This window comes from Mycolicibacterium wolinskyi str. Jessa 2025 (genome assembly GCF_049241375.1).
Taxonomy (GTDB): Bacteria; Actinomycetota; Actinomycetes; order Mycobacteriales; family Mycobacteriaceae; genus Mycobacterium; species Mycobacterium wolinskyi.
This window is the reverse complement of record NZ_CP185960.1, coordinates 6,341,528-6,395,705: the sequence shown is the minus strand read 5'-3', so window position 1 is coordinate 6,395,705 and position 54,178 is coordinate 6,341,528. Positions and strand designations below refer to the sequence as shown.

The window sequence follows — 54,178 nt, the reverse complement described above, 5'->3', positions numbered from 1 at the left end:
GAACTCGAAGCGGGCCTTGGACAGCGCATCGTCGCGCTCCTGGGCGCGGGGATGACCCTTGGCCAGGTCGGCGGCGTGTGCGGCGATCTTGTACGCGATCACGCCGTCCTTGACGTCCTTGCGGTCGGGCAGGCCCAGGTGTTCCTTCGGGGTGACGTAGCACAGCATCGCCGTGCCGGCCTGGGCGATGATCGCCGCGCCGATCGCCGAGGTGATGTGGTCGTAGGCGGGTGCGATGTCGGTGGCGAGTGGCCCGAGCGTGTAGAACGGAGCCTCCTCGCAGAGCTCTTCTTCGAGCTTGACGTTCTCGACGATCTTGTGCATCGGCACGTGACCGGGCCCTTCGATCATCACTTGCACGCCATGGGATTTGGCGATCTTCGTCAGTTCGCCCAGGGTGCGCAACTCGGCGAACTGTGCCTCGTCGTTGGCGTCGGCGATCGAGCCCGGCCGCAGACCGTCGCCCAGCGAGAACGTCACGTCATAGCGGGCCAAGATCTCGCAGAGTTCCTCGAAGTTGGTGTAGAGGAACGACTCCGTGTGATGTGCCAGGCACCAGGCGGCCATGATCGAGCCGCCACGGGACACGATCCCGGTGACCCGGTTGACCGTCAGCGGAATGTAGCGCAGCAGCACCCCGGCATGCACCGTCATGTAGTCGACGCCCTGCTCACACTGCTCGATCACGGTGTCGCGGTAGATCTCCCACGTCAGCTTGGTGGGGTCGCCGTTGACCTTTTCCAGCGCCTGGTACATCGGCACGGTGCCGACCGGGACGGGGGAGTTGCGCAGGATCCATTCACGGGTGACGTGGATGTCGCGGCCGGTGGACAGGTCCATGATGGTGTCCGCACCCCAGCGGGTGGCCCACACCATCTTGTCGACCTCTTCGCCGATCGACGACGTGACGGCCGAATTGCCGATGTTGGCATTGACTTTCACCGCGAACGCCTTGCCGATGATCATCGGCTCGCTCTCGGGGTGATTGTGGTTGGCCGGGATGACCGCCCGCCCACGTGCGACCTCGTCGCGCACCAGCTCGGCCGAAACACCTTCGCGCGCAGCGATGAACGCCATCTCGGCGGTGATCTCGCCGGCTCTGGCGCGCTGCAGCTGCGTGCCCCGGTCGCGCACGACGCCCGTGCGGGGCGGCAACCCGGCATTCAGATCGATCGCGGCCTCGGGGTCGGTGTACGGGCCCGAGGTGTCGTAGAGGTCGAGATGATCGCCGTCGGTCAACAGCACCCGACGGAACGGCACGCGCATGGCGGCCCCATCATGGCCGACCTCACGGTAGGACTTGACGCTTCCGGTGATCGGACCGATCGTGACCGACGGATCGACCGTGCCGTTGACAAAGACATCACTCATGAAAGATCTCCCTACGCCGGCATTACCCGGTCAGGTTCGTACGGTCGACGGGCCTACCCGTCCTCTCAGCGCGCTCGGTGCGCGCTCCCGCGTGGATTTGGTTGTGCGTGTCCCAACGTAGCGCAGTCGGTCGGCGATGGGGAACCGGGGCGCGACGGATTGCCCCTCGATGGTTTGTATAGCTAATATATGTGTTTTGAATGTATGGGCCGCCGCTGTCCCTGGATTGCGATACGTAAAGCGAAGACGGAATGACGACTGAGACGACGAAAGCTGCCGGGAGCGTTGACGCGGCCCAGGCCGTGACCGCGACCCGACGCATGCGGATGGATCGCGACCACCCCTTCTACAAGTGGATCGTGTTGTCCAACACGACCCTGGGCACCCTGCTCGCGACGATCAACGCCTCGATCGTGTTGATCTCCCTGCCCGCGATCTTCCGGGGCATCGGGCTCAACCCGCTGGCGCCTGCCAACGTGAGCTATCTGCTGTGGATGCTCATGGGCTACCTGGTCGTGACGGCCGTGCTGGTCGTGCTGTTCGGCCGGCTCGGCGACATGTACGGCCGGGTCCGCATCTACAACCTCGGCTTCGTGGTGTTCACGGTCGCCGCGGTCGCGCTGTCGGTGGACCCGTTCGACCTCGGTGGCGGCGCGGTGTGGCTGATCGCGTGGCGCGTGGTGCAGGGGATCGGCGGGGCAATGCTGATGGCGTCGTCGTCGGCGATCCTCACCGACGCGTTCCCGGCCAACCAGCGCGGTATGGCGCTCGGCGTCAACATGGTTTCCGCCGTCGCCGGATCGTTCCTCGGCCTGCTGATCGGTGGCGTGCTCTCCGAATGGGATTGGCGTGCGATCTTCTGGGTCGGTGTTCCCGTCGGGGTCCTGGGCACCATCTGGAGTTACCGCTCGCTCAAGGAACTCGGCGTGCGCACCCCGGGGCGGCTCGACTGGGCGGGCACGCTGACCTTCGGCGTCGGGTTGACCGTGCTGCTCACCGGCATCACCTACGGCATCCAGCCCTACGGCGATTCCACGACCGGTTGGACCAACCCGTGGGTATTCGGGTCGATCGCGGCGGGGCTGGGCCTGCTGGTGCTGTTCTGTGCCATCGAACTTCGCGTGCCGAACCCGATGATGAACATCCGGCTGTTCCGGTCGACGGCGTTCGGCATGGGAAACCTCGCCGGGCTGATGTCCTCGGTGGGCCGCGGCGGATTGCAGTTCATGCTGATCATCTGGCTTCAGGGCATCTGGCTTCCGTTGCATGGCTACAGCTTTGAGTCCACACCGCTGTGGGCCGGGATCTACATGCTGCCCATGACGGTCGGGTTCCTGGTGTCGGGTCCGCTTGCCGGCACCCTGTCGGACCGGTACGGCGCACGGCCGTTCACCGTCGGCGGCATGCTGTTGATGGCGGTCACCTTCGTTGCACTGGTGATGATCCCGGTCAACTTCGACTACTGGCTGTTCGCGCTGCTGGTGTTCCTCAACGGCCTGGGCGGCGGCATCTTCACCGCGCCCAACACGGCGTCGATCATGTCGGCGGTGCCGGCGGCCGAACGCGGGTCGGCGTCCGGCGTGCGTGCGACGTTCTTCAACGCCGGCTCATCGCTTTCCATCGGCATCTTCTTCTCGCTGATGATCGTCGGGCTCGCCGGAAGCCTGCCCACCGCGATGAGTTCCGGCCTTGAACAGCAGGGTGTTTCGGCCGCGGTCGCCCACGATGTGGCGAATCTGCCACCCGTGGGCAGCCTGTTCGCGGCGTTCCTGGGCTACAACCCGATCGCCGAACTGCTGGCCCCGTCGCACGCCCTTCAGCAGCCCGGCGTCAACGTCGAGGTGCTGACCGGTCAGCAGTTCTTCCCGCAGCTCATCACCGAGCCGTTCCATGCCGGGCTGACGGTGGTGTTCGTCGCGGCCGCGGTGATGATGGTGATCGGCGCGGTGGCGTCGTTGTTCAACGCGGGCCGCTATGGGACGGAGGCGGGAGCCGACAATCAGGCCTGAGAGGCAGGAGCCGACAATCAGGCCTGAGAGGCGGGAGCCGACAATCAGGCCTAGCTCGCCCCACCGATCGTGACGGCACGCAGCAGGAATCCGTCGAGCCGGCGTCCGATCACCGACTCCGCCGGGAAATGCGCGGCGATCTCCAGGTTTTCGTCCGTGACGGCCTCGGCCCATTCGACCGGCCAACCGCCGTCGGACAGGCTGGTCTGAAAGGCGAGCACGACGTCGTCGCGCGTCATCTCGGACTCCGTGACGAGCGCCGTCGTGGTGGCCCGGTGTGAGGCGGCACCGGCGAATGCGCGGCCGCAACCACAGGACCCGCGAGCGTCGTCGCGGTCGCGCGTACATGGTTCCTGTACCCACACGAGCTCGCCTTCCACGCAGTAGTGATAGTCGTCGGGCTCCATGCCTTGGGTGAACTCGGTTGCCACCAGAATCTTCACGGGTACCTCCACGGTCGGGATGGGGTGCACGCTACGGGGGTGCACCGACATCGAGCCGTGTCCGGGTTTGCAAGCGTCACCTACCATTTGCATGGTGCCGACGGGTGGCGGCACCGGGGTGCGACGGAGGTGCAGCGATGAGTACGTCCCCGCCGCCAGACCCGTGGCGGCCCGAGCCGATGTGGGATCAACTCTTCGAACTCGACGAGGCCCGGCGGGCCTCGGTACTGCCGCGGGGGCTGAAACGCAGGCGGTGGCTTAAGCCCGCGCTCATCGCGTCGGCGGCGTTGGTGGTCGTGGTCGCCATCGTGGCACTCGTGGTGTGGCTGCTGCGTCCGGAACCGCCGAGTGAAACCACTTCTGGGGCAACCGAATCCACCGGGACAACCGATCCGCAAGCGCAGCGCCGCTTGGCGCAACTGCTGCCTGCCGGCTACTCGCCGGACGCGTGCACCCCCGCGGCGCCGTCCGCGCCGGATGCAATCGCGTCGGTGACGTGTGGCGAGAACACCGACCCGAGCGGCCCACCGCGGGCGACGTACACGTTGTTGAGCGACAAGGCCGCTCTCAGTGACGCTTTCGATCAGGTCGTCGCATCATCGACCACCGTCGTGTGCCCGGGCCGCATCCAATCGCCTGGCCCGTGGCGTCGCAACGCGACACCTGATCAGGTCAGCGGCATCCTGTTCTGCGGTACGCAGCAGGGGCGCCCGATGGTGGCCTGGACCGATGAGGCCAGCATGGTGCTGAGCCAGGTCCACGCGGACGAGGCTGGCCCGACCTTCCCCGAGTTGTATGCGTGGTGGTCGTCGCACTCGTAGACGCATGAATGCCGGTGGCGCCGCGGCGTCACCGGCATTCAGCTCACGTCGTCAGGGGGTGGGCGTGCCTTGAACTGCCGCAGGCACGAGCGTCGGGATTCCACCGGCCGTCAGCGGCGGCGGTGCCTCGGTGCCCGCGGGAACCGGCGTCGTCGGCGCGGGAGCGCCAGGCGCCGGCGGTGCGGCGGGAGCGGGCGCGGGAGCCGGAGCAGCGGGCGCGCCCGGGGCAGGGGCGGCCGGCGCGGGCGCCGCTGGTGCGGGTGCCGCTGGAGCGGGGGCAACCTGGACGCCTGCGGGCAACGGGGTGCCCTGGCTGCCTTCGGGTGCCGGCGCATCGGCGGGCAGAGGCGTGCCCGGTGCGTCTGCCGGCAGCGGTGTGCCCTGGCTGCCTTCCGGCAGCGGTGCGTCCACGGTGCTGCCCGGCAGGTCGGTCGCCCGGGTTCCGGCGCCCGGCGCCGTGGCGGCCGGCGCCGGAGTATTCGCCGCGGGCACCGGAGCCGGGGCGGCAGGCGCGGGAGTCGAGGCGACGGGTGCGGCAGGTGCGGTCGCAACCGGTGCGGAGCGGATCGGAACCGATCGGGACCCGGACGGTGCCGGTGCCGACGGGGCAGGTGCCGTCCAGGTCGCGAGATCCTGGCCACCCGCGTTGTAGACGACGCTCGTCGGCTTGTCGCCGGTGACGTCGAAATAGACCTTGCCCGTGGTCTTTTGACCCTGGGCCAGGGTCGCCGGGTTGACGCCCTGCGGCGTGGCGACCTGGAACAGCACGCGGTAGTTCTCACCGTCTGCGGCCCGCGCGTTCAGATTGGAGACGATCGGCGTCACGGAGCCCTGGATCGCCTCGTCGGTGGCGGTGGCCTCCCACAGCGTGCCGCGCACCGCGTAGGGAATCGTGTCGCTGCTCGGCTTGAGGTCGCTGATCGTCCAGGCCTGCACCACGGCACCGTTTTCCAACTTGGCCTGGCTGCCGAGCTGGCTGCTGGCCGTTGCGGCGGCGTCGGCGAATGCGGTTGCCATACCCGCGGTGCCTGCCGCTCCGGCTGTGGCCAGCGCTGCGGCGACGGCCGCGGTCAACGTCGAGATTTTCATGTTGCGGTCACTCCCTGAGTCGTCGGTTGACGGCTTCCCCCGAACTGGGCGGTCACCTGCCAGCGAAGCTAGCAGTCGAATTAATGGTACGAAACCTTTAACGCCGTATCGGACGCCAATTCCGGGCGGCGAATCGCCGGGCCGCGCGACGGGAAGATCGCCGGGACCAAGGTTGCGGGAGTCCTGTTTGTCCAGATGGAAGGGGTACTGCGGCGTTGCCTGCTCTTCAGGTCGACGCTCGTGAACAAGAGCTGCGGCAACGATGAACGAAAAGAATTCGATTGCGCACTATTGGCGAAACCTTCGCTTACTTTCTGTTTCGTTCGCGCGTCAGTTCAGGTCCACCAGAACGGGCGCATGATCACTGGGGGATTTGCCTTTACGTTCCTCGCGCACGATTTCGGCGTGCGTCACTCGTTGCGCCAATGCGGGCGACCCGAGGATGAAGTCGATCCGCATGCCCTGACGTTTCGGAAACCGCAGTTGGGTGTAGTCCCAATATGTGTAGACGCCCGGACCCGGCGTGAAAGGCCGCACCACGTCGGCGTATTGCGCCTCGACGATCGCGGCGAACGCCGACCGCTCCAACGCCGTGACATGGGTCGAGTGTTTGAAGACCTCGATGTCCCACACGTCCTCGTCGGTGGGCGCGATGTTCCAGTCGCCCACCAGCGCGATCTGTGCCTGCGGATCGTCGGCCAACCACTTTTGTGCGTTGTCGCGAAGTGCGGCAAGCCATTCCAGCTTGTACGCGTAATGCGGGGAGCCGACGGTGCGGCCGTTGGGGATGTAGAGGCTCCACACCCGCACGCCGGCGCAGGTCGCGGCCAGTGCCCGGGCCTCGGCGGCGGCTTCCCACGCGGGTTGGCTGTCGAAGCCCAGTTGCACGTCCTCCAGGCCGACGCGGGACGCGATCGCGACACCGTTCCACTGGTTGTGCCCGTGGTGGACCACGTCGTAACCGAGCGCGGCGAACGGCATGGTCGGGAACTGGTCGTCGGCGCACTTGGTCTCTTGCATCGCCAGCACGTCCACGTCGGCGCGCGCCAACCAGTCGGTGACCCGGTCGACGCGGGCACGGATCGAGTTGACGTTCCAGGTGGCCAGCCGCATGGCCTTAGAGCGTACGGGCGGCGACCTGTCGCAGGAATGCGCGGGCGGGCGGGCCGGCGGTGGCCGGCGCCGCAAGCGCAAGGGTGCGGGTCGTGGCGGGCACCAGTGGGCGGGTGACGATTCCGGGCACCGGGCCCGGCAGCTCAGGAAGGATGCTCAGCCCGAGACCCGAGCGCACCATGTCGATGACGGCGGTCATCTCGTGCGCTTCGAAGTCGGCACCGAGTGCGACGCCCACCTTCTCGGCGACCGGAGTGAACACCGCCGAGCAGCCGCCCGTCGACCGGATGAAGGGTTCGCCCGCGAGGTCGGCGTAGGTGATCGCGTCGAGCCCGGCGAGCCGGTGGCCCGCCGGCAGGACCGCCACCATCTCGTTCACGCCGAGCAGCGCGGTCTCGAACTCGGGTGCCGGCAGACTCACGACACCGACGTCGGCAGCGCCGCGATCCAGCCAGCTGCGGATCTCGGGTTCACTGCCTTCCAACAGGTGCACGGTGACTCGGGGGTGGGCATCGCGGAACACACGCAGCCACGGCGCGACCGCCGTCCCGGTCGCAAACGGCAGGCTGGCCACCCGCAGTGTGCCGGTGAGTTCACCGGCCAGCGCCGCGACCTCGAGGCGCATCGCCTCCATGTGCTGCACGGCGTGGCGGGCGTGGACCACGGCGCGATCACCCGCGGCGGTGAGCGACACACCATCGCGATGGCGCCGCAGCAGCGGCAGACCCAGTTCGTTCTCGAGGCTTGCGACAGCCCGGCTGACCGCAGGTTGAGACAGGTTGAGCCGACGGCCGGCCGCGGTGAATCCACCGTCGTCGACGACCGCGAGGAACGCCTTGAGCTGAAGCAGGGTCGGCACGACAACCTCCGGTATGCGCAATCTACATGCAGCTATACCAGATATGACATGGAAGAAGCCGGCATGCAGAACGTTTACGTAATACGCATTGACCACATCGAAGGGAATGGGCATGACAGCACGACGAGTTCTGATCACCGGGGCATCGAAAGGCATCGGCCGAGCGGTGGCCGACCGGCTCGCAGCGGCCGGCCATGAACCGGTCGGATTCGCCCGATCGGCCTCGCCGGGCTTTCCCGGCAAGCTGATCGAGGTCGACCTGAGCGACCGTGCGGCCACCGACGTCGCGTTGGCCACCGTCATCGCCGACGGACCGGTCGACGCGGTGGTCAACAACGTCGGTCTGGCGACGTTCGCCCGCATCGGCAGCATCGACCTCGACGACCTGTCCCTCAACTACGACGTGAACGTGCGGACCGCGGTGCAGGTTGTCCAGGCCGTGCTTCCGGGGATGCTGGCCAAAGGCTGGGGGCGCATCGTCAACGTGACGAGTCTGACCACCCTCGGCACAGCCGAGCGCACCCCGTACGCCGCATCGAAGGCCGCGCTCGAAGCGGCCACCCGCATCTGGGCCGGCGAACTCGCTACCAAAGGCATCACCGTCAACGCCGTGGCGCCCGGGCCGACCGAGACCGAGATGTACCGGCAGCGCAGCCCCGAGGGATCCGAACGCGAGCAGCGTTTTCTGAACACGATCCCGATGCGTCGCGTCGGCAAACCCCGCGAGATCGCCCATGCCATCTGCGCCCTGCTCGACGAGGACGCGGGCTATCTCACCGGCCAGATCATCCGGGTCGACGGCGGCGGCAGCATCACTGCGGCGTGATCACGTCCTCGGCGGCCACGTAGCTGGTGTGGTGGTGCAGCCGGAAACCCAATGCGGTGTAGAGCGTGATGGCCGGCGCGTTGTCGGTCTCGACCTGGACATAGGCATGCTGAGCGCCGAGCTCGGCGCCCCAGTCCAGCAGTGCCGAGCACACCGCGCGGGCGTGCCCCTGTCGGCGGTAGTCGGGTGCGACCCGCACCGACGAAATGCCAAGCCACTTCGTGCCATCCGGTGCAGCCGTCACCGCGCCGCGCCCCACCGCGCGGTCGGCGGCCGAGGCGAACGTCAGCGTGCCGTCGACCACGGCGGTCAACACCTCGACGGGTACGTCGCGTTCGTAGATTCGCAGCCACTGCTCGTCCGGTTGCCACGCCAGCGTGACATTCGGCGTCGAATGGTGCGCTGGCGTGACAATGGCGGGCAACGGGACAGTCGCGGGGGTGTCGCGCACCATCACGCGGGTCGGTTTGATGCGTGCGGCCCGGATCGGCAGCAGCCGCTCCGGCAGCGCCAGCCAGGCCGGCAGACCACGCTCGCGATACCAGTCGACGATCGCGGGCACATCGGCGATCTGTGCCGAAAGATCAAGGGGGACAGCCGAATTCGCGCGGCTGGTGGCGCCGAGACCGGCGCGCAGGAGCCAGCCGCGGTGCCACCGTTGTTCGGTGCCCGGCCAGGCCAGTGCGGCCGCGTGTTCGAGGGCGCGGATCTCCGACGCGCGCACCGGGGTGTGGGAGAGCTCGCGCACGCTCACGATGTCGGCGGGTGCGACATCGACGAGTTCGCCGGACTTCGTGCGCACGCGAACCGTCGGTTCGGTTCGTTCGATGTGCCCGATGACGTCGGTGAGCGGTTTGCCCGAGCCGGCCGGCAGGCGATAACGCAGGCTCACCCGGCTGCCGACGGCAGGAAGGGCGGGCATCAGTGACCGAACGGGTCGGGATCCTCGCCCGGCATCCAGGACAGGCCGGGAACGCCCCAGCCGTTGCGCTTCACGGCCTTTTTCGCGGCGCGCGCATGCCGGCCGACGAGCCGGTCGATGTAGAGAAAACCGTCGAGATGTCCGGTCTCGTGCTGAAGCATGCGGGCAAACAGATCGGTGCCCTCGAGCGTGATCTCGGAACCGTCGGCGTCGAGACCCGTCACGCGCGCCCAGTCGGCCCGGCCCGTCGGAAAATTCTCGCCCGGCACCGACAGGCAGCCTTCCTCGTCGTCATCGGGATCGGGCATCGTCTCGGGAACTTCCGAGGTCTCCAGCACCGGGTTGATGATCACGCCGCGCTTGCGCGCCCGGCTGCCCCGGGTTTCGGCGCAGTCGTAGACGAACAACCGCTTGGCGACACCGATCTGGTTGGCGGCCAAGCCAACCCCGTTGGCGGCGTCCATGGTGTCGAACATCGTCTGGATGAGCTCCGGCAGGTCCGGCGGCAGCGAACCGTCCGCCCCGACCGGAACCGGCTCGGTCGGGGTGTGCAGAACGGGATCTCCGACAATGCGAATCGGTACGACGGGCACGGGGGAAGCTTAGGCGGAAATCCTTCACGTCCGACTCGCGGGCTCAGGTGTCACCTCAAGCCAGCAAGCCGTGGTTGAATACTGCCCGAACCACAGCGATGTAATTTTTCGAGTGTCGGAAGGGTCCAGGGAGCAATATGGACGGCGCCATGGCGCGGACTGAGCAATCCGGGGACGACTCTGATCTGACCGATGGGCTCACCCGGCGCGAACACGATATTTTGGCGTTCGAACGCCAATGGTGGAAGTACGCAGGTAGCAAGGAAGACGCGATCAAAGAGCTGTTTTCCATGTCGGCCACGCGCTACTACCAGGTGCTCAACGCACTCGTCGACCGGCCAGAGGCGTTGGCCGCCGATCCCATGCTGGTCAAGCGTCTGCGCCGGATGCGGGCCACGCGGCAGAAGGCGCGGGCCGCGCGGCGACTCGGCTTCGATATCAACACCTGACGGTCGCTCCCGCACGCGAGGAGGACAGATGGCCGGTGTGACGGTTCGGGCCATGCGCTCGATACAGTGGACGCAATGAATCAGCGAGAGTCGTCCGGGCTACCCCTGCGCGCCATGGTGATGGTGCTGTTGTTCCTCGGGGTGGTGTTTCTCTTGGTCGGATTCCAGGCGATCGGATCCGACGACGACTCCTCGGATCAGCAGTCGACCGTCGCGACCGCGACGACGACCACACCGCCGAAGTCCTCGCCGAAAGCCGAGCCCGAACCCGCGGCCAAGGCCGAAGTGCGCGTCTACAACATCTCCGACGTCGCAGGCGCGGCCGAAGGTACCGCCACCCGGTTACGCGACGCGCAGTGGAACGTCACCGAGACCGGCAACCTGACGATGGAGGGTGTCGCGGGTACGACGGTGTTCTTCGGCGAGGCGCCGGGTGAGCAGGAATCGGCCGAAGAAGTGGGCAAGCTGCTCGATGCTCCGGTCGAACCGCGGCGTCCCGAACTTGCCGAGCAACCACCGGGCGTCATCGTGGTGGTCACCGGTTAGGCTTTGGCCATGCTGAAGTCCGTCGGTGTCGCCGTCCTGTTCGCCGCCCCCGTTGTTGCGTTGAGTGCATGCGCCCCCAACGAACCGGTGGCCACCCAGCCCGGTACCACTCCTGCGATCTGGACCGGATCCCCATCGCCCACGGCCCCGGCCGGGGAGCACGGCGGTGAGCACGGCTCGGGTGCGACCAGTGGTGGCGAGACGCTGACGGCCGACATCAAGACCGCTGACGGCACGTCCGTCGCAACCGCCGACTTCCAGTTCGCCGACGGCTTCGCCACCGTGACGGTCGAGACCACCGCGCCCGGTCTGCTGGCTCCCGGATTCCATGGTCTGCACATCCACTCGGTGGGCAAGTGCGAGGCCAACTCGGTGGCCCCGACCGGCGGTGCGCCTGCCGACTTCAACTCCGCAGGCGGGCATTTCCAGGTCCCCGGACACACCGCACACCCGGCCAGTGGCGATCTCAGCTCGCTGCAGATCCGTCAGGACGGTTCGGGCAAGCTCGTGACCACCACCGACGCCTTCACCGCTGAGGATCTGCAGGCCGGCACCAAGACCGCGATCATCATCCACGAGAAGTCCGACAACTTCGCCAACATCCCGCCGGAGCGCTACCAGCAGGTCAACGGCACCCCGGGTCCCGATCAGACGACTATGGCCACCGGCGACGCCGGAAGTCGGGTGGCGTGCGGTGTTATCGGCGCCGGCTGACAGCCGCATCGATTTCGCCGGGTCGCCCCGGCCAACCGTCGGCGTCGAATGGGAGTTCGCTCTCGTCGACGCCGACACCCGTGAACTGAGCAATGAGGCCGCGGCGGTGATCGCCGAGATCGGCGAGAACCCGCACGTCCACAAAGAGCTGCTGCGCAACACCGTTGAGATCGTCACCGGGATCTGTGAGAACACCGGCGAGGCGATGGACGACCTGCGCGGCACGCTCGGCACCGTGCGCAATATCGTGCGCGGCCGCGGGATGGAATTGTTCTGTGCCGGAACGCATCCGTTCGCGAAATGGTCGGCCCAGCAGCTCACCGACGCGCCGCGCTATGCCGAGCTGATCAAGCGCACGCAGTGGTGGGGTCGGCAGATGCTGATCTGGGGTGTGCACGTGCACGTCGGCATTTCGTCGGCCCACAAGGTGATGCCGATCATTTCCTCACTGCTCAACCAGTACCCGCATCTGCTGGCGCTGTCGGCTTCGTCGCCGTTCTGGGAGGGCGAGGACACCGGCTACGCCAGCAACCGGGCGATGATGTTCCAGCAACTGCCGACGGCGGGGTTACCGTTCCAGTTCCAGACGTGGCCGGAGTTCGAGGGGTTCGTCCACGATCAGAAGAAGACCGGCATCATCGACCACCTCAACGAAATCCGTTGGGACATCCGGCCGTCCCCGCATCTGGGCACGGTCGAGGTGCGGATCTTCGACGGCGTGTCCAACGTCCGCGAACTGGGGGCGCTCGTGGCGCTGACCCACTGCCTGATCGTCGACTTGGACCGCAGGCTCGACGCCGGGGCGCAACTGCCGACCATGCCGCCGTGGCATGTGCAGGAAAACAAGTGGCGCGCCGCGCGTTACGGGTTGGACGCCGTGATCATCCTCGACGCCGAGAGCAACGAGCGGCTCGTCACCGAAGACCTCGACGAGCTGTTGAACCGCCTCGAGCCGGTGGCGGCGTCGCTGCACTGCAGCGACGAACTGGCGGCGGTGGCCGACATCTACCACTCCGGGGCCTCGTATCAACGGCAACGCCGCGTGGCCGAGGAAAACGACGGTGACCTCCGTGAAGTCGTTGACGCCTTGATCGGGGAACTTGAGCTATAGGGTGGGCGCATGCAGCGTTTGATGGTGGCCGGGCTCGCCGCCGCGGCGATCGGCCTGGCGGGCTGTAGCAACGTCACGGCCGGCACGCCGATGGCCGATCCCGATCAGACCGGCATATCCACGACGACCACAACGAAGCGAACCCCGACCCGCACCGCGTCGCCGTCGACACCGTTGTTGCCGCCACCATCGCCCGGCAGCGGCGGCCCGAGCGGGGCCAGCACACCGCCGCCGAACGGCATGTCGACCACCTGCACCGAATACGCGTCGCTCGACGAGGCGACCCAACGCGGCATGGTCGACCTCCTCAGCGAGAACGGCTACCCGGGAATGAAGAAGAACCCCTTCATCTGGGTCAGCTTCATCGGTGCGATGTGCGCACTCTCGGACCGCGACGCGACCGTGGTCGAAGCGATCAACAAGAAGGTTCCGGGCTGAGCTGTGCCTGTCACACCCATGTTCCCGCTCGAGGTGGCGATGCTGCCCGGTGAGGAACTGCCGCTGCGGATCTTCGAACCCCGGTACGTGGCGATGGTCGGCGACTGCATGGCCATGCCGGAACCGGCTTTCGGGGTGGTGTTGATCGCCGCCGGCCGCGAGGTGGGCGGTGGCGATCAACGGTGCGACGTGGGGGCACTCGCCCGGATCGTGGACTGCCAGAACCTGGGAGCGGAGCGGTTTCGGCTCGCCTGCGTGATGGGTGAGCGAATCCGGGTGCTGCGCTGGCTCGACGACGACCCATACCCGCGGGCCGAATTCGAGCTCTGGCCCGACGAACCCGGTGACCCGGTCGATGCTGCGCAGATCGCGGGGATCGAGGACCGGATGGTCGCGCTGTTCGACCGGATCGGGGAGGCCAAGGGGATGACCGTGCACAGCCGCGAGATCGTGGCCGCCGCCCGGCTCGACCCGGCGAATCACTTGTACGCCTTGGCTGCTCGCTTACCCATGGGGCAGGCCGACCGTTACTCCGTGCTGTCCGCGCCGACCGAGGCCGCGCGGCTGGCAGCCTTGAGCGAAGCGGTCGACACCGTCACCGCGATGGTCGAGTTCCAGCTTTCGGAATAGCTCGCGGTCGCGGGCCCGAGATCGTCGGCCTGGGTGCAGAACGGTCAGTCGCGACCCTCGAACTCCGCAATCTCGTCGCGGGTCAGCAGATCGTCGCGGATGTTCTGCTCGCGGTAGGCCAATTGGCCGACGCGATTGGCGATCACGGGAGCGGTGATGAGGGTGAACAGTCCGGTCAGGATCACCATGCCGACGTCGGCATGGCCACGCAGCCGGATCGCGGCACCCGCCAACACCAGCAGCAGGCCGAGCACCTGGGGCTTGGTCGCGGCGTGCATGCGCGAAAGCGTGTCGGGGAAACGGACGATACCGATCGCGGCGGTGAGTGCGAGCGTCGAGCCGCTGAGAATCAGGATCGCGGTGATGATGTCGAGAACGTTCACAGCAGCCTCCGTTTCGGCCGCGGATTGTCGGTGTCCGGCACGCGGAAACGGGCCACGCTGACCGAACCGACGAAGCTGATCAACGCCAGTGCGGTCAGGCTGTAGGTGACCGTGGTGTCCAGGCTGAACGCGGCCCATGTGCCGATCGCGCACAACGTGACCGCGACGAGGGTGTCGAGGGCGACCAGTCGGTCGAGCGTGCTCGGGCCGGCCAACAACCGGAACATCGTGACGGCCGCGGCCGCGGTGAGCATGATCCCCGCGATGATCCATACCCAGCTCATGAGGCGTCGACCTCCTTGTCGGACGATGGCTGCCAATCGGATTCGCGTTCGAATGCCGCGACCAGCAGCCGCTGGAATTGATCGACCTGGCGGTAGAACCGGTTCACCGAGCGTTCGGAGCCGACATCGAGAACGTGGACGTACAGCATCCGCCTGGACTGGTCGATCTCCAGGACGATGTTGCCCGGCGTCAGATTCATGATGTTGACCGCAAGCGCCAGCACCAGATCCGACTTGAGCGGCATGTGCGCGCGCAGCACCGCGGTGAGCGGCGGCGGGCCCGGCCGCACCGCCAACCACGCCACCTGAATCGACGACAGCACAAGGTAATAACCGACCAAGGCGACCAGTTTGGCCAGCGACAACGGATGCAGCTTGCCTTCCACCGGCACCGCGGGCAGCGGCAGCAACACCGTGATCAACAGCGCGATGGCCAGCCCGCTGATCAGATTCGCTGCAGAGACGTTGCCCCACAACAACGTCCACACCATGATCAGGAAGCACAGCACCCACGCGCGCAGCACGAGTCTTCTCATCGAGACTCTCCCAACACCGCCGAGACGTACTGCCCGCGATCGATCACCTCGGCGGCCGAGCGCTCGCTGTAGGCGAAGATCGGGCCTGCCGCCACCGTCAGCACGAGCCCCACCGCGATCAGGGCGCCGGTCGGCACGAGCATCCCGACGGGCATGCGTCCCACGTTGTCACGGTCGGCGAATTCGATGTCCTCGGAGTCGTCGAGCAGCACCGCGGGCGCCGCCGCGGCCAGATGTCCTTCCGGAGCGTCGGCCCTGGCCCGCCAGAACGCCTTCGTCCAGACCCGGGCCACCACGTACAGCGTCAACAAGCTCGTGACGACGCCGCCTGCCACCAGGGTCCACGCCAATGCCGAGCCGTTCTCGGCACCGGCCTCCAGCAGCGCGACCTTGCCGATGAATCCCGAGAACGGGGGAATCCCACCGAGATTGAGGGCGGGAACCACGAACACGAATGCCAGGACCGGGCTGGCCGCGGCGAGCCCGCCAAGCCGCTGCAGCGTCGACGCACCCGCCTGGCGTTCGATCAGCCCGACCACCAGGAACAGTGTCGTCTGCACCACGATGTGGTGCGCGACGTAGTAGATCGCGCCCGACATCCCGAGCTCATTGGCCAGCGCGATGCCGAACACCATGTAGCCGATGTGGCTGACGAGCGTGAACGACAACAGTCGCTTGATATCACTTTGCGCGATGGCGCCGAGGATGCCGATCACCATCGTCAGCAGCCCGGCCACCAGCAGGACAGCGTCGAGCCCGCCGCCGGGGAACAGCAGCGAATGGGCGCGGATGATCGCGTACACACCGACTTTCGTCAGCAGGCCGGCGAACACCGCGGTGACGGGGGCAGGCGCGGTGGGGTAGGAGTCGGGCAGCCACGTCGACAGCGGGAACACGGCGGCCTTGATGCCGAATGCCACGAGCAGCACCGCGAACAACGCCGAACGCGTGCCCTCGGGCACATCGTCGAGACGCACGGCGAGCTCGGCCATGTTCAACGTGCCGGTGGCCGCATAGACCAGTGCGATGCCGATCAGGAAGATCAGCGACGACACCATCGACACCATCACGTAGGCGATGCCGGCCCGCACGCGTTCCTCGCTGGCCCCGATCGTCAACAGGACGAAGCTCGCGGCGAGCAGCACCTCGAACCCCACGAAGAGGTTGAACAGGTCACCGGCGAGGAACGCCGTGCACACGCCCGCGGAGAGCACGAGGTAGGTGGGCAGGAAGATCGACACGGGCTGTCGTTCGTCGCCGTCGCGGATACCCTGGCCGATCGCGTAGACGACCACGGCCAGCAGCACGATCGACGACACCACCAGCATCAGTGCGGTGAGGCGGTCGACGACGAGGGTGATGCCGAGCGGACCCATGCCCGGGACGCTCTGACTCCAGCCGCCGACATGCAGCGCCAGGGTCCCGTCGCGGTCGGCCAGATACAGCAGCGCCGCGCACACGCCGACCACCGCGGTCAGCGCCACCTGAGTGATGATGCGCTGCAGGTGCGGCCGCCGCCCGGCGACGAGCGTGATCGCGGCGGCGATCGCGGGGATCAGCACCGGCAGCGGAATGAGCGTCTGTGCGGTCACTTCGAGCCCTCGAATCCGGGCAGCGCGTCGAGTTCGTCCGGCGCGTCGGTGTCGCGGCTCGCGTCGGGCAGCGGAATGACGTCCTCCTCGGCAGCCGACAGCTGCGAAACTCGGGTGTCCTCGGGGTCGTTGGTGACCTCCTCGGCGGTGGTCAACCGGTAGGACCGGTACGCGAGCGCGAGCACGAACGCCGCGATGCCCATGCTGATGACGATCGCGGTGAGGATCATGCCCTGGGCCAGCGGATCGGCGGTGGTGGTGGCGCCGTTGCTGCCGCGGTCGCGGATCGGCGGATTGCCGCCAGGTCCGCCGGCCGTCAGGATCAGCAGATTCACCGCGTTGCCGATCAACAACAGCCCCAACAGCATTCGCGTGAGATTGCGTTCGAGCAGCAGATACACCCCGGCGCTGGTGAGGCCGCCGATGAGGATCAGGGGAACCAGAAACGTCGTCATCGTGCCACCGCCTTCGCCGGTGCGGGCGTCTCCGCCAGGTCCAAGTCCACCCGCGCGCCGAGGCTGCGCAGCACGTCGAGCACGAGCCCGACCACGATCAGATAGACCCCGAGGTCGAAGAACAGGGCGGTCACGAACTTGACCGAACCCAGCACCGGCAGTTCGAACTGCACCAGCGCCGACGACAGGGCAGGCGCGCCGACCAGCAGTGAGGCGACCGCGGTTCCGGCCGACAACGCGAGCCCGGTCCCGAGGATCTTGCCGGCGTCCAGCGGCAGCGTCTCACCCAGCTCGTAGCGGCCACCGGCCAGGTAGCGCAGCACGAGTGCCAGGCCCGCGGTGAGGCCGCCGGCGAAGCCACCGCCCGGGGTGTTGTGCCCGGCGAAGAAGAAGTACGCCGACAGCACCATGATGAGCGGGAAGATGACGCGCGTCGCGACCTCCAGCACGAGTGAGCGGTGCCGCGGGTCGCGCAGCTCGCTGCCGCGCAGCCACGTGACGTCACCGACCGCGGGGCTGTACGCGCCGACCGGGCCGATGTCGGGCTGGCCGACGGCCGTGCTGACGCGCGGTGCCGAGCCGAACCTGCGGTGCCGGAACACAAGTGAGGCGACGCCGGTCGCCGCGACGAGCAGCACCATGACCTCGCCCATGGTGTCCCAGGCACGAATGTCGACCAGCAGCACGTTGACGGTGTTGGCGCCGTGCCCGCGGTAATAGGCGGCGTCCGGCAACAATTCGGCGATACCCGCCCCGGTGCGCGCGGCCATCGCATACACCGCGAGCGACGTGACGGCCGCACCGACGGCAAGCGCCAGCAACGCGCGCGGGAGGCGGTTCTTGTTGATCTTCGTCGCGTCGGCCTCGGCGGGCAGCGTCCGCAACACCAGGACGAAAATCACCAAAACCAGTGTCTCGACGAGGAATTGGGTCAACGCCAGGTCCGGTGCGCCGTGGAAGGCGAAGATCGCGCCGCAGCCGTAGCCGGTGACCCCCACCAGCAGCACCGCGGCCAGGCGGTTGCGCATCACCGCGGCACCCAGCGCCGCGGCCAGCATGAGTAAGCCGACCACCACCTGCAGCGGCGAATCCCACAGCGCGAAGTCGGGATGGTTGCGGGCACCGCCGAGCACGAGCGTCACGACGGGCAGGAACACCAGGGTCAGCAGGATCACCGACTGCGTCTGCGGTAGCGAGCCGCGCTGTGTCTGCGCGGTGAGCCGCACCGACACCACGTCGAGGCCGCGGATCACCGCGTCGTAGATGCGGTCGGCGTTGCCCAGCGGCTGGTAGGCCCAGCGGGTGCGGGGAAGCCTGCGCCGACCCACGAACAGCGCGATGCCGACCGCGAGCACCACAACCGACAGCAGCAACGGCAGACCGAAACCGTGCCACAACGCCAGGTGGTAGCCCGATCCGCCCGGGACGGTGTCGGCGTATTCGTCGAGCACTGCGTCCAATCCGGCCGGCCACAGCCCGAACAGCAGGCCGGCCGCCGACAGGACAGCCGGTGGCGCCAGGAAAGCGATTGGGGGCCGGTGCATCTCGGCGACGCGGACGCTCGGCTTCGGTGATCCTTTGCCGGCGAACGCGCCCCAGAGGAACCGCAGGCTGTACATCGTGGTGAAGACCGAGCCGACCACGATGCCGGTGAGCACGTACGGCGCGGCCGTGCCAAGCGCCGCGCTGTGCAGCACCGTCTCCAGATCGGCTTCCTTGGCGACGAAGCCGAAGAACGGCGGCAGCGCGGCCATGCTGGCGGTCGCGCCGCACGCGATGATCAGCAGCGGGCGGTTCTGCCTGCCCAGACCGGCCAGCCTGCGGATGTCGCGCGTGCCGGTGGCGTGGTCGATGACGCCGACGACCATGAACAGCGAGGCTTTGAACATCGCGTGCGCGCACAGCATGGCCAGGCCGGCCAGCATCATGTCCGAGCCGCCCGCGCCGACCATCACCGTGATCAGGCCCAACTGGCTGACCGTGCCGAACGCCAGGATCAGCTTCAAGTCGTATTCGCGGACCGCGCGCCAGCCGGCCAGCAACATGGTGAGCAGGCCGAGCCCGATCACCATCGGCCGCCAGAGCGGGGTTTCGGCAAACCCGGGCGTCATGCGGGCCACCAGGTAGACACCCGCCTTCACCATGGCTGCGGCGTGCAGGTATGCGCTGACCGGGGTCGGTGCGGCCATCGCGCCGGGCAGCCAGAAGTGCATCGGCACGATCGCCGATTTCGACAGTGCGCCGATCAGGATGAGCGCGATGCCGATGGACGCCGCGACGCCGGTGGGCGGTGCGGCGATGAGTTCCGACAGCAGGTAGGTGCCGGCGAGGTTGCCGAGCACGATGATGCCGACCAGCATGGCCAGCCCGCCGAACGTCGTGACGAGCAGGGCCTGGGTGGCCGCGCGGCGGCTCGTGGCGCGTTCGGCGTAGTGGCCGACCAGCAGGAACGACAGCACGGTCGTGGTTTCCCAGAACACGTACAGCACGAGCATGTTGTCGCTGATCACCAGGCCGAACATCGCCCCGGAGAACGCGACGAGCTCGGCGGCGAAGCTGGGCAGGCGTTTCTCGACTTTTCCGCCGTGGTGGTGGAAGTACTCGGCGCAGTAGAACAACACCAACGCCCCGATGGCGAGCACCAGCACGCTCATGATGGCGGCGAGCGAGTCGAAGCGCAGCGTGATGTCCATCGACAGCTCGGGCACCCACGGGAGGTGCAGCGTCGGGACCCGGTCGTGGCTCGGCCAGTTCAGACCGACCCACCCGAGCGAGCCGAGCGGCACGAGCGCAAGCGGATAGAACGCCAGCCGACCCCATTTGGCCACGAGAAGCGGCGCCACCGCGGTGGCGACCGCGTGGGCGAGAAGGACGGCGAGCATGGCACTCCGATCGGGTTGGGGTCGGGGTGTCGGCTACCGATGAGCGCTTGCGCGAAGAGCATCGGCATGAGTGGCTAATGACTTTTGTCCATTCTACGTGCGCAGTTGTGGCTAGCATCAGCGTGCAGAGCCGTCGCGCGGCGAAGGGGTGAATTCTCTTGGCAATTAACGAGGTTCTTGTGGTCGGGGCCGGGCCCACCGGTTTGATGCTGGCGTGCGAGCTCGCGCTGGGCGGTGCGAAGGTGACGGTGCTGGAGGAACGCACGTCGGCGCCCAACATCACGCGGGCTTTCGCCGTGCACGCGCGGACCCTCGAACTGCTCGACGGGCGCGGGCTGGCCGACGAACTGCTCAGCCGCGGGCTCCCGGTACGTGAGGTCGCTCCGCCGGGTGGGGCGACGCTGAACCTGAGCGAGTTGCCGACGCGGTTCGGGATGGTGCTGATCGTCCCGCAGAGCGGTACCGAGCATCTGCTGGAGGAGCGCGCCATCGAACTCGGGGTCGAGGTGCGGCGCGGGGCGGAAGTGGTGGGCCTGCGCCAGGACGCCGACTCGGTGACGGTCGACCTGGCCGGCGGGCAGAGCCTCGACGCCGCGTACGTGGTGGGTTGCGACGGCGCCCACAGCAAAGTGCGGCAGGCGGTAGGGATCGACTTCGTCGGCAAACAGTATGAGACGCACATCCTGCTCGCCGACGTTTGGTTGTCGTCCCCGCCGGAGGAGACGTTGTTCGCCCGCACCAACACGGAGGGTGTCGTGCTGTTCGTTCCGTTCGGCGACGGCTGGTTCCGTGCCATCGCGTGGGACCGGCTGCGCGAGCAGGCGCCGTTGAGCGAACCGGTGACGCTCGACGAGATACGCGATGCGTTTCAGCGCATTGCAGGCCAGGACTTCGGCATGAGCGAAATGCGATGGAGCTCGCGGTTCCTCAGCGAACGAAAGCAGGCTCGCCACTATCGATCGGGCCGGGTGTTTTTGGCCGGCGATGCGGCGCACGTGCATTCCCCGCTCGGCGGGCAGGGCGTGAACACCGGGCTCGGCGACGCGATCAACCTGGGCTGGAAACTCGCGGCAGCGGTACGCGGGCCGGCGCCGCCGTGGCTGCTCGACAGTTACGAACGCGAGCGTCATCCGGTCGGTGCTGCGGTGTTGCGGCTCACCGATGCGTTCAACCAGGTGGTCTTGAGCTCGGCGGCCACGCGTCGGCTGCGGGTGCTGGTGCTCGGCGCGGTGTTGCGCATCCCGCGGACGCGACGCTTGCTGGCCGAGCGGCTCAGCGGGATCGGCATCGCGTACCCGCGGTCGAAGGACGAGGACTGGCTGGTGGGTCGCCGCATGGCCGACGTGGACTGTGGCGGCACGCGGCTCTACGAATTGCTTCGGGCGGGCAAGTTCGTGCTCGTCACCGCCGAGCCCGTCGATATCGGCGATGACGACGTCATCCACGCGATCGACAACCGGCCCGAACTGCCCGACGCGGTGCTGGTGCGGCCGGACGGCTATGTGGCGTGGGCCAGTGAACGGTTGCCGCACGTCGATGAGGTCCGTGCGGCGATCGCGCATTGGACTCAGAAGTAGCGCAGCCACACGTACCCCCACGCCAAGGCCGTGCTGAGCAGCGTCACGACGATGCCGTAGCGGGTGAACCGCCAGAAGCTGATCGGGTGGCCGGCGCGTTTCGCGATGCCGATGGCCACGACGTTCGCGCTCGCCGCGATCGCGGTCCCGTTTCCGGAGAAGCAAGCCCCCAATGCGAACGCCCACCACAGGGCCTGGCCGGTTCCGGCGTCGGGAGCCTGCGCGACCATGCCTTCCACCACGGGCGTCATCGTCGCGGTGTAGGGGATGTTGTCGACGAACGCGCCGAACACCGCCGAACCGAACAACAGTGCCGTCGCCGCGCCGAACCAGTTGTCCCCGAACGCGGACTCCGCGACCGAGCCCAGCGCACCGATCACGCCCGTATGCACAAGCCCGGCGACCATCACGAACAGACCCATGAAGAACACCAACGTCGGCCACTCGACCTCGGGCAGGATCTCGGCGACGTCGACATCGGTGACCAGCAGCATCGCGCCCGCACCCAGCAGCGCCACGATCGACGGCGCCACGTGCAGCACCGAATGCAGCGCGAACCCGATGATCACGACGTTGAGCACCACCAGGGACCGGACCAGCAGGCGAGTGTCCTTGATCGCCCGGCGCTCCTGCAGTGCCATCACGTCATCGATGTGGACGTCGTCGCCGCGCAGATCCTTGCGGAACAGCACCCGGGTGAACACCACGAACAACGCGAAGATGATGACGACCGCGGGGGCCATGTGGACGAGGAAGTCGTTGAAGGTCAGGCCCGCGCGGCTACCGATGATGATGTTGGGCGGATCACCGATGAGCGTCGCCGCGCCGCCGATGTTGGAGGCCAGCACCTCGGCGATCAGGTAGGGCTGCGGCGCGATCCGCAGCCGGTCGCAGATCACGAGCGTGACCGGCGCGACGAGCAGGATGATGGTCACGTTGTCGAGCACCGGCGAGGCGATCGCGGTGATCAGCATCAACATGACCATGAGCCGGAACGGTTTGCCGCGCGAGCGTTTGGCCGCCCAGATGGCGAGAAAGTCGAACAGTCCGGTCTGTTTGATGACGCCGACGATGACCATCATCCCGAGCAGCAGGAAGATGACGTTCCAGTCGACGCCCTCGTGTTCGGAGTAGAACACCTTCTCGCCGGGAATGAGGCCGAGCAACGCCATCAGGCCGGCGGCGATGAGGACGGTTTTGACCTTGTCGGCCCGCTCGGTCGCGATGAACCAGAAGGCGACGACGAAGATCGTCAGCGCCAGTACCGGTGCGAGCACGGGCGGCGGCGATCAGTCGCTGGGGCCGGCCACCGCGAGACTGGTGAGCAGTCGTTCCAGCGTGACGGCTCCGGTGAGCCGGCCACTGCGGTCGACGACTGCGATGAGCGGGCTGCGTTTGTTGGCCATCACCGTCGCGACCTCCAGCAGCGTCGCGTCGGGAGCCACGGTCGCCGGTTTGGCGACCGGGGTGGGCAGGCAGTCACCGACGGTGAGCTTGCCCGGCCCGTGCCAGAAGAGGTCGGCGTGGATCTCGTCCACCGTGCGGACCAGCGCCGGGTCGTCTCGGTAGGACTCGGGAATCGTCAGCCGGAGCACCTGCGTTCCCGGCAGCACCGCGACGGGCCGGTCGTCGTCGTCGACCACGACCAGGCCGGGCAACCGGTTGACGACCATCAACTGCACGGCTTTGGACACGGGGTCGTCGATACGCACGGTCGGCGGGTGGACGGCGATCTCGTGAGCTTGCATGTCCTGGTTCCCTTGGGCAGGGGCGGTGATTGTCATCGTCCTCGTTCTCCGATCAGTTCGGGACGGCTGTGCAGAATCTCGGCAGCGCGCCGGTCGATGCGCATCGCGGCTACCTCCAAAACAGGTGCAGCCAGTGTGTGAGCCCGACGGGTCAGGGACCATCGGGGCTGACACCCATTCCGCGGGGGCTGTTGCCTGTATGGACAAACGCCGTCGTCGCAGGCCACGCTGGTGTGGTGAAACCGGCGCGCACCCCGGCGGCCGCGCTGTTCCGGCGGGTGTTCCTGATCAACGGCCTGATCTTCACGCTGGGCACATTGATCTTGGCGCTGTCGCCGGCGAGCGTGAGTTCACGGATAAAACTCACCGAAATCCCAGTTTTGGTCGTGGGTTTGGCGATTATCTTGACGGCGAACGCGTTGCTTCTGCGATCTAGTCTTGCCCCACTGGATCGGCTCGCCGCTTCCATGCGGCGAGTCGATCCGCCCAAGCGCAGCGACCGGGTCGACGACCGCGGCACGGGCGACCTGCACCACCTCATCGCGTCGTTCAACACCATGCTGGACCGGCTCGAGACGGAGCGCACCACCGCGAGCGCGTCGGCGCTGGCCGCGCAGGAGAACGAACGTCAGCGCATCGCGCGGGAACTGCACGACGAGATCGGCCAGACGTTGACCGTCGCATTGCTGACCCTCAAGCGTGCCGTCGACCGGGCGCCGGATTCGATCCGCGGCGAGTTGGCCGACGCCCAGGAGATCGTGCGTGCGAGCCTCGACGAGGTGCGCGGCATCGCCCGCCGGTTGCGGCCCGACGCCCTGGAGGATCTCGGCCTGCACAGTGCGCTCAACGCGCTCTGCACCGACTTCGCGCAAGCCTCCGGTATCGCAGTGGTGAAACACATTGCACCGCAACTAGATCGGCTGAAGCCGGATATCGAGTTGGTGTGCTACCGGATCGCGCAGGAGAGCCTGACGAACGTCGCACGGCACGCCGGTGCCCGCAAGGTGTGGTTGGACCTGCACACGTCGGCGAACGAACTCACGCTGCGGATCGCCGACGACGGTCGTGGCGGCGTCGCGGTGGAAGGGGCAGGCATCAACGGCATGCGGGAACGGGCGCTGCTCGTGAACGCCGAGCTCGCGATCACCTCACCCGAGGGCGGCGGCACCGAGGTGCGCCTGGTCATCCCGCTGCGGGGTGGCTGAATGTCGGCAAAGATCCTGCTCGCGGATGACCACGCGCTCGTCCGCGCCGGGCTGCGGATGATCATCGACGCCGAACCCGATCTGCACGTCGTCGCCGAGGCGGCCGACGGGTATGAGGCGTTGTCGGCGCTGGACCGGACGCCCGCAGACCTGGCGATCCTCGACATCGCGATGCCGAGGATGACCGGTCTGCAGGCCGCGCGTGAGATCAACCGGTCGCATCCGCACGTGCGCATCCTCATCCTGTCGATGTACGACAACGAGCAGTATTTCTTCGAGGCACTCAAAGCGGGCGCCTCGGGTTACGTGTTGAAATCAGTGGCCGACCGGGACCTGTTGGAGGCGTGCCGGGCGACGCTGCGCGGTGAACCGTTCCTGTATGCGGGCGCCATCACGGCGCTGATCCGCGACTACCTGCACCGGGCGCGGCAGGGCGGGGAGATGCCCGACAACATCCTGACGCCACGCGAGGAAGAGGTGCTCAAGCTCATCGCCGAGGGCTATTCGACACGCGAGATCGCCGCGACGCTGACCATCAGCGCGAAAACCGTCGACCGGCACCGCACCAACATTCTGTCGAAGTTGGGCCTGCGGGACCGATTGGCGTTGACCCGCTACGCGATTCGGGCGGGTTTGATCGAGCCGTGAGTCCAGATCGGAATGGCATGGGAGGCAACACCGATGCCCCAGCCCATGATCGGCCAGACCGGCCAGAAGTACCAGCCGCCACCGCCGAGGCCGACGGCGAGCCAGATGCCGATCATCAGCACCGAGACCGCGAGATAGATGCCGGCGTGGATGCGGACGCTCAGGCGCGCGGCTCTGAGTTTGGCTTCGCGGCGGCGCGGGTCGTTGCGGCGCAGTTGCGCGACGGGCAGATCGGCCAGGAGCTGCTGTAGTTCGCCGGTGGTCTGAGCGTGGAAGGCGGCGTCCAGTCGGACCTCGTACTCGGCCATCGTCAGGTAGCCCTGCGTGAGTGCTTGACCCAGTGCGTTGGCGGTCTTCTCACGTTCGGGATCGCCGACGCGAGTGGTTTCAACGGTGGCAGGCATCTCGACTCCCTTTAACTAGGCAGTGACAAGTTCACTATCGCACCCGAACTTGTCACCGTCAAGATCCGATTGTCGTGACCTCTTGTTCCGCGAGTTCACGCAGCGTGAGCAGCTGTTTGCGCATCATCACGAGGTCGCCGACGGCAAGTGCCCAGCCGATCGGTCGGGGCCCGTCGAACAGCACGCGAACGTGCAGGCGGCTTCCGGCGTCGACCGCACGCAGCGCATACGTGACGGTGACCCGGCCTGCTCGCAGGGTGATGTGCTGATCGGCGGCGAACGAATGCAGCTCGAACGTGCCCATGAACCGCTGGCCGGCCGCGAGCCGGGTCAGTTCCGGATTGCGCGTGCGCGGACTGCGGCGGCCGAAGTTGTCGAGCAGGTCGTAGCTGTAGGGCGCGGCCCGTAGTTGGCACAACCAGGCGAACACGATGGGTCCAGGCGCGTGAATGGTGATCGCCCGGTCCGCGCGGGTGCGCGCGGTGGGGGCGAGCGCGTCGCACGGCAGGGCGGCGGTCCGCTCATCCGCTGTCGCGCCCCAGTTCATGATCACGCCATCACCTCCGGGCGTGGACGCAGCTGTCCCGCAATGCGATTGAGTGTCCAGTGCACCGCTACGCGATGGCCGCCCGAGCTGATCACCAGCGCGCGGTAGACCTTGCCGTGCAAACCCGGAAATGCCGCCCAGGTCTGCGAGCGCACGCGGGTGCGGTGCGGGCCGAGGGTGTCGAGTTCGAACACCCACTTGTAGACCGAGAACAGATGGCGCCCCTTCAGCGCGAGACGCTCGCGCGGGCGGCATTCGCCGATCGTGAAGCCGTACGGCGGACGGGGATCGGCCGGGTCATTGCACAACGTGCGGAGGACGGCGGCCCATGTCGTGGCGACGTCGGCCTCGACGGTTATGGCATGCTCATCGATATAGGATAATCGCTCCATATAGAAGGACCGTACTAGATCGTGGCACCTCCGCGGAAGCATGAAACCGATGTGATCCTCGACGCGGCGCGCGCGCTGGTACTCGCCGACGGCCCGCGTGCCGCGAGCGTCGCGGCGATCGCCAAGGTCAGCGGCGCCCCGGCGGGAACGCTGTACCACCGATTCGGCAATCGCAACGGAATCCTGACGGCCGCCTGGCTGCGGTCGCTCGAGCGGTTCCAGTCGCGGGCCATGGCAGGCGCATCGGAGCCTGCGCTGGAATCGGCGGTGTCCATGGCGGTCGCCGCCGTGCGGTTCGCCCGCGACGTGCCCGACGATGCGCGGCTGTTGCTCACCATCCGGCCCGCCGATCTGCTCGACGGCGAACCCGACGCCGACTTCCAGACCAGGCTCGCGGCGATGAACGCGCCGCTCATCGAGCGGTTACGCGAGCTGGCCCGGGGCATATACGGCGACGACGGGCCGCGGACCATGGACGCCATGGCGCGCGCGGTCGTCGACCTGCCGTATGCCGTCGTGCGCAGGCACGCTCACGACGCCGAACTGCCGGCCTGGTTGGAAGAGGATCTGGCCGACGCGGTCCGTAAGCTCTTGAGCGTGAACACAATCGTCACCGCAAGCCGTGAGATCGCCGCCCCGGCCGGCGCCATCTTCGAGTTGATCGCCGATCCGGCGCAGCAGCCGCGCTGGGACGGCAACGACAACCTGGCCGAGGCGCCCGCCGGGCAGCGTGTACATGCGGTCGGCGACGTCTTCACCATGAACATCACGCAGGGCAGCGCGCGAGAGAACCATGTCGTGGAATTCGAGGAGGGCCGCCGGATCGCCTGGCGCCCATCCGAACCGGGCGCTCAGCCGCCGGGGCATCTGTGGCGTTGGGAGCTCGCACCGCTCGACGCCGGGCGCACCTTGGTCACCCACACCTACGACTGGTCGCAGTTGACCGATGAGAAGCGCCTCGTGCGGGCTCGCGCCACCACGGCTGAGAAATTGCAGAGCTCGATCGACCGGCTGGCCGCGATAGCAGAGGGACGTTGACTGTCGCGCGAGTGAAAACCGCGTCGAGGCCGACGAAATGGTCGATTCACCAACGATTTCTCGACCAATTCGTCGGTTTGGGCGGAAGAACCTAGCGCCCGGCCGCGAACTCCCGCAGTGAATCCACCTGTACGGGATCCAGCGACGGGCGGACGGTTTCGCGGGCCTTCGCGACATCGGCCGCGGTGACGTCGGCCGCGTCGATCGAGCGGCGCATGGCCGTCAAGGCCGCTTCGCGCAACAGTGCCACGCAATCGGCGGCGCTGTAGCCGTCCAGTTCACCGGCCAGGGTGTCGAGGTCGACGTCGTCGGCCAGCGGGATGGATTTGCCTGCCGTGCGCAGGATCTCGCGGCGAGCCTCGGCGTCGGGCGGCTCGACGAACACCAGGCGTTCCAGCCGGCCGGGTCGCAGTAGCGCCGGGTCGATGAGGTCGGGCCGGTTGGTGGCGCCGAGGACGACGACGTCGCGCAGCGGTTCGATGCCGTCGAGCTCGGTCAGCAGCGCGGCCACCACGCGATCGGTCACCCCGGAGTCGAAACTCTGCCCGCGCCGGGGCGCCAGCGCGTCGATCTCGTCGAGGAACACCAGCGACGGCGCCGAATCCCGGGCCCGCCCAAACAGTTCGCGGACGGCCTTCTCCGACGAGCCGACCCATTTGTCCATCAGCTCAGCGCCTTTGACCGCATGCACCGAGAGCCGGCCCGAACTGGCCAAGGCCCGCACGACAAAGGTCTTGCCGCAGCCGGGCGGGCCGTACAACAGCACGCCGCGGGGCGGCTGTATGCCCAGCCGGGCGAACGTGTCGGGGTGCTGCAGCGGCCAGAGCACGGCCTCAGTGAGCGCTTGCTTGGTCTCCACCATGTCACCGACATCGTCGAGCGTTACCGAACCGACCGAGACCTCTTCGGAAGCCGAACGCGACAGCGGCCGGATGACTGTGAGGGCTCCGGTCAGATCCTCCTGACGCAGCACCGGGTCGGCACCGTCGGCGCTGGCCCGCGCGGCGGCCCGAAGCGCGCCTTCACGAACCACCGCACACAGGTCGGCGACCACGAATCCAGGTGTGCGGTCGGCGATTTCGTCGAGATTCAGATCGGCGGTCGGGACGTCGCGCAGCAGCACCTCCAGCAGCGCCTTGCGCGTCGCGCCGTCGGGCAGGCTCAACCCGAGTTCGCGGTCGCACAGGTCGGGGTTGCGCAGCCGGGGGTCGACCCCCTCCGGCACCGCGGAGGTCGCGATGAACGCGACGCCGGGAGTCGCGACCGCATCACGCAGCTCGGCGAGGATCAGCGTCGCGACCGGATCGGGCTGGCGATCGCCGGCACCGGCAGGCAGCAACGCGTCGACATCGGTGATCAGCAGCACGCCGCCACCGTTCTTGACGGTCTGCACGGCGGCCGACACCTTGCCGAGGCGATCCTCGACATGCAGTGCGCCGACTTCGGGACCGTCGAGCTCGACGAGGCGGCGCGACGCGCACACCGCGCGCACCATCGTGGCCTTGCCGACTCCGGCCGGGCCGGAGACCAGGACGCCGAGACTGGCTGTCGCACCGAGGGTTTTGAGCAGTTCAGGTTCGTCCAGGGAGAGCTTGAGCCATTCGGTGAGCTTGCCCGCCTGGGTGTGCATGCCCTTGAGGTCGTCGAAGCTGACGGCGGGTTCGTCGCGCGTGGCGCTGACCGTGTGCTGAGTGCCCGGCACCGGTTCGGCCGGTTCGACGCCCGAACCCCACGACACCACCGAATTGGGTTGCACGCTCACCGGCCCGGCGGGATCGACCCCGGTCACGGTCAGCAACTCCGACGTCCACGTGATGCCCACCGACGACGCCAGTGCACTGGTCGCAGCAGAGGTCGACGTTCCCGGGCCGAGATCGCGCGGCAGCAGCGATACGGTGTCGCCGACCGTCATGACCTTGCCGAGCAGCGCCTGGCGCAGGGTGGCCGACGAGATCGAATCGGTGGCCAGCCTCGACCCCGACACGGTGACGGCGCGGGCGCCGTACACCGTCACCGGCGCGACGATCACCGTGGCGTTCTCGCGCAATCCCGCGTTGGACAACGTGACATCGTCGAGCAGGGCCGTGCCGGCCGGTGTGCCGGCGGATGCGATGCCGACGACCGCGGCCGTGGTGCGCGAGCCGGTCAGCGACACCGCGTCCCATTCCCGGATGCCGAGTGCGGCAAGAACTTCGGGGTGCAGCCGGACGACGCCACGGCGCGAGTCGAGCGCGGAGGTGTTGAGCCGGGCGGTCAATCTCAGGTGGCTCAGGGCCACGTCGCCGCCGGCGTCTTCCATCTGCGTCACGTCAGCGACCCGGCTTGCGCAGTCCAAGGCGGGCTACCGAACGCCGGTGCGGTTGCGCGCGGCGGATCGCGCGGCGCGCGGCGCGGCGCTGGCGCGGCTGCTCATCCCAGGATTCCGGATGGTTGGCCACCCAGTGCTTCGTGCGGACCGCGAACGGTATGTGGATCACGTAGGCCACGATGATCACCATGATCACGATGTAGCCGTAGAACACCGAGGCCGCGACGCCGATGGCCACCAGAACCAGCAACGGAGCGACCATGTTCGGCGGCACCGCGAACGTATGGATCTTGCGCATCGGGATTCGGCTGACCACCAAGAGCGATACGCCGATCATCCAGAGCGAGACCGCCCATTCCGAGGTCCACCAGCCGTCGCCGAACTGCATCTTGGCCGCCAGTGGTCCGATCGCCCCGATCGCACCGGCCGGTGCCGGCATACCGACGAAGTATTCCTTCTCGTACGCGGGCTGATCCACGTCGAGCAGCGCGTTGAACCGGGCCAACCGCAACACGATGCACACCGCGTAGAGCAGCACCACGATCCAGCCGACCCGCGATTGCGACAGCAAAGTCCCGTAGATGATGAATGCCGGTGCCACACCGAAATTCACCGCGTCGGCCAGCGAGTCGATCTCCTCGCCCATCTTGGACGTGGCCTTGAGCATGCGGGCCACGCGGCCGTCGAGCGCATCGAGGATCGCCGCGATCGCGAGGAACGCCATGGCTTCCGTCGGGCGGTCGTCGAGCGCCATCTTCACCGCGGTCAGTCCGAGGCAGATGGCGGCGACCGTCATCGCGCTCGGCAGCATCCGCACCGTGAAGGACGGGGGCCGGATCCGCGCTTTGATCATGACAACCCCGCGCTCACGCCAACTCCGCCAGCACGGTTTCGCCGGCGAGCGCCCGCTGGCCCCGCGAGACCATCAGCCGCGAACCGGCGGGCAGGTAAGTGTCGAGGCGCGAGCCGTACCGGATGAGTCCGTAGGTCTGGCCGATGTCGAGCTTGTCGCCGACGTGCGCGTCGCACACGATGCGGCGCGCGACGAGCCCGGCGATCTGCACCGCGATCACGTGCACGCCTTCCGGGGTGCGGATGACGACGCTGTTGCGCTCGTTGTCCTCGCTGGCCGCCTCCAACTCGGCCGAGTGGAACCGGCCGGGCCGATGTTGGACGGCGACCACCTCACCGCCGATCGGGGCACGCTGCACGTGCGCGTCGAGCACCGACAGGAAGATGCTGACCCGCTGCATGGGCGTGTCGGGCAGCCCCAGTTCGGCGGGCGGGACGGCGTCCTGGATGAGGCACACCAGGCCGTCGGCCGGCGCCACCACCACACCCGGGCGGGTCGGTGGCACGCGCGGCGGGTGCCGGAAGAACGCGGCGTTGGCGCCCGCGGCGAGCAGGCCCGCGCGTCGCACCCAGCGGCGGTTACGGCCGAGGGCGGCGACGGCGAGGCTCGCGCCGACGAAGGGCAGGCCCGCGGAATGCATCGGCGGAATGCTGGAGCGCACCAGCGCCGCGAGGCGTTCTGGACCGGATTGGAGGTCGGGGCGTCTGGCCATCGGCTGGATTCTACGTGCGTGCCGGGTCGGATTCGCTAGCTCAGGTCCCACACCGCGACGGGCGACCCGGCCGCCAGTTCGGTGACGTCCTCGTCAATCTCCAGCAGACAGTTCGCCGACGCCAACCACCGCAGATGATGTGAGGCAGGTGGGCCGTAGCTAGTCACGGTATCGCCGGACAGCACACCGCGGCGGAACTGCCGTTTACCGCGCGGCGAGGTCAGGTTCTCGGTCAGCACCGCGGTACGCCGCGGCCGGCCCGGCCCCCGGTGTCCCATCGCGGCCCGCAACGGTTCCCGGACAAACACCTCGAAGGACACGAGCGCACTCACCGGGTTGCCGGGCAACGTCACGATCGGGACGCCGTCGACCATGCCCGACCCTTGCGGCATGCCGGGCTGCATCGCGACCTTGACGAACTCGACCTGATCGGCCAGTGAATCCTTGACCACCTCATAGGCGCCCGCACTCACACCGCCGGTGGTGATGATCAGATCGGCGTCGCGGGCATGCTCGGCCAGGATGGCGCGGAACGTGTCCACGTCGTCACCCGACATCGGCGCGGCCAGCACCTCCGCCCCGGCGTCGCGGATCGCCGCCGACAGCATCACCGCATTCGACTCGTAGATCTGCCCCGGCTGCAGCGGCGAACCGGGCGCCACCAGCTCGGTGCCGGTCGACATCACGAGTACGCGTTGGCGCGGAAGCACGGTCAGCTCCGCCAGCCCGAGTGCGGCGGCCAGCCCCAGCGCCGCCGGGGTGACGACCTGGCCGGTGTGCAGCACGGCGGTGCCCGCCGTGACGTCCTCGCCGGCCCGCCGGATGTGCTGGCCGGGCTTGGCCGCCGCGCGGATGGCCACGGTGTCGGTGGCTGCGTCGGTGGCCTCGACCGGTACCACCGCGGTGGCCCCCGTCGGTAGTGGTGCACCCGTCATGATCCGGTGCGCGGTACCGGGTTTCAGCGTCAACGGGTCCGTGCGGCCGGCCGGGATGTCCTCGGCGACCGGCAATCGCACCGGGGCTTCTGGGGTCGCACTTGCCACATCCTCGGCGACGACGGCATAGCCGTCCATCGCGGAGTTGTCGAAGCCGGGAAGCGACAACGGCGCGACGACATCGGCGGCCAACACGAGGCTCAGGGTGTCGGATAGTGGCAACTGTTGTGGCGCACGGGCTTTGATCAGCCCGGCCACGACGGTCTGGTGTTCTTCGACGGTCCGCATGGCTACACCGGGTACGTGACGCCGGTCAGTTCCTCCGAGACCGACCACAGCCGCCGCTGGAGGTCCGAATCATGGGACTGAATACTGGAATTCACGAGTTTGGGATAGCCGCGCAATTCGCGGAAGCCATCCGGGCCGTAATACTGGCCGCCCCGCACGCCGGGCTCGGTCGCCGCCCGCAGCGTGGCGAGTGCACCCATCGCGGGGCTGTTGGTCACCAGGCCCGCCAGCTGACTGAACCCGGGCAGTGTCGAACCGGGGATGTGGCGCATCAGTTCGGTGTTCGAGATGCCCGGGTGGGCGGCCACCGCGATCGTCGGTTTGCCGGCCGCGGCGAGGCGGCGCTGCAACTCGTAGGTGAACAGCAGGTTCGACAGTTTGGACTGCCCGTAGGCGGCGACGCGGTTATAACCGCGTTCCCACTGCAGATCGTCGAAGTGGATCTTGGCCTGGATGCGGTGGGCGATGCTGGCGACCGCCACGACGCGTGACCCCTCGACCGGCAGCAGATGATCGAGGAGCAGCCCGGTGAGCGTGAACGGTCCGAGGTGATTGGTGCCGAACTGGAGCTCGAAGCCGTCGACCGTGGTCTGCTTGGGCGGGTACATCACGCCGGCGTTGTTGATCAACAGGTCGATGCGCGGGTAGGCGCTCCGCAGTTCATCGGCTGCGGTGCGGACCGAATCGAGCGAGCCCACGTCGAGCGCCTGCAATCTCAGGTCGGCCTTCGGTGCGGCCGCACGCATGCGATCGACGGCTTCGCGGCCTTTGTCCAGGTTGCGCACCGCGATGACCACGTGCGCACCCTTGGCGGCCAGTGCCCGGGCGGTCTCATAACCCAGCCCGGTGTTGGATCCGGTGACGATGGCGATCCGGCCGGTTTGATCGGGGACGTCGGCCTCGGTCCATTTCGTGTCGGCGCTCATGGTTCGAACTCTACGGTTCGTCGGGCATGCTCGAATCATGGACGGCGGACGTGAGGAGCTTTCAGGCGGCACCGCTTCGGGATTGACCCTTCTCGATCCCGCGCATCCACCGAGCCGTAAGGCGCCGTTGGTGTGGGCGCTCGGCGCGGCCATCCCATGGGCGCTGCTGGTGCTCGCACAACTCGTGTGGGTCGTCGTCGACCGGCGGATGCTGTGGCTGCACGCACTCGCCGCGGCCGTCACGGTGCTGGGCATCGTGCTGTTCGTCGTGGTGGTCCCGATGTGGCGGTACCGCGTGCACCGCTGGGACATCAGCGTCGGCAGCGCGACGCCTGCGGTGTACACCCGCACCGGCTGGCTCGTGCAGGAGCGGCGCATCGCCCCGATCTCACGCGTGCAGACCGTCGACACCTATCGCGGTCCGCTGGACCGGCTGTTCGGTCTGGCCAACGTGACGGTGACGACGGCATCGTCGGCCGGTGCGGTCCGCATCGTCGCGCTGGATGCCGACGTCGCCGACCGCGTGGTGGCACAGCTGACCGACATCGCCGCGATCGGTGAACAGGACGCGACGTGACCGAGGTGCCTGCTGCTCAGCCGCAATGGCAGCGGCTGAGCCCACGCATGCTGTTCGTGCACCCGGTCCACGAGGTGCTGCAACAGATCCCGCTGCTGGTCGGGTCGGTGGTGCTCGGCTCGGCGACCGGCAATCCGTTGTGGACGGTCGCCGCGATCGCGTTGACCGTCGCGTTCGGGTTGGCGCGGTGGTTCACCACCACGTACCGCATCGAGCCCACCGAGGTTCAGCTGCGCACCGGGGTGTTGCAACGCAAGGTTCTGTCGGTGCCGCGCAACCGGATTCGATCGGTATCTACCGATGCGCGGTTGCTGCACCGGGCGCTCGGGTTGACGGTGTTGCGGATCAGCACCGGCCAGGAAGCCAAGGGGGATGCCGAATTCGCACTCGACGCGGTCCAGGCCGAGCAGGTGCCGCGATTGCGGGCGATTCTGCTGGCCGACGCGGTGCCGGTCGCGGACACACCGCCCGGCCGGGTGCTGGCGCGCTGGCAACCGGCCTGGTTGCGCTACAGCCCGCTGAGTTTCACCGGGCTCGCGATGATCGCCGCCGCCGTCGGCCTGGTGTACCAAGCGGGAGCTGGTGCGCTACTTGGCAATTCGCAGCTCGCCCGGTCCGGGCTGGCCTTCGCCGAGCGGATGGGCGTGTTCGTCAGCGTGACGTTCATCGTGCTCGCCGTGCTGGTCCTGTCCGTCGTGCTGTCGGTGCTGCGGTCGCTGGTCACGTACGGAAACCTCGTCCTACGAAGAGATTCCGACGTGCTCCATCTGCAGCACGGGCTCCTTCGGGTTCGCGAACACACCTACGACATGCGGCGGTTGCGGGGTGGCTCCCTGCGTGAGCCGCTGCTCGTGCGGTTGTTCGGCGGGGCCCGGCTGGACGCGGTGATGACCGGGGTCGGCGGCGAGGGCGAGGCGTCACTGCTGCTTCCACCATGCCCGTCCGCCACCGCAACGACGGTGCTCGCCGACCTCATCGAGCAGCCCGACGCCGTGACCGGCCCGCTCCGCACGCACGGGCCCGCGGCCACACGGCGGCGGTGGACCAGGGCGCTCATGTGGCCTGCGCTCGCGCTCGTGCCGCTCGCGGTGGTGAGAGCGCCCGTGTGGGCGTGGGTGCTGTGGGCCGTGGTCGCGCTTGCGGCCGCACTGCTGGCCGCGGACCGGGCCCGGTCGCTGGGGCACCGCGTCGACGCCGGCTGGCTCGTGGCCCGCAACGGCAGCCTCGAACGCCGCCGCGACTGCCTGCAAACCGCGGGCATCATCGGCTGGACGGTGCGCCAGACGCTGCTACAGCGGCGCGCCGGCGTGGCCACGCTCATCGCGGCGACCGCGGCGGGGGACAAGCACTACCAGGTGATCGACGTGCCTGCCGCCCAGGCCTGGTCGATCGTCGCTGCCGCGTCCCCGTGGGTCGCCGACAACCAGTGGGCCGATGGGGTGGGGTCCGAGTTGCGCTGAACCTTCAGGCGTTTACTGTCGCTGCATGGCTATCGGTGGGGTGCTGTTCGACATCGATGGTGTGCTGGTGACCTCCTGGCAGCCCATCGACGGTGCGGCTGAAACGCTGCGAGTGCTGGAAGACAACCAGATTGCCCGGTCCTACCTGACCAACACGACGACTCGCACGCGCGCACAGATCGCCGAGTTGCTCACGGCGGCGGGTATGGCGGTGGCGGCCGACGAGGTCATCACCGCCGCGGTGCTCACGGCCGAATATGTGCGCGACCGCTATCCGGATGCGCGGTGCTTCCTCGTCAACAGCGGGCAGATCGGCGAGGACATGCCCGGCGTCGACGTCGTGTATTCGAGCGATTTCACCGGACCGCGAGCCCCGGACACACCCGACGTCGTGCTGCTCGGCGGGGCCGGACCCGAGTACAGCCACCTCACATTGAGTTGGGTGTACGACTGGATGGCACAAGGTGTCCCGGTGGTGGCGATGCACCGCAGTACGGCGTGGAACACCACCGACGGGCTGCGGGTCGACACCGGCATGTACCTCATCGGCATGGAGGAAACCTCGGGTCGCAAGGCGACCGCCGTCGGCAAACCGGCGCCCGAAGGCTTCGTCGCGGCCGCCAACCGTCTCGGCGTCGACCCGGACGAGATGTACATGATCGGCGACGATCTCAACAACGACGTGCTCGCCGCTCAGGTGGTCGGCATGACCGGTGTGCTGGTGCGGACCGGCAAGTTCCGTCAGAGCACGCTGGACCGTTGGGCCGCAGATGAATTCGCGATGCAGCCCAACTTCGTCATCGACTCGGTCGCCGATCTTCCCGAGCTGTTGGGCCTTTAGGCCTGCAGGGTCCGGACCGCTTGGATGCGGTCCTTGAGTTGGTCGGTCGTCGCCGCAGCCACCGGCGGGCCGCCGCAGATCCGCCGCAACTCGTTGTGGATCCAGCCGTGCGGCTTGCCCGTGCGGTGGTGGGCGATGGTCACCAAAGCGTTGAGCTCGCGGCGCAGTTCGCGCAGCTGCCCGTGCGTCGTGCGCGGCGGCGGCGGGCCACCCGAGGCCGCCGCTTCGGCCGAGCGCTTGGTGAGTTGCTCATCTTGCCTGCGGCGCAACAGGTCTCGCATCTGCTCGGCATCGAGCAGGCCCGGGATGCCGAGGTAGTCGGCCTCCTCGTCGCTGCCTGCCGGGGTTGCGGTGCCGAACGAGGCGCCGTCGAAGATGACCTGGTCGAGTTCGGCGTCCGCGCCGAGGTACTCGAAACCGTTCTCGAGTTCGCTCTTCTCGTCCTTGCGCTTCTCGGCGGCTTCGAGCGCCTCGTCGTCGAGCCCGTTGGATTCGCGGTGCGGCTTGCCGAGCACGTGGTTGCGCTGCGCCTCCATCTCACTGGCGAGCAGCAGGAGGTTGGGCACCGACGGCAGGAAGATGCTGGCGGTCTCGCCGGGGCGGCGCGACCGCACGAACCGGCCGATGGCCTGCGCGAAAAACAGCGGCGTCGAAGCACTCGTCGCGTACACCCCGACCGAGAGCCGAGGGACGTCGACGCCCTCGGACACCATGCGCACCGCGACCAGCCACCGACTCGTCGACGCCGAGTACTGGCTGATGCGGTCCGATGCGCTCGGATCGTCGGAGAGCACCACGGTGGGCACCTCGCCGGTGATCTTGGTGAGCAGATCGGCGTAGGCCCGCGCGGTGGTCTGGTTGGTCGCGATGATCATGCCGCCGGCGTCGGGCACGTGCTGGCGCTTCTGCTGCAACCGCTTGTCGGCGGCCGCGATCACCGCGGGCATCCACTCGCCTGCCGGGTTGAGCGCGGTGCGCCACGCGCGGGCGGTCTGCTCGGCCGTCAGTGGTTCGCCGAGCCGCGCCGCATGCTCCTCGCCGGCGCTGTCGCGCCAGCGGGCCTCGCCGGAGTAGGCCAGGAACACCACGGGCCGGACCACGCCGTCGGCCAGCGCATCGGAGTAGCCGTACACGTGATCGGCCTGCGAGCGCTGGAATCCGCTCTCGTCGGGCTCGTACTTGACGAACGGGATCGGGCTGTCGTCGCTGCGGAACGGCGTACCCGTCAGGGCGAGGCGCCGCGTCGCGTCGTCGTACGCCTCGCGCATCGCCTCGCCCCAGCTCTTCGAGTCACCGCCGTGGTGGATCTCGTCGAAGATCACGAGGGTCCTGCGGTTCTCCGTGCGCACCCGGTGCCGGGTGGGGTGGCTGGCCACCTGGGCATAGGTGACGACGACGCCGTGGTACTCCGACGACGTCTGGGAATCGGAGTTACTGAACTTCGGGTCGAGCGCGATACCGTTGCGCGCCGCCGATTGCGCCCACTGGATCTTGAGGTGCTCGGTGGGCACCACCACGGTGATCGCGTCGACCGTACGGTCGGCCAGCAGCTCTGCGGCGATGCGCAGCGCAAACGTCGTCTTACCCGCGCCAGGGGTAGCGACCAGCAGATAATCACGAGGCTTGGTGGTCAAATACTTCACCAGCGCCTTGCGCTGCCAGCCCCGCAATGCCTGGGTGCTGGGCGCTGCGTCAGCCCGCACCCGAGGACTCCTCTCAGTCGAGATGCAGTCTAGGCCAGCGCGTTACGTCGGCGCATCTTCCCGCGAGTGGGCCGGGCGTGTCGCTCGCGCGCGTTCGGTCCGAAGTTCGTGGACGGCACAAGGTGCCGCGTGTGTCAACTTTCGGATCGCGGGTGTCTTCGTGATCCTCGGCAAACACGCGGCGGTCGGTCCGCCGCTGTGAAATTGCTGCGGTTCACCGCCGAACCGGCTGATTACGCTCGGACGATGAGCTGGAACGCCACGAGCAGATCCAACGGGTTGCGGGTGTTGCTCATCGTGGTTGGCGTCATGCTCGCGGCCGGCGTCGTGCTCATCGCAACAGCGTTCGTCGTCTTCGAGTACGCGCTGGATCGTGCTTTCGACAGCGACGATCTCGGCCTGCACCCCATCGACGAAACGGCGGCGGCCGCGGCGATGCGGGACCGCGGGATCGCGATACCCGACGGGTTCGTCTTCATCGAGATGACCGAGCTGAATCAGTTCGTCGGCGCCGACGACTACGCGGGCAGGTATTCGATCGACGTGCCGTTCGCGGATGCCGTGAAGTTGCTCGCCGAAGCGAATCCCGACTTTCCGAAGTTGCGTACCGCGGCGTGCACCGATGAGATCGTGCGTGCGGATTTCCTTGAGGCGCCTGGCTTCACGTGCGGTGCGGGCACCGAACTCGCGGTGACCACGCGGACACTCGACGGTGTCGACGTGTTGGCCGACCACTACCACGGGACGCCGCCGGACACCGAGACCGTCCTGGTGGTGCACAACGGCGGGCAGGTGGAGTTGTTCGTGTTGTCCCGCGGGCACTAGGCCGTTACACGAAGTAGTTGTCGTGCTTGATGAACCACTCGGCGCGTTCTTCGTCGGTGAGATCGGCGAGCTGGGCGAAACCCTCGAAGTAGGCCTCGCGCGGGGCGCCCGGAGCAAACAGCATCAACAGCGACGTCGGCGCGTCGGCCTCGTTGCGGAACCCGTGGATGCCGCCGGGCGGGACATAGAGGAAATCGCCTTGGTTGCCGTCCATCCAGTCATTGCCGTCATATAGCTTCACCGTGCCGGACAGTACGAAGAACGCCTCCGACATGGCCCGGTGGAAATGGGGCCCGGGGCCGCCGCCCTGCGGGCTGATGTCGACGCGATACAAGCCGTAATCGCCATCGGTCTGCTGTTGGTTGGCCAGGTAGTGGTACTTCACGAGGCCGAACGAGTCGTAGTCGGCGGGCTCGTCGGCGCGCCGCAACCGGGCGCTGACCTCCGGCTCGTCTTTGGTGTAGCGAGCGGGGGGATAGGGCGGCACATTCCTGGGGTCCCAGAGTGACACGCCGCCCAGCCTATCCCGCAGTACTCGACACCAGGGTCAAGCAGTCGCGCCCTGCAGCACCGGGAACGTGACGCCGGTCAGCTCCTCGGACACCGTCCACAGCCGCCGCTGCATGTCGAGGTCATAGGACCGCTGGTTGGACAGCACGAGCTTGGGGTAGCCGCGCTGCTCGGCGAATCCGTCGGGCCCGTAGTACTGACCGCCGAGCGCGCCCGGGTCGGTCGCCGCGCGCAGTGTCGGCAGGGCGCCCATGGCCGCGTCCTGGAACAGCACGCGCGCTGCGGGCAACGCGACCTGGAAGGCGCGCGGCAGATGCCGCGCCAGTTCGGTGTCGGATCCGCCGGGATGTGCGGCCAGCGCGGTGGTCTGGTGCCCGGTCAGGCGGCGCTGCAGCTCATAGGTGAACAGCAGGTTGGCGAGCTTGGACTGGCCGTACGCCTGGAGCCGGTTGTAGCTGCGTTCCCAGTGCAGATCGTCGAAGCGGATGCCGGGGGCGAAGCGGTGCCCGGTGCTGCTGACGGTCACGATGCGCGAGCCCGTCACCGGCAGCAGGCGGTCGAGCAGCAGGCCCGTGAGGGCGAAGTGGCCGAGATGGTTGGTGCCGAACTGCAGCTCGAAGCCGTCGGCGGTGGTCTGCTTGGGCGGGGTCATGACGCCGGCGTTGTTGATCAGCAGATCGATGCGATCGTGCTTGTCCTTGATCTCGGCCGCGGCGGTGCGCACCGACTCGAGCGAGCCAAGGTCGAGCTGCTGCAACTCGAGATCGGATTCGCTGACGGTCCTGGCGATCCAGTCGATGGCGGCCTTGCCCTTGTCGAGGTTGCGCACGGCGAGTACGACGTGTGCGCCCTTGGCGGCGAGGGCCTTCGCGGTCTCCAGCCCGAGCCCGGTGTTGGCTCCGGTGACGACGGCGATGCGGCCGGTTTGGTCGGGAATGCTGGCGGTGGTCCATTTCGTCATGAGAGACTCCTGGTGAGGGTTAAACGGAGTGTGCGCTCCGGTTGCTTCCGAATATACGGAACGCGCGCCCCGTTTTGTCAATCCCCGATTTGTGAGGTGGTGTCGATGCGCGCGGATGCGGCCCGCAACCGTGCCCGGGTGCTGGAGGTTGCCTACGAAACGTTCGCGGCCGAGGGGCTCGCGGTGCCTATCGATGAGATCGCGCGCCGGGCCGGGGTGGGTGCCGGAACCGTGTACCGGCATTTCCCGGCCAAGGAAGACCTGTTTCGTGCGGTGATCGCCGATCGCATTAACGCGATCGTCGACGAGGGCCGCACGCTGTTGGCCGAGGCGGATCCGGCCGACGCGCTGTTCGAGTTCCTGCGGTCGATGGTGCGGTGGAGTGCAGAAGACCGCGGCCTGGTCGACGCGTTCGCCGGCGCCGGGATCGACATCAAAACCGTGGTGCCCGAGGCCGAGGATGAGTACATGGCGGTGCTTGGCGAATTGCTGCGGGTCGGGCAGGAATCGGGCGCGGTACGAGGCGATATCGACGCTGCGGGCGTCAAAGCGCTCATGGTGGGCTGCCAGGCCATGCAGAGCTACAACGCCGACCTGGCCGGCCACACGACCGACGTCGTCTTCGACGGGTTGCGCGCGCCGGGGGTAGCGTCGGCGGGGTGAAGTTCGGGATCTCGACGTTCGTCGACGACGACACCATTGACCCGGCAACGTTGGCGCGTGCGATCGAGGAACGAGGCTTCGTCTCGCTCGTCGTCGCCGAGCACAGCCACATCCCGGTGAGCCGCGAATCCCCGTATCCCAGCGGTGGCGATCTGCCGTCGTACTACTACAACACTCTCGATCCCTTCGTGACCCTCGCCGCGGCCGCCGCGGTGACGTCCGAGATCGAACTCTTCACCGGCGTCACTCTGCTCATCCAGCGCGATCCCATCCACACGGCCAAGGAAGCCGCCAGCATCGACCTGATCTCCGGCGGCCGGTTCGTGTTCGGTGTAGGCGCGGGCTGGAACCTCGAGGAGATGCGCGACCACGGCACCGACCCGAAAACCCGCGGCGCACGGTTGGACGAGAGCATCGAGGCGATCAAGGCGCTGTGGACCGCCGAACCCGCCGAGTACCACGGCAAGCACGTCGACTTCGAACTGTCTTACTGCCGTCCCAAGCCGGTCCAGAAACCGCATCCGCCCATCTATATCGGCGGCAACTCGGACGCGACGGTCAAGCGCGTGATCCGCCACGGCTCCGGCTGGATCTCCAATCCGCTGCCGCGGGATGTGCTGGCTCAACGCGTCGGGCAGATGCGTGACGGCGCAGGCCACGATGTACCGCTCGCGATGTTCGGGACGCCCATCGACGCCGACTACTGGCGGGCCGCCGAGGATCTCGGCTTCGGTCAGCTCGGGTTGTTCCTGCCGTCGGTCGGCACGGATGAGTCGCTGCGGCTGCTCGACGAATTCGCCGCGCGCGTCGAGCACTACCAATCCGCTGCGTAACAACCTTGCACTCGCCCTGGTCGAGTGCTAAGAATGCAGTTGGCACTCTCGATTCGTGAGTGCTAGGTCGGGACGGTGAGACCGGGGCCGCACCTGCGGGAGCACACCCTGGTCGTCCGTCGCGGGCACTGAACCCGGCCAACGAACGTGCGATCCCCTATCCGGAGGAATCACTTCGCAATGGCTAAGACAATTGCGTATGACGAAGAGGCCCGTCGCGGCCTTGAGCGGGGCCTGAACAGCCTCGCCGACGCGGTAAAGGTGACGCTGGGCCCCAAGGGTCGCAACGTCGTCCTGGAGAAGAAGTGGGGCGCCCCCACGATCACCAACGATGGTGTGTCCATCGCCAAGGAGATCGAGCTGGAGGACCCGTACGAGAAGATCGGCGCTGAGCTGGTCAAAGAGGTCGCCAAGAAGACCGACGACGTCGCCGGCGACGGCACCACCACCGCCACCGTTCTGGCGCAGGCTCTGGTTCGCGAAGGTCTGCGCAACGTCGCGGCCGGCGCCAACCCGCTCGGCCTGAAGCGCGGCATCGAAAAGGCCGTCGAGAAGGTCACCGAGACGCTGCTGAAGAGCGCCAAGGAGGTCGAGACCAAGGAGCAGATCGCTGCCACCGCCGGTATCTCGGCCGGTGACCAGTCCATCGGCGACCTGATCGCCGAGGCCATGGACAAGGTCGGCAACGAGGGTGTCATCACCGTCGAGGAGAGCAACACCTTCGGCCTGCAGCTTGAGCTCACCGAGGGCATGCGCTTCGACAAGGGCTACATCTCGGGCTACTTCGTGACCGACGCCGAGCGTCAGGAAGCCGTCCTCGAGGATCCCTACATCCTGCTGGTCAGCTCGAAGGTCTCGACCGTCAAGGACCTGCTGCCGCTGCTGGAGAAGGTCATCCAGTCCGGCAAGCCGCTGCTGATCATCGCCGAGGACGTCGAGGGCGAGGCCCTGTCGACCCTGGTGGTCAACAAGATCCGTGGCACCTTCAAGTCCGTCGCCGTCAAGGCCCCTGGCTTCGGTGACCGTCGCAAGGCGATGCTGCAGGACATGGCGATCCTCACCGGTGGCCAGGTCATCAGCGAAGAGGTCGGCCTGTCTCTCGAGACCGCCGACGTCGCGCTGCTGGGCAAGGCTCGCAAGGTCGTCGTGACCAAGGACGAGACCACCATCGTGGAGGGCGCAGGCGACAGCGACGCCATCTCCGGCCGGGTGGCTCAGATCCGCGCCGAGATCGAGAACAGCGACTCCGACTACGACCGCGAGAAGCTGCAGGAGCGCCTGGCCAAGCTGGCCGGCGGTGTTGCGGTCATCAAGGCCGGCGCTGCCACTGAGGTGGAGCTCAAGGAGCGCAAGCACCGCATCGAGGACGCCGTCCGCAACGCGAAGGCTGCCGTCGAAGAGGGCATCGTCGCCGGTGGCGGCGTGGCCCTGCTGCAGTCGGCTCCGGCGCTCGACGAGCTCAAGCTCACCGGCGATGAGGCCACTGGCGCCAACATCGTCAAGGTCGCGCTGTCGGCTCCGCTGAAGCAGATCGCCTTCAACGGTGGGCTCGAGCCTGGCGTTGTCGCCGAGAAGGTCACCAACTCGCCCGCCGGCACCGGCCTCAACGCCGCCACCGGTGAGTACGAGGACCTGCTCAAGGCCGGCGTTGCCGACCCGGTGAAGGTCACCCGCTCGGCGCTGCAGAACGCAGCCTCGATCGCGGCGCTGTTCCTCACCACCGAGGCCGTCGTCGCCGACAAGCCGGAGAAGGCCGCCGCACCCGCCGGCGACCCGACCGGTGGCATGGGCGGTATGGACTTCTAAGTCCCGCTTACGAGGAGGCCCGGCTCGCTTGGCGAGCCGGGCCTTTTCGTTTATGTGCCCGAATGCGCGGTTTCATCCGCGACGCGCCGTGTTAGGCGGATCAGGGTGCACACTCGCGACGAGGAGCCTGTGGATAACCGCCTCGCGCAAGGCTTTTTGTGTCGGGTGGCGATGCCACTGTGCGGGCATGCACACCTTTCGATGGCCGTTTCTCGCAGCGGAGGCGTTGGACGCCGGGCTGCTGACGTTCCGCGAGTTGCGCCGTTTCCATGCCGGGATCTATCCGGGTGTGTGGGCTCCGCGGGGCGTGGAGTTGTCGACGAAGCAGCGTGCTCATGCGGCATGGCTGTGGTCGAGGCGTGAAGGTGTGATCGCCGGCCTCTCGGCCTCGGCGATGTTGGGCGCCGAGTGGGGCGACGCGAGTATGCCCGCCGAGCTCATTCACACGAACAGGCGTCCGCCGCGACTGCTCACCGTCTATACCGACACCCTGCTGCCCGCAGAGGTCTGCACAATCTCGGGCTTGCCCGTGACGACGCCGGCCCGCACGGCATTCGACCTTGGCAGGCGGCTGGAGCTGGAAGCGGGTGTTCAGCGCATCGATGCCCTGATGAATGCGACCGACGTCAAGGTCAACGAGATCGAGGCCGTGATCGCCGGTCATCCCGGTATCCGGGGACTACGGCAACTCCGCGAAACCCTGCTGCTTGTCGACGGCGGAGCGGAATCGCCATACGAATCGTTGACGCGTCTGCTCTTGCTGAAGGCGGGCTTTCCTCGGCCGGAAACTCAGATCCGTGTCCTCGACGAGTACGGATGTGTGGTCGCTCGAATCGACATGGGGTGGCGCAGATACAAGGTCGGCGTGGATTTCGAAGGCGCACACCACTGGACCGATCCGCGGCAACGCTCACGCGATGCCGAGCGCTTCACCAGGCTTCCCGAACTCGGCTGGACCGATTTCAAGCTGACCAGCGGCATGCTGCACAACGATCCGCAGCGATTCCTTGACCGCGTGGCCGCGGCGCTGATTGCGAGGGGCTGCCCCAAGACCTGGTGAGTGTGAGTTCTCATACGCATTCAGCGGCGCGTTGCGTATGAATTCCCACACTCGACGGGCACTCAGTTCTCGGAAAGCACGACACAGTCGTTGGTGCCGGGGTTCGCTGAGTGCCTCGACCGTTTGCGGTGCAGGACCGCGCGGCTCGGCACGATCTGCTGCGTGTCGTCGTCGGTGGCGGCGGGTTGACCGCGGCCGTCGACGATCAGCGAGAAACCGCCGGGCCGGCGTGGTGGCCAGATGAGGGTCACGCCGTCGTGGGAGGCCAGGTTTCTGCGGGTGTGCCCGCCGACCGGGCCCACGTCGATGACGCCGTCGACGAGTTGGGGTTCGACCGCCACGGTGTGTGCGTGGTAGTTGTCGTCGACGGTGACGAGATAGGCGAACGTGTAGTCCGTCAGCTTGGCGGCCAGCTGGTTGAGATCCACTTTCACGCTCATGACGCGAGGATAGTGCGGTTTGCCCGCCGTCGGGCCGGACCGGTCAGACCGGTGCAGATTGGCGGCCGCGGACCAGCCGGCCGGGCCGCGCGGAGGTCGGCACGCCGTGCTCGGCGATGACCTCACCCGACACGACGGTCGCGACGTAACCGTCGGCGGTCTGGTCGAGTCGCCGCCCGCCGGCTGGCAGGTCGTAGGTGATGACGGGCTTGTGCAGCCGCAGTGCGGAATGGTCGATGACATTGAGGTCGGCCTTGTAGCCGACGGCGATGCGCCCGCGGTCCGACAGGCCGGCCACCCGTGCCGGCACCGACGTCAGCTCACGCACGGCTTGTGCGACCGACAGTCTGCCGGTCGCGCGGTCACGTGCCCAATACGCGAGCAGATACGTGGGAAAGCTTGAATCACAGATCATTCCGTAATGCGCGCCGCCGTCGCCGAGGCCGAGGACGACGTCTTCGCGGCGCATCAGATCGCCGACGGTGTCCAGTGAGTTGTTCTCGAAGTTGGCCATCGCGCCGAGCAGGATCGCGTGGCCGTCATCGTCGAGCAGCCGGTCGTAGGCCTCCTCCATGGGGCTGACGCCGCGGGCCTTCGCTCTGGCCGCGATGCTCTGGGACCGGTCGGGTTCGTAGTTCGCGTCCTCGCCGAGCGGGAAGATCCAGTCCCACGCCTGGGCCAGGTACACCAGCGGATTGGCCGGCGCGCCGCCCGGCTTGTCGGACAGGATGCGTTCCCGCACTTCTGGTTTGCGCATCTGTGCGACCCGCTCGGCCAGCGGCAGCCCCGCGATCTCCTGGTAGCTGGGATACAGCACGAAGGGGTTGGCCGTCAGTTCCAGGCCGATCATCAAGCCGATCGGCCGCGGGAACACCTGTGCGGTGATCATCGGACCACCGGCCGCGCTTTCCCGGTTGGCCTTCTCCACCATCGTCATGGCCTCGACCCACAGCGGGTCGCCCGCGTTGAGCACCAGCAGCGTGAACGTGACCGGCAGCCCGGTGTCGGCCGCCGCGTCGAAAACCTGTTGTAACACAGGCTGATAGCCACCGGCCGGGATGTCGGGCACGAACTGGATCAGGCCGCCGCCGCCATCGGCGACGCCACGCGCGATCTCCAGGATCTCCTCGTCGCCGGCTTCGAAGCTGGGGATCTGCTGGCCGCCCTCGGTGCGGTGGGTGGCCAGCCGCGACGACGCGAATCCCAGGGCGCCTGCCTCGATCGCCTCCTTGGCCAAAGCCCGCATCCGGGCCAGATCCTCGGCCGTCGCCGGTTCGCGGTCGGCGCCTCGTTGCCCCATGACATACACGCGCAGCGGTGAGTGCGGTAGGTATGCGGCCACGTCGATGTCGAGGCGTCGCGCCGCCAACGCATCGAGGTACTCGGGAAACGTCTCCCAGTGCCACGGCAGACCGTCGACCATCACGACTCCGGGAATGTCCTCCACGCCCGCCATCACGTCGACGAGCACGTCATGATCGGCGGGCCGGCACGGCGCGAAACCCACTCCGCAGTTGCCCATCACGGCGGTTGTGACGCCATGTGCCGAAGAAGGATTGAGCCGATCGGACCAGATCGCCTGCCCGTCGTAATGGGTGTGCAGATCGACGAAACCCGGCGTCACCAACAGTCCGGTCGCGTCGATCTCGCGGGCACCGCGCTGCGGCACCGATCCGACCGCGGCGATGACACCGTCGCGCACGGCGACGTCACCGGCATATGGTTCGCCGCCCAACCCGTCGACGATCAGACCGCCACGGATGACCAGATCGAACGTCGTCGTTGCCGCACTTTCGGGGTCGTGGGTCATCTGACAAACGTACGACGAAGTGTCGGTGGGACGTGCCAGGATCGAGCGCGTGATCGATCATTTCGGAATCAACTGCGCAGACTTCGCCAAAGCGAAGGAGTTTTACGACGCGGTCCTGGGCGTCCTGGGCTACACGCGTCAGATGGACTTCGGCGTGGCCATCGGTTACGGCAAGGACGGGCATCCCGCCTTCTGGATCGCCGATGCCAGCGCCGGTGACGCCGCCGGGCCCAACCGCGAGATCCATGTGGCGTTCCACGCGTCCGGCGTCGACGCGGTCACCGAGTTCTACGAGACCGCACTGAAGCTGGGTGTCGAGTCGCTGCATGCACCTCGCCTGTGGCCGGAGTATCACCCGGGGTATTTCGGCGCGTTCGTCCGCGACCCCGACGGCAACAACGTCGAGGCCGTGTTTCACGGAGCCCCGCCGCAGTAGCGCTCACAACGGGTTGATCGCGGTGATCAGCCACGCACCGTTGATCTGCGCGAGCTCGACCCGGATGGCGAGCTGCGCCTCCGTCCGGGTCTTGTTGCCCGTCGATTCGACGATCTGGTCGACGAACGTCAGCACCTGAGCCTTGTCGGCCGACAACGTCTCGATGGCGGCGTTCCGTACGTTCGAGGTCTGCGTGACGCCGTTGGACCTCGCGATGGCCGTCTTGGAGCGCATCTGTTCGCGGTAGTTGTCGACGGCTTCGCCGGTCAGCAGCGCAGCGAGGTTGTCGACGTCGTCGTCGTCGGTCCTCGGCGTGTAGCTCAGCAGCTTTTCGAGGTTTGCCGTCGTCAGCTCAACCACCTCGTCGCGGGCGGCGGTCTGGTCGGCCACCAGGGTCGGTGCGGGTCGGTTCTTCTCGGTCATCTGCCACGTACCGAGCCCGAGCGCGACCGCTGTGCCCACGACGAGCCCGACAACCAGAACCACCCACCCCGTCCTACGCATCAGTCCACGAACTCCATCTTCGAGGCCTTGTACTCGTCACCGACCTTGACCATGGTGATCGCGAGCCGCTGAACCGCGTCCTCCCGCGGGGCGTTGGTGTTGTACGTGGTTTTCGTGGTGACGCTGACCAACACCACGGCCTCATCGGACGTGAACGACTCGACACCGGCGCCGGTCACATCGGCCTCGGTCTCCTTGCCCTCGTCGACCGTGCCCTGCTTCATCTTCGCCGAACCACTGCGCAGCCGGTCCTGGAATTCGCCGGTCGTCGCGTCGATCACCCGCTCGATGTCGGCGTCGACGGTGTCGGCATTCACGGTGACGAGATCGACCGCGAGAGTCTTCGCCGCGTCGACGTAGGGCTGCCATTGCGGGGTCGTGCTCGTCGCCGGGGCGCTGCGCATGAACTGGGTTGCCGCGAAACCGATCGCACACACCAGCAGCACCGCGAGCGTGGCGGGAACGAGAACCCGTGCGGCACTGCGCTTCTGGCGTGGACGGGGTTGCAATACGGGTGGTGTGAACGACCAGGCCGCCGGCGGGGGCGGCGTGCTGATCGACGGGCTGCTGATGTGCGGTGCGGGCGGTTGCGGTTGCGGCGCAGGTTTTGGCGGCGGTGGTGGCGATACGACCGGCCGGGTCACGGTGGGCGGACGTGGCGCGGGCTTGGGGGCCGCGCTCCCGAGTGCATTGGCGAAATCACTGCACTGGGCGTAGCGCGCGGCGGGGTCCTTGGCGAGACCTTTGGCCATCACGTCGTCGAGATGGGCGAGTTCGGGACGAGATGCGCTCAGGCGCGGTGGCGGTTCGCTGAGATGCTTGCTGATGACGACGGCCGCATTCGAGTGATGGAACGGTGAGCGCCCGGTGAGCAGATGAAATGCGCTAGCGGCCAAGGCATATTGATCGGCCCGCCCGTCCATGTCCTGTCCCAGCAGCTGTTCGGGCGCGGAATAGGCCATCGATCCGACGGCCATGTTCGTGGCGGTCAGCCCGCTGATGTCGTCGACACGGCGCGCAACGCCGAAGTCCGCGAGGAGGATTCGCCGTTTCGTGCGCACCCGGGGAGCCGGATCGGCAACATCTCCGGATCCGGTCAGCAATATGTTGGCCGGCTTGACATCCCGGTGCAGCAGGTTGCGGGTGTGCGCGTAATCGAGCGCGTCGGCGATCGCCGTGACGATCTCGATCGCATCGGCCAGCGGCATGCCCTTGGGATGGTGTTCGCGGACGAACCGGGACGCGTCGGTGCCGTCGACGTAATCCATGGCGATCCACAGCTGGCCGTCGCTTTCGCCGCGATCATGCAGACCGACGATGTGGGGATGCCACAACAGGGCGGCGACGTCGGCTTCCCGATTGAACCGCTGCCGGTACTGCGTGTCGCCGGTGAGCGAGATCGGCAGGATCTTCAGCGCGTCCTGACGGGGCAGCCGCGGATGCTGCGCCAGGTAGACCTCGCCCATGCCGCCGGAGCCGAGCAAACGTTGAATCGTGTACCCGGCGAACACGTCACCGGTGTTCAGCGGCATGGCCGTGATAGTAGCGGTGACCGGCGACCTTTCCACCGCGAGTAGCGTCGGGATCATGACCGCCGCCGATTCCGAAGCCGTCCGGGAACTGTTGCGTGACGCGTTCACCCGGCTGATCGAGCATGTCGACGACCTCACCGAGGGCCTGACCGAGGAAGTCTCCAGTTATCGGCCGACTCCGCAGGCCAACAGCATCGCCTGGTTGATCTGGCACAGCGCGCGGTGTCAGGACCTGCAGCTGTGCGACATCGCGGGTGTCGAGCAGGTGTGGACCCGCGATGGCTGGGTGGACCGGTTCGGCCTCGACTTGCCGCGCAACGACATCGGATACGGTCACCGGCCCGACGACGTCGCCAAGGTGCAGGCGCCCGCTGACCTGCTCGCGGGTTACTACCGAGCGGTCCACAAAGTCACGCTCGAGTACATCGCCACGGTCACGGCGGACGAGTTGGAGCGAGTCGTCGACACCAACTGGGACCCGCCCGTGACGGCGAGCGCACGGCTGGTCAGCATCGTCGACGATTGCGCACAGCATCTCGGCCAGGCGGCCTATCTGCGAGGAATCATCGGGAAATGACGCGCTGGTGGCCACCGGTCGCGATGGCCGCCATGTTGGTGCTCGGCTTGGCGGTACGCCATGGTCCCACCCGGGTCGACAGCTGGTTTCAGGCGCTCGGCCGCGAGCTGGGTCCATATCGCCGGACGTTCCTGCTGTTCACCGACTGGCGATGGCTGACGCCGGTGCTTCTGGTCGCGATCGTTGTGGTGTTGTGGCGCAGACAGTGGTGGCTCGCCGCCGCGATGGCGGTGAGCCCGCCACTCGCGATTGCCGTCGCGCGGCTGTGCAAACACCTCTTCGGCCGGGAAAAGGGCGGTGCGCTGGCCTATCCCAGCGGCCACGCGACTTTCGTCGTCGTGGTGATGGGGATGGTGTTGATCGCGGCGGGCTTCGCCGCATGGGCCGTCGTCGTGGCGGTCACCATCAGCGTCCTTGGCATGTTCGGGCAGGCGATCACCCACCACTACTTCACCGACACGGTCGGCGCGGCGCTGCTGGCGACGTCGGTGGTGTGTGTGGCGTACGTCCTGACTCGTCCCACACTTGACAGGTGTCAACCCCGGTGCGACGTGGGTCACAAACGGTGGTTAACATAGGCCCATGACAGCGACGCCTGAAGTTGAACTGCCGGAGACCGGCACTATTCACAACCCTGCGACCGGCGCCGTCGCCGGCCAGGTGCGTTGGACCGATCCCGCCGACGTGCCGCGGATCGCGGCAGGTCTGCGCACGGCGCAGAAGGAATGGGAAGCCCGCGGCGCGAAGGGCCGGGCCAAGGTGCTGGCCCGCTACGCCGTGTGGCTCGGCGATCACCGCGACGAGATCGAGAAGCTGCTGATCGCCGAGACCGGCAAGTCGGCAGTGGACGCGGCCCAGGAGGTCCCGCTGCTGCTGATGATCTTGTCGTACTACATCAAGACCGTCGAGAAGGCGATGGAGCCGGAGACCCGGCCCGCTCCGCTGCCGTTCCTGTCGATCAAGAAGATCGCCGTGCACTACCGTCCGCGTGCGGTCGTCGGCATCATCGCCCCGTGGAACTACCCCGTCGCCAACGCGATGATGGACGCCATCGGCGCGCTCGCGGCAGGGTGCTCGGTGCTGCTCAAGCCGTCCGAGCGGACCCCGCTGACGGCCGAGGTGCTGCTGCGCGGCTGGTTGGACTCCGGCGCCCCGGAGGTGTTCGCGCTCGCGCAGGGTGCCCGTGAGGTCTCCGAGGCCGTCATCGACAACTCCGACTACATCCAGTTCACCGGGTCCTGCGCGACCGGTGCCAAGGTGATGGAGCGCGCCGCGCGTCGGCTCACCCCCGTCAGCCTCGAGCTCGGCGGCAAGGATCCGATGATCGTGCTGGAGGACGCCGACGTCGAGCTCGCCGCGAACGCCGCGGTGTGGGGCGCGATGTTCAACGCCGGCCAGACGTGTGTGTCGGTCGAGCGGGTCTACGTCCTCGAGCCCGTGTACGACCAGTTCGTCTCGGCTGTCGTGAAAGCCGTGAACAACCTCAAGATGGGTGCGGGAGAGGGCTACGACTTCGGCGCACAGATCGACGAGAACCAGGTGGCGATCACCGAGCGGCACGTCAAGGATGCGATCGCGGCCGGGGCCAAGGCGTTGACCGGCGGCAAGCGCCCCGAGGGCCCGGGCAGCTTCTATCCGCCCACGGTTCTCGTCGACGTCGACCACTCGATGACCTGCATGACCGAAGAGACGTTCGGGCCGACCTTGCCGATCATGAAGGTGTCCTCGGTCGAGGAGGCCGTGCGGCTGGCCAACGACAGCCAATACGGCTTGAGTGCGTCGGTGTTCTCGAAGGACGTCGATCGGGCGAAAGCCGTTGCCTTGCAACTGGATTGCGGTGCGGTCAACGTCAACGACGTGATCTCGAACCTGATGTGCACCACCGCACCCATGGGCGGCTGGAAGACCTCGGGCATCGGCGCGCGGTTCGGCGGCATCGACGGTGTGCGCAAGTTCTGCAGGCAGGAGACCGTCGTGTTGCCACGCACCAATGTCGGTGCCGGCGGCAACTACTACAACAACTCCCACAAAGCGTTGGCGCGGATGAACAAGCTCATGACCAAGATGGCATTGGCCCGGCCGCGGCGGAAGGCCAAGTAGGGGTTCGCCACCGGCCGTTCACTGCGGCGTCACCTTGGATTTTGCCGGGGCCGATACCTTCGGCCGGTGACTTTGGACTCCACTGGCTACGCCGTCCGCGACGACGATGACGACGACCCTGAGCTGCTGCTTCTCCCGAGCGGCGACGTCGTCGACACCTGGCGTGAGGGCTATCCGTACGACGAGCGGATGAAGCGCAACGACTACGAGGAGCAGAAGCGACTGCTCCAGATCGAGTTGCTGAAGCTGCAGAAGTGGAGTCAGGCGAACGGCCACCGGCACGTCATCGTGTTCGAGGGCCGCGACGCCGCGGGCAAGGGTGGCACCATCAAGCGGTTCATGGAGCACCTCAACCCGCGCGGTGCACGCGTCGTCGCGCTGGAGAAACCCACCGAGAAGGAACGCACTCAGTGGTACTTCCAGCGCTACGTCGGCCATCTGCCCGCCGCCGGTGAGATCGTGTTGTTCGACCGGTCCTGGTACAACCGCGCCGGTGTCGAGCGTGTGATGGGCTACTGCACGCCCAAGCAGCACGCCGAGTTCATCCGCCAGGCCCCGCTGTTCGAGCAGATGCTGGTCAACGACGGCATCAGCCTCACCAAGCTGTGGTTTTCGGTGACGCAGTCCGAGCAGCGCACACGCTTCACGATCCGGCAGGTCGATCCCGTGCGGCAGTGGAAACTCTCGCCGACCGACCTTGCGTCGCTGGACAAATGGGACGACTACACCGCGGCCAAGGAAGACATGTTCGCCTGGACCGACACCGAGATCGCGCCGTGGACTGTGGTGAAGAGCAACGACAAGAAACGCGCCCGTATCAACGCCATGCGCTACGTGCTCGGTAAGTTCGACTACGACAACAAAGACCATGAGGTGGTCGGCCATGCCGATCCACTGATCGTGGGGCGTGCGCTGTCGGATTGATCTCCGGTGCCGTCCCGGCTAGGAGGACGGCGTGCGGTTTGTGACGACGCTGTTCCTGTGGGTGCTGACGACGGCCCTGCTCGCGATCGCGGTACCCAGCGCGTGGGCGCAGAAGAACGTCATCGACCGAAACGGTTACTCGGCGTTCGCCGCCACGGCCGCCAAAGACCCACAGCTTCAGCAGGCGGTCGCGGGTGAGCTCACCACGCAGGTGACCGCGCTCGCCGCTCAGCGCGGCGCCGACGTCAACGCCGGCATGGTGCGCGGGGTGGCCAACGCCTACACCGCGGGGGAGGCGTTTCCCGGACAGTTCGCCAGGGCCAACGAGATCGCCCACACCTGGATGTTCACCGACCGGGTGGCCCGCGACGCGGACGGCGGATGGGTGATCGATCTGGCCCCGATGCTGTCTGACACGTCGTTTCAACAGACCTTGGCGAACTTCGATGTCGAAGTGCCGCAGACGCTTACGGTGCCGATCACGGCATCGCCACCGGCCGGTCTGGAACCGGGGAAACTACGCTTGCTGGCGGTGTGGGGGCCGTGGGTCAGTGTGGCGGCGGCCGTCCTCACCGGAGTCTTTGCCCTGCTGACGCTGGCCGCTGCCCGCTCGCGCGGTAAAACCCTTGCTGCGTTGGGTGTTTCAGCACTTCTCGTCGGCGCGGCCGGGTGGGCCGGGATGGAGGCCGCGCGTCGGTACATCAACGATGCGCTCAATCACACCAGCGGTGACATCCGCCAGATCGCCGACTCGATGGTCGGCCACGCCATCGGCAGCTTGCACCAGTGGCTCAATCTCACGCTCGCGGCCGGTGGAGTGTTGGTGGTGTTCGGCGTGATCGTGGCGATGTTGGGTGGGCTGCGCCGGCGGGACTAGATGTGCGCCGCCGCGCTGCCGCCAGGCTCGGCGCGACGACCGCCTCCTACTGTTTCTGGCGTCAGGCAGGAGTCACGAATCGCAGCCACGCC

Annotated in this window: 58 protein-coding genes, 1 pseudogene and 1 riboswitch (2 of these 60 cut by a window edge); of the genes and pseudogenes, 28 read left to right on the top strand and 31 right to left on the bottom strand. The window is 67.5% G+C overall.

Annotated elements, in window-relative coordinates:
- Window positions 1-1,371, bottom strand: partial view of a phosphomethylpyrimidine synthase ThiC gene (gene thiC, locus ACOI2T_RS31780; protein ID WP_409504400.1) — the 5' portion only. The gene continues 234 nt to the left of window position 1, outside the view; only the first 1,371 of its 1,605 coding nucleotides appear in the window; the start codon lies at window positions 1,369-1,371; the stop codon falls past the left edge of the window.
- Window positions 1,363-1,472: riboswitch (TPP riboswitch) on the bottom strand. It overlaps the preceding gene by 9 nt.
- A 150-nt stretch (window positions 1,473-1,622) precedes the next feature.
- On the opposite strand from thiC, the gene ACOI2T_RS31775 reads away from it, so the two are divergent.
- Window positions 1,623-3,380 carry an MFS transporter gene (locus tag ACOI2T_RS31775; RefSeq protein WP_409504401.1) on the top strand — a complete coding sequence of 586 codons (1,758 nt, stop codon included), beginning with the start codon at window positions 1,623-1,625 and terminating at the stop codon, window positions 3,378-3,380.
- Window positions 3,381-3,430: 50 nt separating this feature from the next.
- On the opposite strand, the gene ACOI2T_RS31770 is transcribed toward ACOI2T_RS31775, so the two are convergent.
- Entirely contained in the window at window positions 3,431-3,823 is a 393-nt protein-coding gene (locus ACOI2T_RS31770) for a DUF7715 family protein (protein WP_409504402.1), read from the bottom strand.
- Between the two features lie 137 nt (window positions 3,824-3,960).
- On the opposite strand from ACOI2T_RS31770, the gene ACOI2T_RS31765 reads away from it, so the two are divergent.
- Window positions 3,961-4,644, top strand: a complete 684-nt coding sequence (locus ACOI2T_RS31765; RefSeq protein WP_409504403.1) for a hypothetical protein — start codon at window positions 3,961-3,963, stop codon at window positions 4,642-4,644.
- A 51-nt stretch (window positions 4,645-4,695) separates the two neighbouring features.
- Here the strand turns inward: ACOI2T_RS31765 and ACOI2T_RS31760 are convergent, their stop codons facing one another.
- The 3 genes from ACOI2T_RS31760 to ACOI2T_RS31750 all read right to left on the bottom strand — a co-directional run bounded on the left by ACOI2T_RS31760 (window position 4,696) and on the right by ACOI2T_RS31750 (window position 7,705).
- Window positions 4,696-5,733, bottom strand: coding sequence for an MPT63 family protein (locus ACOI2T_RS31760; RefSeq protein ID WP_409504404.1), 1,038 nt, complete (start codon window positions 5,731-5,733; stop codon window positions 4,696-4,698).
- Window positions 5,734-6,063: 330 nt separating this feature from the next.
- Complete coding sequence (locus ACOI2T_RS31755; protein WP_409504405.1) at window positions 6,064-6,846, bottom strand: exodeoxyribonuclease III; 783 nt, start codon at window positions 6,844-6,846, stop codon at window positions 6,064-6,066.
- 4 nt (window positions 6,847-6,850) lie between these two features.
- Entirely contained in the window at window positions 6,851-7,705 is an 855-nt protein-coding gene (locus ACOI2T_RS31750; protein WP_409504406.1) for a LysR family transcriptional regulator, read from the bottom strand.
- A 112-nt stretch (window positions 7,706-7,817) separates the two neighbouring features.
- Here ACOI2T_RS31750 and ACOI2T_RS31745 point away from each other — a divergent pair, with 112 nt between their 5' ends.
- Window positions 7,818-8,531 (top strand): SDR family oxidoreductase, encoded by a 714-nt coding sequence (locus ACOI2T_RS31745; protein ID WP_409504407.1) that lies wholly within the window; start codon window positions 7,818-7,820, stop codon window positions 8,529-8,531.
- Here ACOI2T_RS31745 and ACOI2T_RS31740 read toward each other — a convergent pair.
- Window positions 8,518-9,453, bottom strand: coding sequence for an N-acetylglutamate synthase, CG3035 family (locus ACOI2T_RS31740; protein ID WP_409504408.1), 936 nt, complete (start codon window positions 9,451-9,453; stop codon window positions 8,518-8,520). The two genes, ACOI2T_RS31745 and ACOI2T_RS31740, sit on opposite strands and share 14 nt — an antisense overlap.
- Window positions 9,453-10,046 (bottom strand): peptide deformylase, encoded by a 594-nt coding sequence (locus tag ACOI2T_RS31735; RefSeq protein WP_067849425.1) that lies wholly within the window; start codon window positions 10,044-10,046, stop codon window positions 9,453-9,455. Before ACOI2T_RS31735 ends, ACOI2T_RS31740 begins: the two co-directional genes overlap by 1 nt.
- Window positions 10,047-10,183: 137 nt before the next feature.
- Between ACOI2T_RS31735 and ACOI2T_RS31730 the strand changes: the two genes are divergently transcribed.
- The 6 genes from ACOI2T_RS31730 to ACOI2T_RS31705 all read left to right on the top strand — a co-directional run bounded on the left by ACOI2T_RS31730 (window position 10,184) and on the right by ACOI2T_RS31705 (window position 13,934).
- On the top strand, window positions 10,184-10,495 hold the full coding sequence (locus ACOI2T_RS31730) for a nucleoid-associated protein NapA (protein ID WP_067849423.1): 312 nt from the start codon (window positions 10,184-10,186) through the stop codon (window positions 10,493-10,495).
- Between the two features lie 75 nt (window positions 10,496-10,570).
- On the top strand, window positions 10,571-11,041 hold the full coding sequence (locus tag ACOI2T_RS31725; RefSeq protein WP_409504409.1) for a LytR C-terminal domain-containing protein: 471 nt from the start codon (window positions 10,571-10,573) through the stop codon (window positions 11,039-11,041).
- 9 nt (window positions 11,042-11,050) lie between these two features.
- Entirely contained in the window at window positions 11,051-11,755 is a 705-nt protein-coding gene (gene sodC, locus ACOI2T_RS31720; protein WP_085147713.1) for a superoxide dismutase[Cu-Zn], read from the top strand.
- Window positions 11,736-12,866, top strand: a complete 1,131-nt coding sequence (locus ACOI2T_RS31715) for a glutamate--cysteine ligase (RefSeq protein WP_085147711.1) — start codon at window positions 11,736-11,738, stop codon at window positions 12,864-12,866. The genes sodC and ACOI2T_RS31715 overlap by 20 nt, the downstream gene beginning before the upstream one ends.
- Before the next feature lie 9 nt (window positions 12,867-12,875).
- Entirely contained in the window at window positions 12,876-13,304 is a 429-nt protein-coding gene (locus ACOI2T_RS31710) for a hypothetical protein (protein ID WP_067849621.1), read from the top strand.
- 3 nt (window positions 13,305-13,307) lie between these two features.
- Window positions 13,308-13,934 carry an LON peptidase substrate-binding domain-containing protein gene (locus tag ACOI2T_RS31705; protein ID WP_409504410.1) on the top strand — a complete coding sequence of 209 codons (627 nt, stop codon included), beginning with the start codon at window positions 13,308-13,310 and terminating at the stop codon, window positions 13,932-13,934.
- A gap of 44 nt (window positions 13,935-13,978) precedes the next feature.
- Here ACOI2T_RS31705 and mnhG read toward each other — a convergent pair whose 3' ends face one another.
- Genes mnhG through ACOI2T_RS31675 form a run of 6 tightly spaced genes read right to left on the bottom strand, consistent with a single transcriptional unit; the run spans window position 13,979 to window position 20,066 of the window.
- Window positions 13,979-14,317: a monovalent cation/H(+) antiporter subunit G gene (gene mnhG, locus ACOI2T_RS31700; protein WP_409504411.1), complete on the bottom strand. Its 339-nt coding sequence runs from the start codon at window positions 14,315-14,317 to the stop codon at window positions 13,979-13,981.
- Window positions 14,314-14,601 carry a monovalent cation/H+ antiporter complex subunit F gene (locus tag ACOI2T_RS31695; RefSeq protein ID WP_067849391.1) on the bottom strand — a complete coding sequence of 96 codons (288 nt, stop codon included), beginning with the start codon at window positions 14,599-14,601 and terminating at the stop codon, window positions 14,314-14,316. The genes mnhG and ACOI2T_RS31695 overlap by 4 nt, the downstream gene beginning before the upstream one ends.
- Window positions 14,598-15,137 (bottom strand): Na+/H+ antiporter subunit E, encoded by a 540-nt coding sequence (locus ACOI2T_RS31690; protein ID WP_067849389.1) that lies wholly within the window; start codon window positions 15,135-15,137, stop codon window positions 14,598-14,600. The genes ACOI2T_RS31695 and ACOI2T_RS31690 overlap by 4 nt, the downstream gene beginning before the upstream one ends.
- Window positions 15,134-16,729, bottom strand: a complete 1,596-nt coding sequence (locus tag ACOI2T_RS31685) for a Na+/H+ antiporter subunit D (RefSeq protein ID WP_409504412.1) — start codon at window positions 16,727-16,729, stop codon at window positions 15,134-15,136. Before ACOI2T_RS31685 ends, ACOI2T_RS31690 begins: the two co-directional genes overlap by 4 nt.
- Window positions 16,726-17,184 carry a Na(+)/H(+) antiporter subunit C gene (locus tag ACOI2T_RS31680; RefSeq protein ID WP_067849383.1) on the bottom strand — a complete coding sequence of 153 codons (459 nt, stop codon included), beginning with the start codon at window positions 17,182-17,184 and terminating at the stop codon, window positions 16,726-16,728. Before ACOI2T_RS31680 ends, ACOI2T_RS31685 begins: the two co-directional genes overlap by 4 nt.
- The gene (locus ACOI2T_RS31675; protein ID WP_409504413.1) at window positions 17,181-20,066 is read right to left on the bottom strand and encodes a Na+/H+ antiporter subunit A; all 2,886 of its coding nucleotides are present in this window, start codon (window positions 20,064-20,066) and stop codon (window positions 17,181-17,183) included. Before ACOI2T_RS31675 ends, ACOI2T_RS31680 begins: the two co-directional genes overlap by 4 nt.
- Before the next feature lie 158 nt (window positions 20,067-20,224).
- Here ACOI2T_RS31675 and ACOI2T_RS31670 point away from each other — a divergent pair, with 158 nt between their 5' ends.
- Complete coding sequence (locus ACOI2T_RS31670; RefSeq protein ID WP_409504414.1) at window positions 20,225-21,643, top strand: FAD-dependent monooxygenase; 1,419 nt, start codon at window positions 20,225-20,227, stop codon at window positions 21,641-21,643.
- Here ACOI2T_RS31670 and ACOI2T_RS31665 read toward each other — a convergent pair.
- Both ACOI2T_RS31665 and ACOI2T_RS31660 read right to left on the bottom strand, forming a co-directional pair.
- Window positions 21,634-22,920 carry an ArsB/NhaD family transporter gene (locus tag ACOI2T_RS31665; protein ID WP_409504415.1) on the bottom strand — a complete coding sequence of 429 codons (1,287 nt, stop codon included), beginning with the start codon at window positions 22,918-22,920 and terminating at the stop codon, window positions 21,634-21,636. The two genes, ACOI2T_RS31670 and ACOI2T_RS31665, sit on opposite strands and share 10 nt — an antisense overlap.
- 12 nt (window positions 22,921-22,932) lie before the next feature.
- The gene (locus tag ACOI2T_RS31660; protein ID WP_234817027.1) at window positions 22,933-23,427 is read right to left on the bottom strand and encodes a CBS domain-containing protein; all 495 of its coding nucleotides are present in this window, start codon (window positions 23,425-23,427) and stop codon (window positions 22,933-22,935) included.
- Window positions 23,428-23,627: 200 nt separating this feature from the next.
- Between ACOI2T_RS31660 and ACOI2T_RS31655 the strand changes: the two genes are divergently transcribed.
- A complete protein-coding gene (locus ACOI2T_RS31655; protein ID WP_067849615.1) occupies window positions 23,628-24,596 on the top strand; it encodes a sensor histidine kinase in 969 nt (322 codons plus the stop codon).
- Window positions 24,597-25,244, top strand: coding sequence for a response regulator (locus ACOI2T_RS31650; RefSeq protein WP_067849371.1), 648 nt, complete (start codon window positions 24,597-24,599; stop codon window positions 25,242-25,244). It abuts the gene before it with no gap.
- Here ACOI2T_RS31650 and ACOI2T_RS31645 read toward each other — a convergent pair.
- From ACOI2T_RS31645 to ACOI2T_RS31635, 3 genes are read right to left on the bottom strand one after another with little or no spacing between them, the layout of a single operon-like run.
- On the bottom strand, window positions 25,211-25,648 hold the full coding sequence (locus ACOI2T_RS31645; RefSeq protein ID WP_409504416.1) for a DUF1707 domain-containing protein: 438 nt from the start codon (window positions 25,646-25,648) through the stop codon (window positions 25,211-25,213). The two genes, ACOI2T_RS31650 and ACOI2T_RS31645, sit on opposite strands and share 34 nt — an antisense overlap.
- Before the next feature lie 58 nt (window positions 25,649-25,706).
- The gene (locus ACOI2T_RS31640) at window positions 25,707-26,195 is read right to left on the bottom strand and encodes a hypothetical protein (protein WP_409504454.1); all 489 of its coding nucleotides are present in this window, start codon (window positions 26,193-26,195) and stop codon (window positions 25,707-25,709) included.
- Window positions 26,196-26,197: 2 nt separating this feature from the next.
- Window positions 26,198-26,587 carry a hypothetical protein gene (locus ACOI2T_RS31635; protein ID WP_409504417.1) on the bottom strand — a complete coding sequence of 130 codons (390 nt, stop codon included), beginning with the start codon at window positions 26,585-26,587 and terminating at the stop codon, window positions 26,198-26,200.
- A gap of 21 nt (window positions 26,588-26,608) precedes the next feature.
- On the opposite strand from ACOI2T_RS31635, the pseudogene ACOI2T_RS31630 reads away from it, so the two are divergent.
- A pseudogene (locus ACOI2T_RS31630) lies at window positions 26,609-27,184 on the top strand (TetR/AcrR family transcriptional regulator); the annotation flags it as partial.
- Window positions 27,179-27,625, top strand: coding sequence for an SRPBCC family protein (locus tag ACOI2T_RS31625; RefSeq protein ID WP_409504455.1), 447 nt, complete (start codon window positions 27,179-27,181; stop codon window positions 27,623-27,625). The pseudogene ACOI2T_RS31630 and the gene ACOI2T_RS31625, both read left to right, overlap by 6 nt.
- 91 nt (window positions 27,626-27,716) lie before the next feature.
- On the opposite strand, the gene ACOI2T_RS31620 is transcribed toward ACOI2T_RS31625, so the two are convergent.
- Genes ACOI2T_RS31620 through ACOI2T_RS31600 form a run of 5 tightly spaced genes read right to left on the bottom strand, consistent with a single transcriptional unit; the run spans window position 27,717 to window position 33,647 of the window.
- On the bottom strand, window positions 27,717-29,924 hold the full coding sequence (locus tag ACOI2T_RS31620; protein WP_409504456.1) for an AAA family ATPase: 2,208 nt from the start codon (window positions 29,922-29,924) through the stop codon (window positions 27,717-27,719).
- A 10-nt stretch (window positions 29,925-29,934) separates the two neighbouring features.
- Window positions 29,935-30,786: a CDP-diacylglycerol--serine O-phosphatidyltransferase gene (gene pssA / locus ACOI2T_RS31615; RefSeq protein ID WP_085147691.1), complete on the bottom strand. Its 852-nt coding sequence runs from the start codon at window positions 30,784-30,786 to the stop codon at window positions 29,935-29,937.
- A gap of 13 nt (window positions 30,787-30,799) precedes the next feature.
- Window positions 30,800-31,498 carry a phosphatidylserine decarboxylase gene (locus ACOI2T_RS31610; RefSeq protein ID WP_067849356.1) on the bottom strand — a complete coding sequence of 233 codons (699 nt, stop codon included), beginning with the start codon at window positions 31,496-31,498 and terminating at the stop codon, window positions 30,800-30,802.
- Window positions 31,499-31,533: 35 nt separating this feature from the next.
- Window positions 31,534-32,721 carry a molybdopterin molybdotransferase MoeA gene (moeA, locus tag ACOI2T_RS31605; protein ID WP_409504418.1) on the bottom strand — a complete coding sequence of 396 codons (1,188 nt, stop codon included), beginning with the start codon at window positions 32,719-32,721 and terminating at the stop codon, window positions 31,534-31,536.
- Window positions 32,722-32,723: 2 nt separating this feature from the next.
- Window positions 32,724-33,647: an SDR family NAD(P)-dependent oxidoreductase gene (locus tag ACOI2T_RS31600; RefSeq protein WP_409504419.1), complete on the bottom strand. Its 924-nt coding sequence runs from the start codon at window positions 33,645-33,647 to the stop codon at window positions 32,724-32,726.
- Between the two features lie 37 nt (window positions 33,648-33,684).
- Here ACOI2T_RS31600 and ACOI2T_RS31595 point away from each other — a divergent pair, with 37 nt between their 5' ends.
- From ACOI2T_RS31595 to ACOI2T_RS31585, 3 genes are read left to right on the top strand one after another with little or no spacing between them, the layout of a single operon-like run.
- Window positions 33,685-34,224: a PH domain-containing protein gene (locus ACOI2T_RS31595; RefSeq protein WP_110775311.1), complete on the top strand. Its 540-nt coding sequence runs from the start codon at window positions 33,685-33,687 to the stop codon at window positions 34,222-34,224.
- Between the two features lie 47 nt (window positions 34,225-34,271).
- Complete coding sequence (locus tag ACOI2T_RS31590; RefSeq protein WP_409504457.1) at window positions 34,272-35,684, top strand: PH domain-containing protein; 1,413 nt, start codon at window positions 34,272-34,274, stop codon at window positions 35,682-35,684.
- A gap of 25 nt (window positions 35,685-35,709) precedes the next feature.
- Window positions 35,710-36,525 carry an HAD-IIA family hydrolase gene (locus ACOI2T_RS31585; RefSeq protein ID WP_085147687.1) on the top strand — a complete coding sequence of 272 codons (816 nt, stop codon included), beginning with the start codon at window positions 35,710-35,712 and terminating at the stop codon, window positions 36,523-36,525.
- Here the strand turns inward: ACOI2T_RS31585 and ACOI2T_RS31580 are convergent.
- Window positions 36,522-38,228 (bottom strand): DEAD/DEAH box helicase, encoded by a 1,707-nt coding sequence (locus ACOI2T_RS31580; protein ID WP_067849343.1) that lies wholly within the window; start codon window positions 38,226-38,228, stop codon window positions 36,522-36,524. The genes ACOI2T_RS31585 and ACOI2T_RS31580 overlap by 4 nt on opposite strands.
- 246 nt (window positions 38,229-38,474) lie before the next feature.
- Here ACOI2T_RS31580 and ACOI2T_RS31575 point away from each other — a divergent pair, with 246 nt between their 5' ends.
- Window positions 38,475-39,053: a hypothetical protein gene (locus ACOI2T_RS31575; RefSeq protein WP_409504420.1), complete on the top strand. Its 579-nt coding sequence runs from the start codon at window positions 38,475-38,477 to the stop codon at window positions 39,051-39,053.
- A gap of 4 nt (window positions 39,054-39,057) precedes the next feature.
- Here the strand turns inward: ACOI2T_RS31575 and ACOI2T_RS31570 are convergent, their stop codons facing one another.
- Entirely contained in the window at window positions 39,058-39,564 is a 507-nt protein-coding gene (locus ACOI2T_RS31570; RefSeq protein ID WP_084356601.1) for a cupin domain-containing protein, read from the bottom strand.
- A gap of 36 nt (window positions 39,565-39,600) precedes the next feature.
- Window positions 39,601-40,524, bottom strand: a complete 924-nt coding sequence (locus ACOI2T_RS31565; protein ID WP_409504421.1) for an SDR family NAD(P)-dependent oxidoreductase — start codon at window positions 40,522-40,524, stop codon at window positions 39,601-39,603.
- Window positions 40,525-40,629: 105 nt separating this feature from the next.
- On the opposite strand from ACOI2T_RS31565, the gene ACOI2T_RS31560 reads away from it, so the two are divergent.
- From ACOI2T_RS31560 to ACOI2T_RS31545, 4 genes are all read left to right on the top strand, one after another.
- Window positions 40,630-41,187: a TetR/AcrR family transcriptional regulator gene (locus ACOI2T_RS31560; RefSeq protein ID WP_409504422.1), complete on the top strand. Its 558-nt coding sequence runs from the start codon at window positions 40,630-40,632 to the stop codon at window positions 41,185-41,187.
- Window positions 41,184-42,020: an LLM class F420-dependent oxidoreductase gene (locus tag ACOI2T_RS31555; RefSeq protein ID WP_409504423.1), complete on the top strand. Its 837-nt coding sequence runs from the start codon at window positions 41,184-41,186 to the stop codon at window positions 42,018-42,020. Before ACOI2T_RS31560 ends, ACOI2T_RS31555 begins: the two co-directional genes overlap by 4 nt.
- 180 nt (window positions 42,021-42,200) lie before the next feature.
- Window positions 42,201-43,826: a chaperonin GroEL gene (groL, locus tag ACOI2T_RS31550; protein ID WP_067849328.1), complete on the top strand. Its 1,626-nt coding sequence runs from the start codon at window positions 42,201-42,203 to the stop codon at window positions 43,824-43,826.
- Between the two features lie 187 nt (window positions 43,827-44,013).
- Window positions 44,014-44,886, top strand: a complete 873-nt coding sequence (locus ACOI2T_RS31545; RefSeq protein ID WP_409504424.1) for a type IV toxin-antitoxin system AbiEi family antitoxin — start codon at window positions 44,014-44,016, stop codon at window positions 44,884-44,886.
- A gap of 62 nt (window positions 44,887-44,948) precedes the next feature.
- Here the strand turns inward: ACOI2T_RS31545 and ACOI2T_RS31540 are convergent, their stop codons facing one another.
- Complete coding sequence (locus ACOI2T_RS31540) at window positions 44,949-45,326, bottom strand: pyridoxamine 5'-phosphate oxidase family protein (RefSeq protein ID WP_409504425.1); 378 nt, start codon at window positions 45,324-45,326, stop codon at window positions 44,949-44,951.
- A gap of 43 nt (window positions 45,327-45,369) precedes the next feature.
- On the bottom strand, window positions 45,370-47,136 hold the full coding sequence (locus ACOI2T_RS31535; protein WP_421875074.1) for an N-acyl-D-amino-acid deacylase family protein: 1,767 nt from the start codon (window positions 47,134-47,136) through the stop codon (window positions 45,370-45,372).
- A 49-nt stretch (window positions 47,137-47,185) separates the two neighbouring features.
- Here ACOI2T_RS31535 and ACOI2T_RS31530 point away from each other — a divergent pair, with 49 nt between their 5' ends.
- Window positions 47,186-47,572, top strand: a complete 387-nt coding sequence (locus ACOI2T_RS31530; protein ID WP_067849603.1) for a VOC family protein — start codon at window positions 47,186-47,188, stop codon at window positions 47,570-47,572.
- 3 nt (window positions 47,573-47,575) lie between these two features.
- Here the strand turns inward: ACOI2T_RS31530 and ACOI2T_RS31525 are convergent, their stop codons facing one another.
- Window positions 47,576-48,076, bottom strand: coding sequence for a hypothetical protein (locus ACOI2T_RS31525; protein ID WP_409504427.1), 501 nt, complete (start codon window positions 48,074-48,076; stop codon window positions 47,576-47,578).
- Entirely contained in the window at window positions 48,076-49,608 is a 1,533-nt protein-coding gene (locus tag ACOI2T_RS31520; RefSeq protein ID WP_409504428.1) for a serine/threonine-protein kinase, read from the bottom strand. The genes ACOI2T_RS31525 and ACOI2T_RS31520 overlap by 1 nt, the downstream gene beginning before the upstream one ends.
- Before the next feature lie 55 nt (window positions 49,609-49,663).
- On the opposite strand from ACOI2T_RS31520, the gene ACOI2T_RS31515 reads away from it, so the two are divergent.
- The 5 genes from ACOI2T_RS31515 (at window position 49,664) to ACOI2T_RS31495 (ending at window position 54,086) form a co-directional block, all read left to right on the top strand.
- Window positions 49,664-50,185, top strand: coding sequence for a mycothiol transferase (locus tag ACOI2T_RS31515; protein ID WP_067849601.1), 522 nt, complete (start codon window positions 49,664-49,666; stop codon window positions 50,183-50,185).
- Window positions 50,182-50,763, top strand: coding sequence for a phosphatase PAP2 family protein (locus tag ACOI2T_RS31510; RefSeq protein ID WP_409504429.1), 582 nt, complete (start codon window positions 50,182-50,184; stop codon window positions 50,761-50,763). Before ACOI2T_RS31515 ends, ACOI2T_RS31510 begins: the two co-directional genes overlap by 4 nt.
- 4 nt (window positions 50,764-50,767) lie before the next feature.
- Entirely contained in the window at window positions 50,768-52,285 is a 1,518-nt protein-coding gene (locus ACOI2T_RS31505; protein WP_409504430.1) for an aldehyde dehydrogenase family protein, read from the top strand.
- Between the two features lie 66 nt (window positions 52,286-52,351).
- The gene (gene ppk2, locus ACOI2T_RS31500) at window positions 52,352-53,209 is read left to right on the top strand and encodes a polyphosphate kinase 2 (RefSeq protein ID WP_067849304.1); all 858 of its coding nucleotides are present in this window, start codon (window positions 52,352-52,354) and stop codon (window positions 53,207-53,209) included.
- Window positions 53,210-53,240: 31 nt separating this feature from the next.
- Entirely contained in the window at window positions 53,241-54,086 is an 846-nt protein-coding gene (locus tag ACOI2T_RS31495; RefSeq protein ID WP_409504431.1) for a hypothetical protein, read from the top strand.
- Window positions 54,087-54,147: 61 nt separating this feature from the next.
- Here the strand turns inward: ACOI2T_RS31495 and ACOI2T_RS31490 are convergent, their stop codons facing one another.
- Window positions 54,148-54,178, bottom strand: the 3' end of a protein-coding gene (locus tag ACOI2T_RS31490; protein ID WP_409504432.1) for a TetR/AcrR family transcriptional regulator. Its footprint extends 587 nt past the window's final position; the window shows 31 of its 618 coding nt (coding positions 588-618); its start codon lies off the right edge, out of view; the stop codon is at window positions 54,148-54,150.

What these genes read in the sequence shown, in the direction of transcription:
- ACOI2T_RS31775 (WP_409504401.1), top strand. Translation starts at nt 1,623, where the DNA reads ATGACGACTGAGACGACGAAAGCTGCCGGGAGCGTTGACGCGGCCCAG.
- ACOI2T_RS31765 (WP_409504403.1), top strand. Translation starts at nt 3,961, where the DNA reads ATGAGTACGTCCCCGCCGCCAGACCCGTGGCGGCCCGAGCCGATGTGG.
- ACOI2T_RS31760 (WP_409504404.1), bottom strand. Translation starts at nt 5,733, where the DNA reads ATGAAAATCTCGACGTTGACCGCGGCCGTCGCCGCAGCGCTGGCCACA.
- ACOI2T_RS31755 (WP_409504405.1), bottom strand. Translation starts at nt 6,846, where the DNA reads ATGCGGCTGGCCACCTGGAACGTCAACTCGATCCGTGCCCGCGTCGAC.
- ACOI2T_RS31745 (WP_409504407.1), top strand. Translation starts at nt 7,818, where the DNA reads ATGACAGCACGACGAGTTCTGATCACCGGGGCATCGAAAGGCATCGGC.
- ACOI2T_RS31740 (WP_409504408.1), bottom strand. Translation starts at nt 9,453, where the DNA reads ATGCCCGCCCTTCCTGCCGTCGGCAGCCGGGTGAGCCTGCGTTATCGC.
- ACOI2T_RS31730 (WP_067849423.1), top strand. Translation starts at nt 10,184, where the DNA reads ATGGACGGCGCCATGGCGCGGACTGAGCAATCCGGGGACGACTCTGAT.
- ACOI2T_RS31725 (WP_409504409.1), top strand. Translation starts at nt 10,571, where the DNA reads ATGAATCAGCGAGAGTCGTCCGGGCTACCCCTGCGCGCCATGGTGATG.
- sodC (WP_085147713.1), top strand. Translation starts at nt 11,051, where the DNA reads ATGCTGAAGTCCGTCGGTGTCGCCGTCCTGTTCGCCGCCCCCGTTGTT.
- ACOI2T_RS31710 (WP_067849621.1), top strand. Translation starts at nt 12,876, where the DNA reads ATGCAGCGTTTGATGGTGGCCGGGCTCGCCGCCGCGGCGATCGGCCTG.
- ACOI2T_RS31695 (WP_067849391.1), bottom strand. Translation starts at nt 14,601, where the DNA reads ATGAGCTGGGTATGGATCATCGCGGGGATCATGCTCACCGCGGCCGCG.
- ACOI2T_RS31690 (WP_067849389.1), bottom strand. Translation starts at nt 15,137, where the DNA reads ATGAGAAGACTCGTGCTGCGCGCGTGGGTGCTGTGCTTCCTGATCATG.
- ACOI2T_RS31680 (WP_067849383.1), bottom strand. Translation starts at nt 17,184, where the DNA reads ATGACGACGTTTCTGGTTCCCCTGATCCTCATCGGCGGCCTCACCAGC.
- ACOI2T_RS31675 (WP_409504413.1), bottom strand. Translation starts at nt 20,066, where the DNA reads ATGCTCGCCGTCCTTCTCGCCCACGCGGTCGCCACCGCGGTGGCGCCG.
- ACOI2T_RS31660 (WP_234817027.1), bottom strand. Translation starts at nt 23,427, where the DNA reads ATGACAATCACCGCCCCTGCCCAAGGGAACCAGGACATGCAAGCTCAC.
- ACOI2T_RS31650 (WP_067849371.1), top strand. Translation starts at nt 24,597, where the DNA reads ATGTCGGCAAAGATCCTGCTCGCGGATGACCACGCGCTCGTCCGCGCC.
- ACOI2T_RS31645 (WP_409504416.1), bottom strand. Translation starts at nt 25,648, where the DNA reads ATGCCTGCCACCGTTGAAACCACTCGCGTCGGCGATCCCGAACGTGAG.
- ACOI2T_RS31640 (WP_409504454.1), bottom strand. Translation starts at nt 26,195, where the DNA reads ATGAACTGGGGCGCGACAGCGGATGAGCGGACCGCCGCCCTGCCGTGC.
- ACOI2T_RS31635 (WP_409504417.1), bottom strand. Translation starts at nt 26,587, where the DNA reads ATGGAGCGATTATCCTATATCGATGAGCATGCCATAACCGTCGAGGCC.
- ACOI2T_RS31620 (WP_409504456.1), bottom strand. Translation starts at nt 29,924, where the DNA reads ATGGAAGACGCCGGCGGCGACGTGGCCCTGAGCCACCTGAGATTGACC.
- pssA (WP_085147691.1), bottom strand. Translation starts at nt 30,786, where the DNA reads ATGATCAAAGCGCGGATCCGGCCCCCGTCCTTCACGGTGCGGATGCTG.
- ACOI2T_RS31610 (WP_067849356.1), bottom strand. Translation starts at nt 31,498, where the DNA reads ATGGCCAGACGCCCCGACCTCCAATCCGGTCCAGAACGCCTCGCGGCG.
- moeA (WP_409504418.1), bottom strand. Translation starts at nt 32,721, where the DNA reads ATGCGGACCGTCGAAGAACACCAGACCGTCGTGGCCGGGCTGATCAAA.
- ACOI2T_RS31600 (WP_409504419.1), bottom strand. Translation starts at nt 33,647, where the DNA reads ATGAGCGCCGACACGAAATGGACCGAGGCCGACGTCCCCGATCAAACC.
- ACOI2T_RS31595 (WP_110775311.1), top strand. Translation starts at nt 33,685, where the DNA reads ATGGACGGCGGACGTGAGGAGCTTTCAGGCGGCACCGCTTCGGGATTG.
- ACOI2T_RS31590 (WP_409504457.1), top strand. Translation starts at nt 34,272, where the DNA reads ATGCTGTTCGTGCACCCGGTCCACGAGGTGCTGCAACAGATCCCGCTG.
- ACOI2T_RS31585 (WP_085147687.1), top strand. Translation starts at nt 35,710, where the DNA reads ATGGCTATCGGTGGGGTGCTGTTCGACATCGATGGTGTGCTGGTGACC.
- ACOI2T_RS31575 (WP_409504420.1), top strand. Translation starts at nt 38,475, where the DNA reads ATGAGCTGGAACGCCACGAGCAGATCCAACGGGTTGCGGGTGTTGCTC.
- ACOI2T_RS31565 (WP_409504421.1), bottom strand. Translation starts at nt 40,524, where the DNA reads ATGACGAAATGGACCACCGCCAGCATTCCCGACCAAACCGGCCGCATC.
- ACOI2T_RS31560 (WP_409504422.1), top strand. Translation starts at nt 40,630, where the DNA reads ATGCGCGCGGATGCGGCCCGCAACCGTGCCCGGGTGCTGGAGGTTGCC.
- groL (WP_067849328.1), top strand. Translation starts at nt 42,201, where the DNA reads ATGGCTAAGACAATTGCGTATGACGAAGAGGCCCGTCGCGGCCTTGAG.
- ACOI2T_RS31545 (WP_409504424.1), top strand. Translation starts at nt 44,014, where the DNA reads ATGCACACCTTTCGATGGCCGTTTCTCGCAGCGGAGGCGTTGGACGCC.
- ACOI2T_RS31540 (WP_409504425.1), bottom strand. Translation starts at nt 45,326, where the DNA reads ATGAGCGTGAAAGTGGATCTCAACCAGCTGGCCGCCAAGCTGACGGAC.
- ACOI2T_RS31535 (WP_421875074.1), bottom strand. Translation starts at nt 47,136, where the DNA reads ATGACCCACGACCCCGAAAGTGCGGCAACGACGACGTTCGATCTGGTC.
- ACOI2T_RS31525 (WP_409504427.1), bottom strand. Translation starts at nt 48,076, where the DNA reads ATGCGTAGGACGGGGTGGGTGGTTCTGGTTGTCGGGCTCGTCGTGGGC.
- ACOI2T_RS31520 (WP_409504428.1), bottom strand. Translation starts at nt 49,608, where the DNA reads ATGCCGCTGAACACCGGTGACGTGTTCGCCGGGTACACGATTCAACGT.
- ACOI2T_RS31515 (WP_067849601.1), top strand. Translation starts at nt 49,664, where the DNA reads ATGACCGCCGCCGATTCCGAAGCCGTCCGGGAACTGTTGCGTGACGCG.
- ACOI2T_RS31510 (WP_409504429.1), top strand. Translation starts at nt 50,182, where the DNA reads ATGACGCGCTGGTGGCCACCGGTCGCGATGGCCGCCATGTTGGTGCTC.
- ACOI2T_RS31505 (WP_409504430.1), top strand. Translation starts at nt 50,768, where the DNA reads ATGACAGCGACGCCTGAAGTTGAACTGCCGGAGACCGGCACTATTCAC.